The 57,671-nt window shown below is 54.8% G+C and carries 46 protein-coding genes and 2 pseudogenes (2 of these 48 running past the window's edge); 18 read left to right on the top strand and 30 right to left on the bottom strand.

Annotated elements, in window-relative coordinates; translation table 11 throughout:
* On the top strand, positions 1-1,017 hold the 3' portion of the coding sequence (gene dapE, locus SD961_RS14775) for a succinyl-diaminopimelate desuccinylase (RefSeq protein ID WP_318791102.1). The gene continues 111 nt to the left of window position 1, outside the view; only the last 1,017 of its 1,128 coding nucleotides appear in the window; its start codon lies beyond the left edge, outside the window; its stop codon occupies positions 1,015-1,017.
* A gap of 17 nt (positions 1,018-1,034) precedes the next feature.
* Positions 1,035-1,223 carry a YpfN family protein gene (locus tag SD961_RS14770; protein ID WP_306213102.1) on the top strand — a complete coding sequence of 63 codons (189 nt, stop codon included), beginning with the start codon at positions 1,035-1,037 and terminating at the stop codon, positions 1,221-1,223.
* Positions 1,224-1,392: 169 nt separating this feature from the next.
* On the opposite strand, the gene SD961_RS14765 is transcribed toward SD961_RS14770, so the two are convergent.
* From SD961_RS14765 to dapA, 5 genes are all read right to left on the bottom strand, one after another.
* The gene (locus SD961_RS14765; protein WP_318791101.1) at positions 1,393-3,429 is read right to left on the bottom strand and encodes a tRNA(Met) cytidine acetyltransferase TmcA; all 2,037 of its coding nucleotides are present in this window, start codon (positions 3,427-3,429) and stop codon (positions 1,393-1,395) included.
* 11 nt (positions 3,430-3,440) lie between these two features.
* Positions 3,441-4,301, bottom strand: a complete 861-nt coding sequence (locus SD961_RS14760) for a neutral zinc metallopeptidase (RefSeq protein ID WP_318791100.1) — start codon at positions 4,299-4,301, stop codon at positions 3,441-3,443.
* Positions 4,302-4,469: 168 nt separating this feature from the next.
* Positions 4,470-5,180 (bottom strand): phosphoribosylaminoimidazolesuccinocarboxamide synthase, encoded by a 711-nt coding sequence (purC, locus tag SD961_RS14755; RefSeq protein WP_318791099.1) that lies wholly within the window; start codon positions 5,178-5,180, stop codon positions 4,470-4,472.
* Between the two features lie 129 nt (positions 5,181-5,309).
* On the bottom strand, positions 5,310-6,344 hold the full coding sequence (gene bamC, locus SD961_RS14750) for an outer membrane protein assembly factor BamC (RefSeq protein ID WP_318791098.1): 1,035 nt from the start codon (positions 6,342-6,344) through the stop codon (positions 5,310-5,312).
* Between the two features lie 15 nt (positions 6,345-6,359).
* The gene (gene dapA, locus SD961_RS14745) at positions 6,360-7,238 is read right to left on the bottom strand and encodes a 4-hydroxy-tetrahydrodipicolinate synthase (RefSeq protein ID WP_318791097.1); all 879 of its coding nucleotides are present in this window, start codon (positions 7,236-7,238) and stop codon (positions 6,360-6,362) included.
* Between the two features lie 157 nt (positions 7,239-7,395).
* Here dapA and SD961_RS14740 point away from each other — a divergent pair, with 157 nt between their 5' ends.
* Entirely contained in the window at positions 7,396-7,989 is a 594-nt protein-coding gene (locus SD961_RS14740; protein ID WP_318791096.1) for a glycine cleavage system transcriptional repressor, read from the top strand.
* Positions 7,967-8,434 (top strand): thioredoxin-dependent thiol peroxidase, encoded by a 468-nt coding sequence (gene bcp / locus SD961_RS14735; protein ID WP_318791095.1) that lies wholly within the window; start codon positions 7,967-7,969, stop codon positions 8,432-8,434. Before SD961_RS14740 ends, bcp begins: the two co-directional genes overlap by 23 nt.
* A 54-nt stretch (positions 8,435-8,488) precedes the next feature.
* On the opposite strand, the gene SD961_RS14730 is transcribed toward bcp, so the two are convergent.
* The 4 genes from SD961_RS14730 to SD961_RS14715 all read right to left on the bottom strand — a co-directional run bounded on the left by SD961_RS14730 (position 8,489) and on the right by SD961_RS14715 (position 12,980).
* A complete protein-coding gene (locus tag SD961_RS14730; RefSeq protein ID WP_318791094.1) occupies positions 8,489-9,562 on the bottom strand; it encodes an AI-2E family transporter in 1,074 nt (357 codons plus the stop codon).
* Positions 9,563-9,769: 207 nt separating this feature from the next.
* A complete protein-coding gene (locus SD961_RS14725) occupies positions 9,770-11,377 on the bottom strand; it encodes a sensor domain-containing diguanylate cyclase (protein WP_318791093.1) in 1,608 nt (535 codons plus the stop codon).
* A gap of 333 nt (positions 11,378-11,710) precedes the next feature.
* Positions 11,711-12,316, bottom strand: a complete 606-nt coding sequence (locus tag SD961_RS14720) for a DsrE family protein (RefSeq protein WP_318791092.1) — start codon at positions 12,314-12,316, stop codon at positions 11,711-11,713.
* Positions 12,317-12,374: 58 nt separating this feature from the next.
* Positions 12,375-12,980 carry a DsrE family protein gene (locus tag SD961_RS14715; protein WP_318791091.1) on the bottom strand — a complete coding sequence of 202 codons (606 nt, stop codon included), beginning with the start codon at positions 12,978-12,980 and terminating at the stop codon, positions 12,375-12,377.
* Positions 12,981-13,794: 814 nt separating this feature from the next.
* Here SD961_RS14715 and SD961_RS14710 point away from each other — a divergent pair.
* Positions 13,795-15,255: a M48 family metallopeptidase gene (locus SD961_RS14710; protein ID WP_318791090.1), complete on the top strand. Its 1,461-nt coding sequence runs from the start codon at positions 13,795-13,797 to the stop codon at positions 15,253-15,255.
* 13 nt (positions 15,256-15,268) lie between these two features.
* The gene (gene arsC / locus SD961_RS14705) at positions 15,269-15,622 is read left to right on the top strand and encodes an arsenate reductase (glutaredoxin) (protein ID WP_318791089.1); all 354 of its coding nucleotides are present in this window, start codon (positions 15,269-15,271) and stop codon (positions 15,620-15,622) included.
* Positions 15,623-15,626: 4 nt separating this feature from the next.
* Here the strand turns inward: arsC and hda are convergent, their stop codons facing one another.
* The 3 genes from hda to upp form a co-directional block, all read right to left on the bottom strand.
* Positions 15,627-16,328 carry a DnaA inactivator Hda gene (gene hda, locus SD961_RS14700; RefSeq protein ID WP_318791146.1) on the bottom strand — a complete coding sequence of 234 codons (702 nt, stop codon included), beginning with the start codon at positions 16,326-16,328 and terminating at the stop codon, positions 15,627-15,629.
* A gap of 86 nt (positions 16,329-16,414) precedes the next feature.
* On the bottom strand, positions 16,415-17,698 hold the full coding sequence (gene uraA / locus SD961_RS14695; RefSeq protein ID WP_318791088.1) for a uracil permease: 1,284 nt from the start codon (positions 17,696-17,698) through the stop codon (positions 16,415-16,417).
* 248 nt (positions 17,699-17,946) lie between these two features.
* On the bottom strand, positions 17,947-18,573 hold the full coding sequence (upp, locus tag SD961_RS14690) for a uracil phosphoribosyltransferase (RefSeq protein WP_318791087.1): 627 nt from the start codon (positions 18,571-18,573) through the stop codon (positions 17,947-17,949).
* A gap of 243 nt (positions 18,574-18,816) precedes the next feature.
* Here upp and purM point away from each other — a divergent pair, with 243 nt between their 5' ends.
* Positions 18,817-19,857, top strand: coding sequence for a phosphoribosylformylglycinamidine cyclo-ligase (gene purM, locus SD961_RS14685; RefSeq protein ID WP_318791086.1), 1,041 nt, complete (start codon positions 18,817-18,819; stop codon positions 19,855-19,857).
* Positions 19,854-20,492: a phosphoribosylglycinamide formyltransferase gene (gene purN, locus SD961_RS14680; protein WP_318791085.1), complete on the top strand. Its 639-nt coding sequence runs from the start codon at positions 19,854-19,856 to the stop codon at positions 20,490-20,492. The genes purM and purN overlap by 4 nt, the downstream gene beginning before the upstream one ends.
* 85 nt (positions 20,493-20,577) lie before the next feature.
* Here purN and pstB read toward each other — a convergent pair whose 3' ends face one another.
* The 3 genes from pstB to SD961_RS14665 are packed head-to-tail and all read right to left on the bottom strand — an operon-like array spanning position 20,578 to position 25,142.
* Positions 20,578-21,351 carry a phosphate ABC transporter ATP-binding protein PstB gene (gene pstB / locus SD961_RS14675; RefSeq protein WP_318791084.1) on the bottom strand — a complete coding sequence of 258 codons (774 nt, stop codon included), beginning with the start codon at positions 21,349-21,351 and terminating at the stop codon, positions 20,578-20,580.
* Between the two features lie 9 nt (positions 21,352-21,360).
* Positions 21,361-23,007 (bottom strand): phosphate ABC transporter permease PstA, encoded by a 1,647-nt coding sequence (gene pstA, locus SD961_RS14670; protein WP_318791083.1) that lies wholly within the window; start codon positions 23,005-23,007, stop codon positions 21,361-21,363.
* Positions 23,004-25,142, bottom strand: coding sequence for an ABC transporter permease subunit (locus SD961_RS14665; RefSeq protein WP_318791082.1), 2,139 nt, complete (start codon positions 25,140-25,142; stop codon positions 23,004-23,006). Before SD961_RS14665 ends, pstA begins: the two co-directional genes overlap by 4 nt.
* Positions 25,143-25,298: 156 nt before the next feature.
* Between SD961_RS14665 and ppk1 the strand changes: the two genes are divergently transcribed.
* The 3 genes from ppk1 to tehB are packed head-to-tail and all read left to right on the top strand — an operon-like array spanning position 25,299 to position 29,500.
* Entirely contained in the window at positions 25,299-27,359 is a 2,061-nt protein-coding gene (gene ppk1, locus SD961_RS14660; protein ID WP_318791080.1) for a polyphosphate kinase 1, read from the top strand.
* Between the two features lie 6 nt (positions 27,360-27,365).
* Positions 27,366-28,898, top strand: coding sequence for an exopolyphosphatase (gene ppx / locus SD961_RS14655; RefSeq protein ID WP_318791079.1), 1,533 nt, complete (start codon positions 27,366-27,368; stop codon positions 28,896-28,898).
* A complete protein-coding gene (tehB, locus tag SD961_RS14650) occupies positions 28,895-29,500 on the top strand; it encodes a tellurite resistance methyltransferase TehB (RefSeq protein WP_318791078.1) in 606 nt (201 codons plus the stop codon). The genes ppx and tehB overlap by 4 nt, the downstream gene beginning before the upstream one ends.
* Positions 29,501-29,516: 16 nt before the next feature.
* On the opposite strand, the gene SD961_RS14645 is transcribed toward tehB, so the two are convergent.
* Positions 29,517-31,733 carry an EAL domain-containing protein gene (locus tag SD961_RS14645; protein ID WP_318791077.1) on the bottom strand — a complete coding sequence of 739 codons (2,217 nt, stop codon included), beginning with the start codon at positions 31,731-31,733 and terminating at the stop codon, positions 29,517-29,519.
* The gene (locus tag SD961_RS14640; RefSeq protein ID WP_318791076.1) at positions 31,702-31,935 is read right to left on the bottom strand and encodes a hypothetical protein; all 234 of its coding nucleotides are present in this window, start codon (positions 31,933-31,935) and stop codon (positions 31,702-31,704) included. The genes SD961_RS14645 and SD961_RS14640 overlap by 32 nt, the downstream gene beginning before the upstream one ends.
* An 82-nt stretch (positions 31,936-32,017) precedes the next feature.
* On the opposite strand from SD961_RS14640, the gene SD961_RS14635 reads away from it, so the two are divergent.
* The 4 genes from SD961_RS14635 (at position 32,018) to SD961_RS14620 (ending at position 34,615) form a co-directional block, all read left to right on the top strand.
* Complete coding sequence (locus SD961_RS14635; protein ID WP_318791075.1) at positions 32,018-32,194, top strand: YfgG family protein; 177 nt, start codon at positions 32,018-32,020, stop codon at positions 32,192-32,194.
* Between the two features lie 124 nt (positions 32,195-32,318).
* Complete coding sequence (gene mgtE / locus SD961_RS14630; protein ID WP_318791074.1) at positions 32,319-33,755, top strand: magnesium transporter; 1,437 nt, start codon at positions 32,319-32,321, stop codon at positions 33,753-33,755.
* 196 nt (positions 33,756-33,951) lie between these two features.
* Entirely contained in the window at positions 33,952-34,308 is a 357-nt protein-coding gene (locus SD961_RS14625) for a type II toxin-antitoxin system RelE/ParE family toxin (protein ID WP_318791073.1), read from the top strand.
* A complete protein-coding gene (locus SD961_RS14620) occupies positions 34,298-34,615 on the top strand; it encodes a helix-turn-helix transcriptional regulator (RefSeq protein ID WP_318791072.1) in 318 nt (105 codons plus the stop codon). The genes SD961_RS14625 and SD961_RS14620 overlap by 11 nt, the downstream gene beginning before the upstream one ends.
* A gap of 84 nt (positions 34,616-34,699) precedes the next feature.
* Here the strand turns inward: SD961_RS14620 and guaA are convergent, their stop codons facing one another.
* Both guaA and guaB read right to left on the bottom strand, forming a co-directional pair.
* Positions 34,700-36,280, bottom strand: coding sequence for a glutamine-hydrolyzing GMP synthase (gene guaA, locus SD961_RS14615; protein ID WP_318791071.1), 1,581 nt, complete (start codon positions 36,278-36,280; stop codon positions 34,700-34,702).
* Positions 36,281-36,360: 80 nt separating this feature from the next.
* On the bottom strand, positions 36,361-37,827 hold the full coding sequence (gene guaB / locus SD961_RS14610; RefSeq protein WP_318791070.1) for an IMP dehydrogenase: 1,467 nt from the start codon (positions 37,825-37,827) through the stop codon (positions 36,361-36,363).
* 170 nt (positions 37,828-37,997) lie between these two features.
* On the opposite strand from guaB, the gene xseA reads away from it, so the two are divergent.
* The 3 genes from xseA to SD961_RS14595 all read left to right on the top strand — a co-directional run bounded on the left by xseA (position 37,998) and on the right by SD961_RS14595 (position 40,905).
* Positions 37,998-39,377, top strand: coding sequence for an exodeoxyribonuclease VII large subunit (gene xseA, locus SD961_RS14605; RefSeq protein ID WP_318791069.1), 1,380 nt, complete (start codon positions 37,998-38,000; stop codon positions 39,375-39,377).
* A 182-nt stretch (positions 39,378-39,559) separates the two neighbouring features.
* A complete protein-coding gene (locus SD961_RS14600; RefSeq protein WP_318791068.1) occupies positions 39,560-40,576 on the top strand; it encodes a M4 family metallopeptidase in 1,017 nt (338 codons plus the stop codon).
* Positions 40,573-40,905 (top strand): protealysin inhibitor emfourin, encoded by a 333-nt coding sequence (locus SD961_RS14595; protein WP_318791067.1) that lies wholly within the window; start codon positions 40,573-40,575, stop codon positions 40,903-40,905. The genes SD961_RS14600 and SD961_RS14595 overlap by 4 nt, the downstream gene beginning before the upstream one ends.
* A gap of 252 nt (positions 40,906-41,157) precedes the next feature.
* On the opposite strand, the gene SD961_RS14590 is transcribed toward SD961_RS14595, so the two are convergent.
* From SD961_RS14590 to SD961_RS14540, 11 genes and pseudogenes are all read right to left on the bottom strand, one after another.
* Positions 41,158-41,430 (bottom strand): hypothetical protein, encoded by a 273-nt coding sequence (locus SD961_RS14590; RefSeq protein ID WP_318791066.1) that lies wholly within the window; start codon positions 41,428-41,430, stop codon positions 41,158-41,160.
* Positions 41,431-41,849: 419 nt separating this feature from the next.
* Positions 41,850-42,431, bottom strand: a complete 582-nt coding sequence (locus SD961_RS14585; protein ID WP_318791065.1) for an Ail/Lom family outer membrane beta-barrel protein — start codon at positions 42,429-42,431, stop codon at positions 41,850-41,852.
* Positions 42,432-42,578: 147 nt separating this feature from the next.
* Complete coding sequence (locus tag SD961_RS14580) at positions 42,579-42,881, bottom strand: hypothetical protein (protein WP_318791064.1); 303 nt, start codon at positions 42,879-42,881, stop codon at positions 42,579-42,581.
* 131 nt (positions 42,882-43,012) lie between these two features.
* Positions 43,013-43,267, bottom strand: a complete 255-nt coding sequence (locus SD961_RS14575) for a hypothetical protein (protein WP_318791063.1) — start codon at positions 43,265-43,267, stop codon at positions 43,013-43,015.
* Positions 43,264-44,373: pseudogene (locus SD961_RS14570) on the bottom strand (VENN motif pre-toxin domain-containing protein); the annotation flags it as partial. The pseudogene SD961_RS14570 and the gene SD961_RS14575, both read right to left, overlap by 4 nt.
* A gap of 321 nt (positions 44,374-44,694) precedes the next feature.
* Positions 44,695-45,918: a VENN motif pre-toxin domain-containing protein gene (locus SD961_RS14565; RefSeq protein WP_318791061.1), complete on the bottom strand. Its 1,224-nt coding sequence runs from the start codon at positions 45,916-45,918 to the stop codon at positions 44,695-44,697.
* 141 nt (positions 45,919-46,059) lie between these two features.
* A pseudogene (locus tag SD961_RS14560) lies at positions 46,060-46,738 on the bottom strand (hypothetical protein); the annotation flags it as partial.
* Between the two features lie 16 nt (positions 46,739-46,754).
* Positions 46,755-46,997: a hypothetical protein gene (locus tag SD961_RS14555; protein ID WP_318791059.1), complete on the bottom strand. Its 243-nt coding sequence runs from the start codon at positions 46,995-46,997 to the stop codon at positions 46,755-46,757.
* 75 nt (positions 46,998-47,072) lie between these two features.
* Positions 47,073-56,336 carry a hemagglutinin repeat-containing protein gene (locus tag SD961_RS14550; protein ID WP_318791058.1) on the bottom strand — a complete coding sequence of 3,088 codons (9,264 nt, stop codon included), beginning with the start codon at positions 56,334-56,336 and terminating at the stop codon, positions 47,073-47,075.
* Between the two features lie 74 nt (positions 56,337-56,410).
* The gene (locus tag SD961_RS14545) at positions 56,411-56,926 is read right to left on the bottom strand and encodes a toxin-activating lysine-acyltransferase (RefSeq protein WP_318791057.1); all 516 of its coding nucleotides are present in this window, start codon (positions 56,924-56,926) and stop codon (positions 56,411-56,413) included.
* 2 nt (positions 56,927-56,928) lie between these two features.
* A protein-coding gene (locus SD961_RS14540) for a ShlB/FhaC/HecB family hemolysin secretion/activation protein (protein WP_318791056.1) crosses the window boundary here: on the bottom strand, positions 56,929-57,671 show its 3' portion. The gene runs 958 nt beyond the window's last position; 743 of the gene's 1,701 nt are visible here — the last part of the coding sequence; its start codon lies beyond the right edge, outside the window; the stop codon is at positions 56,929-56,931.

Genomic DNA, 57,671 nt, shown 5'->3' with positions numbered 1-57,671 from the left:
TTTACCATTGAGCCGATGCAGATTGGCGATACGCTGAATTTCTGGGCCTGGCGCGGTCAGGGAGAAACGCTGGCCTTTGCGGGACATACCGACGTAGTGCCCACCGGCGATGCCAGCCGCTGGATCAATCCTCCTTTCGAACCCACCATTCGCGACGGTATGCTGTATGGCCGTGGCGCTGCAGATATGAAAGGCTCGTTAGCGGCGATGATTGTGGCCGCAGAGCGTTTTGTCAGCACTCATCCTGGCCATAAAGGACGCCTGGCGTTTCTGATCACTTCCGATGAGGAAGCCAGCGCCACGCACGGCACGGTAAAAGTTGTGGAAGCGCTGATGGCGCGTAATGAACGGCTGGATTACTGCCTGGTGGGTGAACCTTCCAGTACCGAAATCGTCGGCGACGTGGTAAAAAATGGTCGCCGCGGCTCCATGACGGCTGAGCTGACAGTGCATGGCGTTCAGGGGCATGTTGCCTATCCGCATCTGGCTGATAATCCTGTGCATCGTGCCCTGCCCGCCCTCGATGAGCTGGTGGCGACCGAGTGGGATCGGGGTAACGAGTTCTTCCCGCCGACCAGCATGCAGATTGCCAACGTGCAGGCCGGAACTGGCAGTAATAACGTGATCCCTGGCGAATTCTTTGTGCAGTTTAACTTCCGCTTCAGCACCGAGCTGACTGACGAGATGATTAAACAGCAGGTGAAAGCGTTGCTGGATCGTCATCAGCTGCGCTACACGCTGGAATGGAAAGTGTCCGGCCAGCCGTTCCTGACTTCCCGCGGTAAACTGGTGGATGCGGTAGTGAATGCCGTTGAACACTATAATGAAATCAAACCGCAGTTGCTGACCACTGGCGGCACCTCAGACGGACGTTTTATCGCCAGAATGGGCGCGCAGGTGGTTGAACTGGGTCCGGTTAATGCCACCATTCATAAAATCAATGAGTGCGTGAAAGCCGCAGATCTGCAACTGCTGAGCCGCATGTACCAGCGGATTATGGAACAGCTAATCGCATAAGCGAATAAGGTAAGAAGATGGAATTCCTGAAAGAGTATTGGTGGCTGTTGGTGATTGTGCTGATGGTGGGCGTGCTGATGAATGTCTATAAAGATTTAAAGCGCATCGATCACAAGAAGTTTCTGGATAACAAACCAGAGTTACCGCCACACCGTGATTTTAACGACAAGTGGGATGACGAAGACGACTTTCCAAAAAAGAAATAAGCTTTCCGCAGGGGCTGCCGCCCCTGCTCTGTTTCCAGCGCTGCCTGCCCGCTCAATACGAACTTTCCCGGCCTCTTTTATCTGCAAAGCTTTACTCATTGCTTTATAAGAGACCTTTCACGCTCTCCTCTCTTTCTCATGCTGCTGCGAAGCTATCAACCTCATCTTGTTACTTCTGTACGCTTTCACTTTCCTTTTCGTGGTTCTCATGCAAAATCTGCATCCGGGCCTGCCAGCGTTCGCTCTCTTCCCTGTTCAGCGCGGCCAGTCCTCGCCGGGCTTCCTGCCGCCAGCCTGCCACCAGCGCTTTGCGGCCCGACAGGCCAAAAGAGTGGCTCAGTTGCGCAGCAGATAACTCCGCCACCAGCGCGCCCTGCAGCAAAGGCAGCGGCACGGTTTGCAGGCCGACAAGCCGCCCTAGTGCGCCGATGCTGGCTTCATAGGGGCGATATCCCCAGGCGAAACCGGCCAGCTCGCGCCAGTCCTCCTCATCCAGTTGGCGATCGCTGCTGACAGCAATCTCCACACTGATCTTTGTCAGCCGCTGTAACCATGGCCAGTCACGCTGTAAGCGCGTTGTCGCCTGTTGAGCCAGCTGTTCCGCCGCCTCGCTTAGCGGCAGCAGCGCCATGGCGGTATAGCAGCCGCTGCTGGCTTCCGGCTTGCTGCCAAAACGTGCCAGCCGGAAGCCACAGGACTGCCAGAACCGCCATAATTCATCGGTATAGCCAAAGCTTACCGAGAGGAAATCCAGCCCTTGTGCCTGCGCCCTGCTTTGCAGAACCATCTGAAGGCCGATGCCCTGCCGGCGACAGGAGGGCGCGACAGCGATACGGCTGATGCGTCTGGAGCGAAGCTGTGCGGCGGCTGGCCAGCCGCCATGTGCCGCCAGTGACTGCGCTACAAGGTTACCTCGCGGGCGCCGAAATCCTGCCCAGACCGCCTCAGCCAGCTCTGCTGAGAGGCCGCCTTCATCCACCAGCCACAGCGCGCCCTGAACCCTCTCCTTCTGCAGTGCAGCGACAAAGTGCATGCCCGGCGCATCCATCATCCGGCGAAGATCCAGCGGTGAGGTACGATAATGGGCGCTGGTCAGGAGTTGATACATTGCCGAAAGTTGCTCTGGTGCAGTCAGCCAGTCAGACTGTTCAGGAAAAGAGAAGCGGACCGGCTGTGTCTCAGGTTGCGGATCTGCTTCGGCAAACAGCAGCAGGTCGTTGATAAAGCGCTCCAGCGGATCGTGCTCCGCCCAGCGCAGGGGACGGTTCAGCTTTAACAGCGTCACCTGGGGTAGCGTGGCGCAGAATTTCAGCATAAAACCGCGCCCGGTTCCCTCATAGCCCTGAAGCGTAGAGGTTAACAAGACGCGGGGAAAACGTTTAACGAGCTGATGCAGGAGAGGAGTGGGGATCGCTGCCGCTTCATCCACCAGCAGCCACTCTACAGTCTCTGGCCGCAATTCCGCACCGGCAGCGAGGAGTCTGTCTGGCGCGATAAATTCAAAAGCTTGTCCGGCGAATTCAGCCAGCACATCGGTGGCAACCTTAGCTGGCGCGGTTATCAGGCAGCGTCCCGGCCAGCGCGCAGCCAGTAACCCGGCAAGCGCCGACTTTCCTCTTCCACGCGGCGCAATCAGTACCGAGATCCCCGGTTCGCTTAGCAGCAACGTTTCCAGCACAGCTTGTTGCTCAGAGATCTCGCCAGGCTGCCAGGCGGAATAAGCGGGCAGCGAGGGCAGAGTAAAAGGTTGATGCTGCAAGAGCAGAGCGATGGCGTCATCCTGCATAACTCGCCGCTGCAGATGCCTGATGAAATGAGGGGAAGCGATAGCAGAGGGTTGTTCGCTCCAGCGCAGCGAATCTCTGTCCGGCAGGGAAGCCCACTTTTGCCAGTCGGGCACCAGAATCAGCAGCCAGCTCCCCGCTTTTAGCGTCCCGGAGAGCGCGGCCAGTGCTTCAGCATGAAAACCGGTGCGCGCATCAAATACTGCATGGAGAAATTCACGGCCCAGCAGCGTTCTTGCCGCAGCGGGCGCGCAATGGAGCGGGCTTAGCGGTGCGTCGCCAAGCCACAGCCAGTCCCCCGGCAGCTGGGCCATCCACTCCTCTGCCTGCCTCAGGCACCATTCAGCTTCGCCGCTGACAAACAGGATTTGCCGGAACCCCTGCTGTTTAAGTTGTTCAGTGTGGCGAAGGGTGGCCTGCATATCCACCATAATCAGTGACTAAAGGTGTCGCACTGGCCAGGATTGCCGCTGTCAAAGCCGGTTTTAAACCAGGTATAACGCTGTTCAGAGGTGCCGTGGGTGAAGCTGTCTGGCACTACCCTTCCCTGCCCGCGCTGTTGCAGTCGGTCGTCGCCTATAGCCTCTGCGGCATTAAGCGCTTCCTGTAAATCCCCGGTCTCCAGCACGTTTTGTTTCTGCATATAGTAACCCCAGACGCCAGCAAAACAGTCTGCCTGAAGCTCCATTTTTACTGACAGCTTGTTGATCTCTGTCTGGCTTGCGCCCTGCTGCATTTGGCGGATTTTAGGTTCAATCCCCAGCAGTTTTTGCACGTGATGCCCCACTTCATGCGCAATCACATAGCCCTGAGCAAAGTCACCCTCGGCACCCAGCTTGTTTCTCATCTCATCATAAAAGGAGAGATCGATATAAACCGTGCTGTCAGCGGGACAATAAAACGGCCCCATAACCGACTGCCCCGTTCCGCATCCCGTACGCGTCGCGCCGCGGTACATCACCAGTTTGGGCGGCGTGTAAGTTTTACCCATCTTCTGGAAAAGTTGTTGCCAGGTATCTTCCGTGGTGGCGAGCATCACCGAGGTGAATTTCGCTGCTTCATCCTGCTGTGGATTGCTGCCCTGGCGTTGAGACGCTGGCTGGGTCACGGATGTGGACTCACCAGTCAGCAGGGGGCTGAGGTCATATCCATAATAACTGGCGACCACCACCACAATCAGCAGGATGATCCCCCCTTTGCCACGAGGTATGCGCATTCGTCCGCTGCCCATGGAGCCAGACTCACTACGGCGATCTTCCACATTGTCGCTATCACGGCGCCCTTGCCAACGCATAAACTACCTCTCGTTATTGTCACTTCACGGCTGTTGCATTGATTTTAGTCGGGTGTCACTCGTAACACCAGCCTTAAGGCGGTTAAGCGGCGAGTCAGCAGTCGGCGTTAAGGAGAAAGGAAATACAGGGGAGAGAGCTGCGACAGGGTGCCGCAGCCCGAAAACAGGTTACAGCTTAACGCCAAGACGATTAGCGACTTCTTCGTAAGCTTCGATCAGACCACCCAGACTCTGGCGGTAGCGATCTTTGTCCATTTTAGCTAAAGTCTCTTTGTCCCACAGACGGGCACCGTCTGGTGAGAATTCGTCACCCAGTACTACTTCGCCGTTAAACAGACCAAACTCCAGTTTGAAGTCCACCAGAATCAGTCCGGCGTCGGAGAAGAGTTTGCTCAGCACATCATTGGCCTGGTAAGTCAGCTCACGCATGCGCGCCAGGTTCTCTTTATTCACCCAGCCAAAGGTTTCGCAATAGGATTCGTTCACCATCGGGTCGTGTTGGGCGTCGTCTTTCAGGAACAGGTCAAACAGCGGCGGATTAAGGATCATGCCCTCTTCCACGCCCAGACGCTTCACCAGCGAGCCAGCAGCACGGTTGCGGATCACGCACTCCACCGGCACCATATCCAGCTTTTTCACCAGCGATTCGTTATCGGAGAGCAGCGCTTCCATCTGGGTAGGGATACCGGCTTCCTGCAGTTTGGTCATAATAAAATGATTGAACTTGTTGTTAATCATCCCTTTACGATCAAACTGTTCGATACGCTCACCGTCCAGTGCTGACGTATCATTGCGGAATTCGAGTACCAACAGATCCGGGTTTTCGGTGCTGTAAACGGTTTTCGCTTTGCCGCGATACAACTCAGCTTGCTTTTGCATCTTGTTAAACTCCAAAAATAGAACGGAAAAAATTATGCTGTCTCTAGTCTATTCTCTGCGGCGTAAAAATCGAAGCAATCGTTTACGTGGCAGGGAATAAAAAAGGCCGGAGGGGTCCGGCCTGAGGTGTTACTTGCTGAAAGCTGCCTGGAATACGGCGACCAGCGAGTCGTTTTGCGACTGGGTCAGCGTATGGCCTTTGGGATCCAGGAACTGCAGGCTGCTGCGGTTATCCAGATCGCCCACCTGGAGCTTATAGTCGCCGTTGGTCAGACCCGGATCTTTCGCGCCAATCTGGTCCCAGACATCGCTGTCCGGCGTCTTATAGGTCACGCTCATGCTTCCCTGAGAACGGTTTTTATCCGTTACGGTCATTCCTATGCGTTCCATTGCCGCTGGCAGACGCTCCCAGACGGTATTGAACGGCGCGCGAACGATCAGGTCAGGCAGGCCGGTATCATCAGCGCCGCTCTGCACATCGATCTGGGTCGCGCTGCGCTGGGCGGCGGTATTCTCACGGGTGGTTTCAATTTTATCCAGCCCGCTGCTCAGCTCGTTCAGCATCTGCGCGGTGTAACGCTGCAGCTGAACCGGCGAGTTCACATCTTTGTTTTCCTGCTGCAACTCCAGCAGTTTAACCGTGAGCGCCTGCTGATAACCCTGCTGCTGCACGCTGATCTGGTAGCGGCCACGGTACTGATGATCTTCATCCGCACGGTTCCACTGCACCCAGTCGGTTGAGAGGGTCTGGCTGGCATCGGTACGGCTGGCGATGGTGAAGTTTTTGGCCTGCACCACATCAACAACCTGTGGCCACAGCGAGCCAGCTTTGCCGTTATCCAGCAGCAGTACGCCAGAATTGCCGGCAAACTGCGTGCGGGTGCCATTCATCAGAGCCAGAGGCTGAGCCGGTGGACGGATATCCAGCTGCTTGCCGATGGCACCCGACGTGCTGGCGGAAGGAATATCATAATCACCGTTCTGCAGCGGCATCACCATCCCTGCCGGGGCATGCAGATCGCTGACATCAGCCGCTTTCAGATAAGATTCATCGCCGCTGACCTGGCGCTTGTAACGCTGATCGCTGGAACATGCTGCCAGCAGCATCACTAAAGAAAGCCCCACCACCGTTGCTACCGTGGACTTTTGACCTGAATAAGCCATTAATACTCCCTAAATTTACAGCAGACCTGCGCTTTTCAGTGCCTGCTCAACAACCGGACGACCGGCATCAGTCATCGGCGTCATCGGCAGACGCAGCGTGTCGGTTGCAATTAATCCTAACTGCTTAGCAGCCCATTTTACCGGGACAGGATTAGGCTCAATAAATAGCTTCTGATGCAGGTGCATCAGACGCTGATTAAGGCGTCGCGCTTCAGAAAAGTTGCCCTGTTTAGCCAGTTTGCACAATTCTGCCATTTCGCGCGCGGCAATATTTGCCGTCACAGAGATTACACCCTGTCCGCCAAGTTGCATAAAGTCGAGGGAAGTGGCGTCATCACCACTGACCAGAATGAAATCTTCATCAACCAGCTCTTGGATCTGACTAACCCGCGATAAGTTCCCGGTTGCCTCTTTGATTCCGATAATATTTTTTATTTTCGCCAGGCGACCCACCGTCTCGGGCAGCATATCGCAGCCGGTACGGGAAGGAACGTTATACAGCATCTGAGGCAGATCGGTGCTTTCCGCAATTGCTTTAAAGTGCTGGAAAAGACCTTCCTGAGTAGGACGGTTGTAGTACGGGGTCACGGTCAGACAGCCAACCACGCCACTGTTCTCAAAGCGTTTAGTCAGCGCAATGCCTTCTGCGGTTGCGTTAGCGCCGGTTCCGGCGATCACCGGAATGCGGCCGTCGGCCAGCTCCAGCGTCAGCATCACCACTTCACCATGCTCTTCATGACTTAGTGTGGCAGATTCACCGGTGGTCCCTACAGAGACAATTGCCGCCGTTCCGCTGGCAACATGATAATCAATCAGTTTTTTCAAACTCGCACGGCAGACATACCCTTTGTCATCCATCGGCGTAACGAGCGCAACAATACTTCCCGTGAACATTTGCCATCCCCTCCACAAACAAGTGCCTCATGGTACGGTTTACGGCACTCTAAAAGCAAGCAGACAACCCGCCAGGTCACTTGGCACAGGGTATTTTTTATGTTTACCTTAGCGTTATCACAATTGCTAATCACTGAGACGTACAGGAAGCATCATTTTGCCGCAGTCACAGCTTCATCATCTGGTTATTACCGCACTGGGAGTTGACCGTCCGGGGATTGTTAATAACATCACCCGCCACGTCAGCAGCTGCGGTTGCAACATTGAAGATAGCCGTCTGGCCATGCTGGGTGAGGAATTCAGTTTTATTATGCTGCTTTCCGGCAGTTGGAATGCGATCACGCTGATTGAGTCCACGCTGCCGCTGAAGGGCGCAGAGTTGGAGCTACTGATCGTGATGAAACGCACCTCGTTCCGCGAACGCCCGGCGATGCCCGCCTCAGTTTGGGTACAGGTCGAGGTTGCCGACTCCCCGCACATTATTGAGCGCTTCACCGATCTGTTTGATTCGCATCAGATGAATATCGCTGAACTGGTCTCCCGTACGCAGCCTGCGCAAGAAAATCAGCCGCCGTTACTCTATATTCAGATAACCGCCCACAGCCCGGCCAGCCAGGATGCTTCATTTATCGAACAGGCCTTTAACCGACTCTGTACAGAATTGCAGGCGCAAGGCACTATTAACGTCGTTCAGTATCCACAGCAAGATGAGAAAACGGAGAGTAGTGATGAATCCACTGAAAGCCGGTGATACCGCACCGAAATTTAGCTTGCCCGATCAGGATGGCGAACAAGTAAATTTAACCGACTTCCAGGGACAGCGCGTTCTGGTCTATTTTTACCCGAAGGCGATGACGCCAGGCTGCACCGTACAGGCGTGTGGACTGCGTGACAGCATGGACGAGCTGAAAAAATCCGGGGTTGAAGTGTTAGGCATCAGCACTGATAAGCCCGAAAAACTGTCGCGTTTTGTCGAGAAAGAGCTGCTGAACTTCACGCTGCTTTCCGATGAGAACCATCAGGTTTGCGAGCAGTTTGGTATCTGGGGCGAAAAGTCATTTATGGGAAAAACCTATGATGGCATCCATCGCATCAGCTTCCTGATTGGTACAGATGGCAAGGTCGAGAAGGTGTTTGATGACTTCAAAACCGCTAACCACCACGATATCGTGATGGACTACCTGAAGTCTGCCTGAAGATCCTGAGGGCGGAGGTTCTCCGCCCTTTTTGCTTTGCGCCCAAGCCTGGCGCTACTTAATCCTTTTATTATCCATGTGAAGTTCCTCCGGCCAGGCATGCACCACGGCCTTAATCAACGTCGCCAGCGGAATGGCAAAGAACACGCCCCAGAATCCCCACAGCCCGCCAAATATCACCACAGAGAGAATAATCACCAGCGGATGCAGGTTGACCGCTTCCGAAAACAGGACCGGCACCAGAATATTGCCATCCAGCCCCTGAATGATCAGATAAACAATAATCATCGTCCAGAAATCGCCCCCCAGTCCCCACTGCGCCAGCCCAACGCCTATCACCGGGAGGGTTACCGCCAGCGCGCCGACATAAGGAATAAGCACCGAAAAGCCGACCAGCACCGCCAGCAGCAGCGCGTAATTCATGCCGATCGCCAAAAAGCCGATCCAGGTGGCGATGCCCACCACCACCATCTCCAGCACTTTGCCACGAATGTAGTTGGAAACCTGCTGGTTCATCTCCAGCCAAACCTGCCCGGCCAGACCCCGATTGCGCGGCAACACGCGGCCGATAGCGGCCAGCATCTGCTCTTTATCTTTCAGCAGGAAGAACACCATCAGCGGCACCAGCACCAGATAGATAGCCAGCGTCATGATCCCTACCAGCGAGGCGAGCGAATATTTTACCAGCTGGTCGCCCATGCCGCTGAGGCGGCTGCGCAGGTTTTCCATCACGATATCTACAATGCCGACATCCATCAGCGTGGGAAATCGTTCAGGCAGGCGGGTAGCAAACTGGTAAAGTTTGTTGAGCATCGTGGGCATTTCATGCGCCAGATTGATCCCCTGCTGCCAGGCGACAGGCGCTACCACCAGCACTAATACCAGCAGCAGAGAGGCGAAAATAATCAGTACGATGGTGGTCGCCCAGGTGCGCGAACAGCCCAGACGTTCAAGCCGGACGGTAGGCCACTCCAGCAGATAGGCCACCACTAACGCAACCAGCAGCGGGGCCAGCAGGCCATTAAAGAAAAAGAGAATACAGAAGGCGGCGATCAGAATAGCCAGCAGCGCAATCGCCTGCGGGTCGCTGAAACGGCGGCGATACCACTGTATTAAGAGGTCCAGCATGAAAAACGTCCTTGCGTACTTAGGGGGGCACCAGTCTACCTGAAAGGATCAGGCGCTGTCGCGTGACGCGCTGGCGGATAGCCTGGGGTGCGGGCAGGAGAGGAGCCGGAACCTAACTTAAGTTCCGGCTCAAAATTAACCAGAATGTGTCAGCAACGCAGGTTCAAAAGAGAACCGGCAGAGGCCTTTTGAGTCAGGCCTGAAGGATTATCCGTTGTGGTGCTGAAGTTCACCCTCTTCAAGCGGTTCGGGCTGGCTGGTGACCACCCGGTTACGACCAGCATTTTTTGCCTGATAAAGCGCGTCATCGGCCTGTTTAAACACCTGCTCCATCGGCCGGTCATCGGCAGACCAGAACGCCACGCCTATAGAGATAGAGATGTGGCCCACTATCGGCAGCTCCAGCTCTTCAATCTTCTTACGCACGCGTTCGGCAATCGCAATGGCGATATCAGGGTCGGCACCCGGCATCACCATCAGGAACTCTTCGCCGCCGTTACGGCACACCACATCGGTCTGACGTGAGCTTTTGCCCAGCTGATCCGCCACGCTTTTGATCACGCTGTCGCCCACATCGTGTCCCCAGGTATCGTTAACCCGTTTAAAGTGGTCGATATCCAGCGCCAGCACGGCAAAAGGCTGACGGGTTGCAAGGAAATACTCCAGCACCGCATTGAGGCCACGGCGGTTAAGCAGCGCCGTCATCGGGTCAGTCTGCACCTCAAACTTCAGGCGGCCAATTTTATCCTGCAACAGACCGATACCCGCCAGCATGGCACGCTTGATTTGCAGGGCTTCATAATACCAGGAATGGATACCGTTTATCTCTTTAGAGACGCCGGGAGCATCCATCTGGCTGGCCTTACGCGCCAGCTGCCAGAGCGGTAACGCGATCAGGCGGGCGAGGATCCACGCGCAAATCAGCGTCAGCAGGGCAAAGGGCACGGAGTGTTGCAACACCTTAAACAGCAGGCTGTTAAGCGGTTCCAGCGTGGTCTGAGTCGGCTTCAGCGCCACAATCATCCAGCCAGGCGTCGGGACGCTGGCATAACCAGCCAGCATCGGCTCCCCGCTCTCTTTGGAGATCTGCTGATAACCGTTTCCGTTCTTCTGCTGCAGAGAACGGCTGATAAGCGGCGCTATTTTCTGCCCAATCAGCCTGCCATTCTGGTGATAGAGCACCCGGTTATCGTCATCCACCACGTACAGCGAGGAGCCGTCTCGGTAGAACTGCTCGCCCAGCAGCTCATTCAGAATGCTTTTTTTCTTCAGATATATCGTGCCGCCCACAAAGCCCAGATAGCTACCGGTCTTTGACCAAACGGGATAAGAGACAAACACCATCAAATTATTGGCAGCAGAAATACTCGGTTTACCAATCAGTGGCTTGCGCTCTGTCAGGGCCTGAGTAGTGGAGCTGGTGGTGAGGTGCATGCCTTTCAGCATCAGCGACTCCGGGGAGATCGCTTTTACCCAGCCGTTAGCATCCACAATTATTACAGAGTTGAAGCTGTTGGTCTGTTCGCGCAAACGGTCGACCTCACTCTGCAACGTCGTTTCGTCATCCATTCCCTCTGCCAGCACTTTCGCGCTGTAAGCCAACTGGGACTGAGCCAGCTGAAAAAACATCTCGGTGGTAGAAGCGAGTTTGGTGGCGTAGACGCGGTTTGATTCCAGCGTATTGGTAATCAGCACCTCGCGCTGTACGCGCCAGGTGGCGTAGAGCGAGTTGGCCAGTGTAATCACAATGCTGGCCACGGCTAATAATGTAATAAGCGTGCGCAAATCCGTCTTGGGGCGACTAAGCCTCAACATGGACTCACCTCGGTGAAGCGATTCATATGTAGCGCCTTATTATTTTATGTGCGCGTTTCGTTTAGTAACTGCGTGTTATGCCCTGGTGAAGCACACGCCGATTGTACACCTCTCGTTCATTTTGGGAATAATTCGACGGCTTTTGTGCCAATAAAAATTTGATTTAATCGATCAATCTGCCCTCAACACAGCAAGGCGCGGGGAGTTAAACTGCACATTGACGCACTGCCGGGTAATGACGCCCTGCTCTGGCGTCCAGCGATAAAGCTTAAACCCGGCAGATTCCGGGCGAAAATGCGCCAGACGCTGAGGATGCTCAGGCTTTTTTGCCGCTTACATCGGCATCAACGTATAACCTTTTTTCTCCAGGGTAGTAATAGTGGTCAGGTTAGAGAGCGCGTGGGTGACATTTTCATCCACCCAGTCAAACGCATAACGATGCCCGGCAACGGCCTGATCGCAAACGGAAACCACAACGCCCGCCTGACGAAGTCTGGCAATCAGCGGCAGATTGGGATTATCCACCCCAAACTCTTCGCGATAACGTTGGTTATTCAGTACCACCGGCGTGGCGGAGCCAGCTATGGCGACGACAAATTTCAGGCTCTCCAGCGGAACGCCGGAAGCCACATAAAGATTGACCGTGCGGGCCACTTTCTCCAGTTCGGCATTCACCGTTTTTTTCGGCTCGTGCCCATCCTGAACCTGGAAAACCACGTTGTACTGCTCGCCGCTTTGCGGGCGAAACGCACTGTCAGGTCGGTTATGGATTTTGCCATACCCTTTGATGGCTGGCGTCTGCCAGAATCCTTCAGGCTGGGTGGTATTGTCTGCATTCAGGCTGGATAATTTATCGATGATAACGGGGGCTTTGATAGCCGCCACGGTAGCAAGCGAGGCGATAACCGCAACAGCGGCGACATTGAGGGTCTGACGCATCAGCGCATTCTCCGGTTCTGGCGGGCCAGAGGCCCGCGTAATAACAGGGACAACAGAATTACATCGCGAGGAAGGCGTAGCCCTGATTTTCCAGGGTTGAAACCGTGGTCGGGCTGGAGAGCGCGTGCGTCACAGATTTATCAATCCAGTCATGCTGAAAATGGTGGAAGGCCACCGACTGATCGCAGACCGAGACATCCACTCCTTTCGCCCGCAGCTGACTAATCAGCTTCAGGTTTGGATTGTCCATACCAAACAATTTTTTATACTGTTCGTTATTCAGCATTGCCGGCGTACCGTCGCCCGTCACGGAAACCACAAATTTCAGTTGATCGGCAGGGACGCCGGAAGCGACATAGAGATTCACCACGCGCGCAACCCGCTCAAGACCGAGATTAGGATCGTTCGGCCCATTTTCTGCTTTGGTGATCTGAAAAACGATTTTATTGCTGGCGCCCGCGGCAGGTTTATAAGCGACATCTGACTCGTAATGAATTTTACCATATCCGTCGATAGCGGGAGTCGTCCAGAAACCTTCAGGGTCGCTGGCTTTATTGCCAAAACGCTCACTCAGTTTATCGACAATATCGGGGGCTTTAGAAAAACTGGCACCAACAAAACCGGCTACCACGGCAATTAATAAATAAGATACTACTGGACGCATAGAATGCTCTCCGCAACAGGGCAACGAGTCAGATGGCTCAAAATAGGTTACAAGCTGTCGCGGACTTCGGCGACCAGAGGATCTATACCATAGCCCGGAGGTGATGTTTCCCCTGCGAAAAGACAAGTCTCCATAAGTGCTTTCGGGATGAAATCATTGCACTTTTTTAATATGCAGTATTATTTTAATATCAGCAGAAGAACGGGATAAAATTCAGATCCGGTTAATATTAATATGATGACTTTAAAAAAGCATCGCGTAATAGTGAAATTTTCCAGGATATTAACACCAAAGATTTTTACCCTTAGAATTGGCAGACCCGTTTTATATTATAAATCGGGACTATTGCGGCGTGTGTGATTAAGGATTTATATCAATTAGATTAATAAGCAGGGTAAGCGCAGAGGGCTTTGCTCAGCCTCTTTTTCGGAGTAAACCTAATCAAAATACATGCCACCTTCAATTTAATTGAATAAATTTACCTAACTTTAATTAAAAAGGCTGTGTCAGGGCACAAAGCAACGGGCACAAAACAGGGGATGGCGCAGGGAATACCCTTTTTTCAGCGCTTCGTTAAGGTTCTTCCAGCCGTTAAGAAAAAACCGCTAATTTTGTGGCGGGTAAAGGACATTCAATTTTTTGCGGCATATTCTCCGGTTTTGCAGAAACTGACTCAGTATTCCCCCTGAACAGCGTTTCCTTCCCTGTAACTTGTGATTAAGATACCCTGCGAAAAGAGTTGTTCAGCAGGTGCAGACAGAACATTTTGTTTGCCCGTGGGTCAAAACAGGACGTCATCAGAATGGGATTCAGCATGATTAACCGATTGAAGAAATGTGCGCTGGCCTCGCTCATTGTTACGCTGACCACCGCTTCCCTGCCGCTCAGGGCGGACCTCAGCGATAACCTGCCCGATATTGGCACTACCGCAGGGAACACGCTTTCTATCAATCAGGAGCTGGCAATGGGCGACTTTTATGTCCGCCAGCTGCGGGCCAGCGCTCCGCTGATCAATGACCCTCTGCTGAATGATTACATTAATCAGCTCGGGCAGCGGCTGGTAACGCATGCCTGGTCGGTGAAAACTCCCTTCCACTTCTATCTGATAAGTAATGATGAGATCAACGCCTTCGCCTTTTTTGGTGGCAACGTGGTGCTGCACTCTGCCCTGTTTCGCTATACCGATAATGAGAGCCAGCTCGCCTCGGTTATGGCCCATGAAATCTCACACGTAACCCAACGTCACCTTGCGCGCGCGATGGAAGAGCAGCAGCGTAACGCCCCCTTAACCTGGGTGGGCGCGCTCGGCTCTATTTTACTGGCGATGGCTAACCCTCAGGCGGGTATGGCGGCGTTGAGCGGAACGCTGGCAGGCACTCAGCAGGGCATCATCAGCTTTACCCAGCAGAATGAACAGGAAGCAGACCGCATCGGCATTCAGGTGCTTCAGCGCGCAGGTTTCGACCCTGAGGCGATGCCCAACTTTCTGCAAAAGCTGGCCGATCAGTCGCGCTTCTCTTCAAAACCGCCAGAAATTTTGTTGACGCACCCGCTGCCAGACAGCCGTCTGTCGGATGCGCGCAACCGCGCCAATCAGATGAAGCCTGTGGTGGTACAGTCATCTCAGGACTACTACATGGCGAAAGTGCGGGCGCTGGGGATGTATGCCACCGGACAGAATCAGCTGACCGATGACATTCTGGCTACGCTGAGCAAAGGCAATACCCGCGAACAGGCGGCGGCGCAGTATGGAAAAGCGGTACAGTTTCTGCAGGCTAAAAGCTTTGCCAATGCGAAAAAGATTGTGGCGCCGATGCTGGCTAAAGAGCCTTCAAACGCCTGGTATCTCGATATCATGACCGACATCGACATCGGGCTTAAACAGCCGCAGCAGGCTGTCGCCATGCTGCTGGCGGCAAAAGGGGCGAGCAGCAGCCCGGTGGTGCAGCTGAACCTTGCTAATGCTTATGTGGAAGCGAAGCAGCCCGCCAGCGCCAGCAAAATTCTCTATCGTTACACCTGGGCGCATAAAGAGGACCCTAACGGCTGGGATCTGCTGGCCCAGGCCAGTGCAGATCAGGGGCTGAGCGATGAAGAGCAGGCGGCCCGTGCGGAAAGTCTGGCCCTCAACGGTCAGCTTGATCAGGCGATCAGAAGCCTGAGCAGCGCCAGCTCCGCCGTGCCGTTAGGCAGCCTGAAGCAGGCCCGTTACGATGCACGCATCGATCAGTTCCGCCAGCTACAGGAACGTTTCCGCAAATATCAGAAATCATAATTGGGTAGAAAACATGTCTGAAGTGCAGATTTATCATAATCCCCGCTGTGCCAAAAGTCGGGAAACGCTGTCGCTGCTCCAGGAAAAGGGCGTTGAGCCACAGATTATTCTTTATCTGGCATCTTCCCCGGATGTGGCAACGCTGCAGACGCTGGTGGCGATGCTCGGCTTCAGCTCGGCACGGGAGCTGATGAGGAAGAAAGAGGAGATTTATAAAACGCTGGCGCTCGGAGATCAAACGTTGAGCGAGGCGCAGCTGCTGCAGGCGATGGCGGAAAATCCAATACTGATTGAGCGGCCGATTGTGATCAATAAGGGTAAAGCGCGTTTAGGCCGCCCGCCTAAGCAGGTTCTGACGATCCTGTAAAAAGTCAGAGACCCAGCGCCTCCTTCACAAACGGAATGGTCAGCTTACGCTGGGCACTGATAGAGGCGCGATCCAGTTTATCCAGCGTCACAAACAGCGTACGCATCTCACGATCCAACCTTTTCAGCAGAAAACGGCCCACATCTTCCGGTAGCTCAAATCCACGTAATCTGGCCCGCAGCTGCAGCGCCTGCAGCTTGTCTTCATCAGATAACGGCTGAAGCCGGTATATCTGTCCCCAGTCGAGACGGGAAGCGAGATCGGCTAACTTAAGGTTCAGTTGTCGCGGAGGACGATCGGCCGTGATCAGTAAACGAGTTCTGCCCGTTTCGAGAATACGGTTATAGAGGTCGAAAATCGCCATTTCCCAGGGTTCATCCCCGGCAATACATTCGATATTGTCGATGCAGATCAGCGGCAGCTGCTCCATTCCGTCCAGCACTTCCGGCACGAACCAGGTACGCTTATCCAGCGGAACATAGCCCACGGCTTCGCCACGGGCGGAAAGCTCTGCACAGGCTGCATGCAGTAAATGGCTGCGACCGCTCCCTTCACGCGACCAGAAATAGAAGTAGCTGCCATGCTCCTGCTGCAACGCGCTTTGCAGTGCGGCGATCAGCGAGGGATTCTCTCCCGGCCAGAAACTGGCAAAGGTTTCATCATCGGGCAGATAGAGTGGCAAAGAGAGCTGTGCCGGTGTGTTCAGAAGCACCTCAGTAGTGATCGGGCAAAATCCGGCTGGAGTTTATCACAAGTTTCTTCCGTTAATAAACGCAGGCCGGATCTGCCGCTTTATGGACGATCCCGATCTTCAGGATCAAGCACCACTTCTTCCGGACGCACCAGGCTGATGAGCTTAAAGATCAGGCTCAGCAGAACGCCGACAATGGTCGCCAGCGCCATCCCTTTCAGCTCGGCCGCACCAATATGTACGGTAGCGCCGCTGACGCCAATAATCAGGATCACCGAGGTGAGGATCAGGTTCTGCGCCTTGTTATAATCCACTTTTGACTCGATCAACACGCGGATACCGGAAGCGCCAATCACACCGTACAGCAGCAGCGACACGCCGCCCATTACCGGCACCGGAATAGCCTGAATGGCTGCCGCCAGCTTACCCACGCAGGAGAGCAGGATGGCGAGGATAGCCGCACCGCCAATCACCCAGGTACTGTAGACGCGGGTAATTGCCATCACCCCGATGTTTTCGCCGTAGGTGGTATTAGGCGTGGAGCCGAAGAAGCCGGAGAACACGGTTGAGATGCCATTAGCAAACATCGAACGGTGCAGGCCAGGATCTTTCAGCAGATCTTTTTTCACGATGTTGGCGGTGACCACCAGATGCCCGATGTGCTCCGCAATCACCACCAGCGCTGCCGGCAGAATAGTCAGCATTGCCACCCATTCGAAACGGGGTTTATAGAAGGTTGGCAGCGCAAACCAGGGTGCAGCCTCTACCGCAGACCAGTTCACAATGCCCATTGCCGAAGAGAGCGCATAGCCCACCAGCACGCCGATCAGAATCGGGATAATCGCCATAAAGCCGCGGAACAGTACGGAACCAAATACCGTAACAGCAAGGGTGACCATCGAAATAATGATGGTTCTGCTCTCTACGGCAGCGCCGTTAGCAGGCAGCAGCCCCGCCATGTTTGCCGCCACGCCCGCCAGCTCCAGGCCAATCACCGCTACAATTGCGCCCATCGCGGCAGGAGGGAACATTACGTCCAGCCAGCCCGTTCCCGCCTTTTTAACAATCAGCGCCACCAGGCAGAACAGCACGCCACAAAGAATAAATCCGCCCAGCGCCACTTCATAGCCCAGCGGGAGCAGCAGTAATACTGGCGAGATAAAGGCAAAACTGGAACCGAGATAGGCGGGAATTTTTCCCTTACAGATAAAGAGGTAGAGCAGCGTGCCCAGCCCGTTAAACAGCAACACCGTGGCCGGGTTGATGTGAAACAGAATCGGCACCAGTACCGTGGCGCCAAACATGGCGAACAGATGCTGGAAGCTGAGCGGAATAGTTTGCAGCAGCGGCGGACGCTCGCTGACGCCAATTGCACGACGAGTCATAGTTTACCCTTAGTTTACCCCAATAAAAAGCCGACTCTGCGGTCGGCTTGATACTTAATAATTCATCTGTAACCCGTTAAGGCAGATCAGATGTTTCAGCCCAGCCGTTATCGTCGAAGTAAGTTTGGACCCAGCCCGCGCACAGGAACTGCAGCGTACACAAAGTACGTGAGGATTATTCGCGTTGCTCACCCTGTGGCCCCTCTTGCAGAGGTTCAAAATGGCAAGTAAGCCAGGCTGGATCATTCTCATTTGGTTCCGAAGATCTTATCGCCTGCGTCGCCCAGACCGGGGATGATATACCCCTTCTCATTCAGTCCCTGATCAACTGACGCGGTGTAAAGCTCAACGTCCGGGTGCGCTTTTTCCAGCGCGGCAATCCCTTCCGGTGCGGCGACCAGCACCAGCACTTTGATGCTGGTGCAGCCCGCCTTCTTCAGCAGGTCGATAGTGGCGATCATTGAGCCGCCGGTAGCCAGCATCGGATCAACCACCAGCGCCATACGCTCTTCAATGTTTGACACCAGCTTCTGGAAGTAGGGCACCGGCTCCAGCGTCTCTTCATCACGGTAAACGCCCACTACGCTGATGCGGGCGCTGGGAACGTGCTCCAGCACGCCTTCCATCATGCCAAGCCCGGCACGCAGGATCGGCACCACGGTAATTTTCTTGCCTTTGATCTGCTCAATCTCTACCGGACCGTTCCAGCCTTCAATGGTCACCGTTTCGGTTGCCAGGTCGGAGGTGGCTTCATAAGTCAGCAGACTTCCCACTTCTGAGGCGAGTTCACGAAAACGCTTGGTGCTTACGTCATGTTCACGCATCAGGCCCAGTTTATGTTTGACCAGCGGGTGTTTGACTTCCACGATCTTCATTGTTGTACTCCCGGAGTGTTAAGCTGCAAAAAAAAATCGCGAGATTATAGCGCCATTTACGCCTGACGCCATATGACTTAGTGCAACTTCTGTTAATTCCTCCTCTCCCCCCTAAAGAATTGGCTAAAATTCAGTTATCCGCAACGCGTCATAAGATGGCACTCGCAAACGTTTGCCTGCGCTGTTAGAATTGCCGCGCTTTATTTTCCATACCACCAACCGCAAACCGCGTGGGGATCCGCAGTGACCGACAAAACCTCTCTCAGCTATAAAGACGCCGGCGTAGACATCGACGCGGGTAATGCTTTAGTCGATCGTATTAAAGGCGTAGTGAAAAAGACTCGTCGCCCGGAAGTAATGGGTGGACTGGGCGGTTTCGGTGCCCTTTGTGCGCTGCCGCAAAAATACCGCGAGCCGGTTCTGGTTTCCGGCACTGACGGCGTTGGCACCAAGCTGCGTCTGGCGATGGACCTTAAACGCCACGATACCATCGGTATCGACCTGGTCGCGATGTGCGTGAACGATTTGGTGGTACAGGGCGCCGAGCCGCTGTTCTTCCTGGATTATTATGCCACCGGCAAACTGGATGTGGAGACCGCAGCCAGCGTGATCACCGGCATCGCTGAAGGCTGTTCACAGTCTGGCTGTGCGCTGGTAGGTGGCGAAACGGCTGAAATGCCGGGCATGTATCATGGCGAAGATTATGACGTCGCAGGCTTCTGCGTTGGCGTAGTAGAAAAGTCAGAAATCATCGACGGCAGCAAGGTGCAGGATGGCGACGTGCTGATTGCGCTGGGTTCCAGCGGCCCGCACTCTAACGGTTATTCGCTGGTGCGTAAAATTCTGGAAGTCAGTAAAACCGACCCGGAAGCGACTCAGCTGGAAGGCAAAACGCTGGCTGACCACCTGCTGGAGCCAACCCGTATCTATGTTAAAAACCTGCTGAGCCTGATTGAACAGGTAGAGGTGCATGCCATCTGTCACCTGACCGGCGGCGGCTTCTGGGAAAATATCCCTCGCGTCCTGCCAGACAACACCCAGGCGGTGATCGAAGAGTCAAGCTGGCAGTGGCCTGCGGTATTTGGCTGGATGCAGGAAGCGGGCAACGTCAGCCGTCACGAGATGTATCGCACCTTTAACTGTGGCGTGGGCATGCTGATCGCCCTCAGTGCAGAGGAAGCGGACAAAGCGGTTCAGCTGATGACCGACGCGGGCGAAAAAGCCTGGAAAATTGGCGTGATCAAAGCGTCTGATTCTGATGAGCGTGTGGTCATTAACGCATGAAACGGCTGGTGGTGTTGATTTCCGGGCAGGGAAGCAACCTTCAGGCAATCCTGAATGCGTGTGAGCAGGGCCAGATCCACGGCAGCGTCGCTGCCGTGTTCAGCAATAAATCAGAGGCGTTTGGCCTGACGCGAGCGCGTGAAGCGGGCGTGCCTGCCCATGCGCTGGCCGCTTCCCAGTTTGCGGACCGCGAGGCGTTCGACAACCAGCTGATGCTGGAGATTGATGCTTATGCGCCCGATCTGGTGGTGCTGGCTGGTTATATGCGTATTCTCAGCCCGGCTTTCGTGCAGCACTATGCCGGACGCATGCTTAACATCCACCCTTCCCTGCTGCCGAAATATCCCGGCCTGCACACCCATCGCCAGGCTATGGAAAATGGCGATGAAGAGCACGGCACCTCGGTGCATTTTGTGACCGAGCAGCTGGATGGCGGCCCGGTGATCCTGCAGGCAAAAGTTCCGGTCTTTGCGGAAGACAGCGAAGAGGATGTGACCGCGCGCGTGCAGCATCAGGAGCACGCTATCTACCCGCTGGTAGTAAGCTGGTTTGTGGATGGCAGAGTGGAGATGCGGGACAACGCGGCCTGGCTGGATGGCGAAAAGCTGCCTGAAGAGGGGCACGCCTTCGACTGACCGCTGAGGCCGATCCGCCGATTATGATCAAACCAACACCCGGTGAACTTCATCGGGTGTTTTGTTTTATGCGGCTGGCGTTTTATCAGCCGTAGCGCCCGGTAATGTAATCTTCGGTACGGCGCTGGCGCGGCGTAGTAAAGAGTTCGTCCGTCTCGCCAAACTCCACCACGCTGCCCTGATGCATAAAGGCAGTGAAATCGGATACCCGCGCCGCCTGCTGCATATTATGGGTGACAAGGATCAGCGTGAAGTGCTGCTTAAGCGTGCTCATCAGTTCCTCTATCACCAGCGTGGAGATGGGGTCCAGCGCCGACGTTGGTTCATCCAGCAGCAAAATTTCAGGTTCGATCGCAATAGCTCGCGCAATCACCAGCCGCTGCTGCTGCCCGCTGGAGAGCGTCAGGGCGTTCTGCCAGAGATTATCTTTCACTTCGGCCCATAACGCCGCAGCGCGTAAGGCCCGCTCTACCGCCTCATCCAGTACCCGCCGGTCGCGCACGCCCTGCAATCGCAGGCCATAGACCACGTTTTCGTAAATAGTTTTCGGAAACGGATTCGGACGCTGAAACACCATCCCCACCCTTCTGCGTAGCGCGGCCAGATCCTGAGTTGCAGACATAATCGACTGCTGATGCAGACGAATATCCCCTTCCGTCCGGCAGCCATCAATCAGCTCGTTCATCCGGTTCAGGCTGCGTAATAACGTCGACTTACCGCAGCCTGAAGGGCCAATCAGTGCGGTAATCCGGTTTTCTGGGAAGCGCTGCGAGATGCTTTTTAACGCCTGCTTTTCGCCATACCACAGGGAAAAATTCTCCAGCTCCAGCGTGCACGCCAGCTCTTCAGGGATCGCCATATTTCTCACTCAGTTCATTAATGCGCGATAACGTTCACGCAGACGATGGCGCAACGCCATCGCCAGCACATTCAGCGCCAGAATAATTGTCACCAGCAGCAGCGCGGTAGCGAATACCAGCGGCCTGTCTGCCTGCGCGTTAGGGCTCTGAAACGCCAGGTCATAAATTTGAAAGCCAAGATGCATAAATTTGCGGTCAAGGTGCAGATAGGGAAAGACCGCATCCACAGGCAGCTCGGGCACCATCTTCACCACGCCCACCAGCATCAGCGGCGCCGTTTCCCCCGCTGCACGCGCCACCGCCAGGATAAGCCCGGTCAGCATCGCCGGAACCGCCAGCGGCAGCGTGACGTGCCACAACGTTTCCGCCTGCGTGGCCCCCAGCGCCAGCGAACCCTGGCGTAAGGAGTTGGGAATGCGCGACAGCCCCTCTTCGGTCGCCACAATCACCACCGGCAGTGTCAGTAGTGCTAACGTCAGTGAGGCCCACAGCAGGCCGGGCGTACCGAACGTCGGGTTGGGCAGAGCATCCGCGAAAAAGAGCCTGTCCAGGCTTCCGCCTGCCAGCCAGACAAAGAAGCCCAGGCCAAAGACGCCATACACAATAGAGGGCACGCCAGCCAGATTCACTACGGCAATCCGTACCAGCCGGGTCATCAGCCCGTTTCCGGCATACTCATGCAGCCAGATAGCCGCAACGACGCCTAGCGGCATGACCACCACGGACATCAGCAGCACCATCAGCACCGTGCCAAATATAGCCGGAAAAACACCGCCCTCGCCCACGCTTTCACCCGATGTGCCGCTGATGAAGTGCCATATCTGCCAGGCAAAGTGCAGCCCCTTCTCGCCATAGCTCATCGCGTTGGGGTACCAGGCCGATAAAATCTGATTAAGAGGAATAAAGTGTTGCTGGCCCTGCGCATCGCGCAGGATCAGGACCGTACTGCTGCTTTCGCTGGTGAGATCGTTAAGCTGCCGCGCTTTCAGCGCGAACTGACGCTGCAGCTCTGTGCTGTCCGCCTGATGGATCGACTGCGCCTGGGCAGTGTACTGATTTTCCTGCTGGAGCCGGTGCTGACGCTGCGCCAGCTGATTCAGTTCATTATTAAGCCTGGCCATGCTGATACGGCGGATCTTCTCCGCCTGCGACAGATGCTGCTGAGACTGTTTGATGCGCAGCTGCAGGGCGCGCATCATATTGCGGGCGACCAGCGGCTGCCCGTTCTCCAGCAGCCCGTCAAACCAGCCATACGCCATTCCGCCCGATCGCCGCTGAAGCGCAATCACCCCGGTTGGCTGTTCCTGAGCCACAATCTGATAACTCAGCAGGCTCTGGAAATCGGTGGCGGCAAAATCGCGATTTCCGGTTTTGATCAGGTAGCGCGTCAGTTCTTGCGGTAAACCTGCCGGCAGCACCCGGCCACTGGCCTGAAGCTGTTGGCGGGATACCCTCTCTTTTTGAACAATTTCGCCCAGCATCTGTGAGGTGCCGACGGTTTGCTGCACAGTATAGAGCGTCACTGTCTGAGGCCAGAAATAGCGAAAGCCCTGCCAGGCCAGCAGCGCAATCAGCAAAACAAAGGCCAGCAGGCTCACCGCGACCGCCCCGCCCGTTAACCAGCGCCAGCGGTGGTTGTTTGTCACGGCGCTCATGGCTGCCCCTCCTGTTGCCCATATTGCTGACGCAGCCGCTGACGAATAAGCTCTGCCAGGGTATTCACAATCAGCGTAAAGATCAGCAGCACCAGGGCGCTTAAGAACAGGATGCGGTAATGTGCGCTGCCTGCGGCCGCTTCCGGCATCTCAATGGCTACGTTGGCAGCCAGAGTGCGTACCCCCTGCAACACGCCGCCTTCCGTCACCGGCGTGTTTCCTGTTGCCATCAGCACGATCATTGTTTCTCCCAGCGCCCGGCCAAAGCCGATCATCAACGCGGCAAAAATGCCGGATGAAGCTCCCGGAACCACCACGCGGATCAGGGTTTGCCACGGCGTGGCACCCAGCGCCAGCGACCCCTGTCCCAGCGAGGCAGGCACGCTGAAGATAGCATCTTCCGCCAGCGTGAAAATCAGCGGCACCAGCGCAAAGCCCATAGCGACGCCTGCAATCAATAAATTGCGCTGCTGGTAGTTCTGGCTGAAGCGTTCCGCCAGGCCATTTTCAAACAGCTGCTGCTCAAGCAAAGGGATCAGCCACAGGCAGAGTACGCCCGTCAGCATCATCAGCGGTAACAGGACCCAGATTTCCCGGCCTTCCCTGCAAAGACGGCGACGCCATGCGGGCGATAATCGCTGTGATCCCCAGCTGCAGAGCAGCAGAACGCCAGCCAGCAGCAGCGGTAGCAGCAGCACGCCCAGCAATCTGTCAGCCAGCTGGGGAGCCAGCCACAGCCCGGCAATCAGACCGATCACCACGCTGGGTAAAGCCCCCATCATCTCTATTGCCGGTTTGACCCAGCGCCGGAGGCCAGGCGCCATAAACCACGCGGTGTACATCGCCGCCGCCAGCGCCAGCGGCGTGGCAAACAGCATCGCCAGACCTGCGGCTTTCAGGGTACCCACTACCATGGGCACAAGACTGTATTTGCCCTGATATTCATCGTTAGCAGAGGTGGATTGCCAGACATAATCCGCAGTAGGATAGTGCTCATACCAGACTTTCTGCCAGAGGTTCCGCCAGCTGATATCTGGCCAGGGATTGGTAAGCCGGTAGTGTCTCCAGACGCCTTTATGCTCCAGCAGCAAACCATCGCCGCGTGGGGCAAAGGTAGCGAGTCCGGCCCCGCCGTGAAGCTGAGTGGATAAGATGGCGCCCTGCTGTTTGCTGGCATAGAGCCTGAGTGCACCAGCCGGGCTTAGCGTGGCAAAGACGCGGCGATGTGCTTCAGTCATCAGCACATTCTCCTCTTCAGCCCTGGCAAACTGGCGGATGTACTGCAACTGCGGCCCGGATTCGCCGGCGATATCGAACCACTGTGAGATGCCACGGTTATCTGCTATCAGCAGTGAGCTTCCTCCGCTCATCAGGGCAATGCGCGCGGGCACGCTATTCAGCGTATGCGTATCGCGCAGCTCCAGGCCTTGCGGCGTTATTTTCCAGACGCGTAAAATGGTGCCTGAAACGGTGAATAAGCGTTGCCCATCGGGCGAAAGCAGCAGTTGCGTCACGCCAGGCGTGTTTACCGTAAAGATCTCAGCTGCGGTATTAATCTGGTATTTGATCAGGGTGATCTGCTGTGCGCTGGCCTGAGCCACCAGCCAGCTCTGCTCGTCCGGCTGGGCCAGCGTGATGAGGGTGGCATCAGGATCGCTGCCTGCCAGCGGTTTGTCGCCTAAGGGAAATCGCCAGAGCGGTTCGTTGGTCACCGTGCTGAACTGAGGCTGCACCAGCACCAGCCCGCTTTCACTCTGTAATAAAATGCTGTGATCATCAGGGGTAGAGACAGCTGAAACAGTGCCACGGCTCAGAGGATAAGGTGCGGAGGCGGCCTGACTGCTCAGAGGAATAAAAAAGCCCTGCCCTTGCTTATCAATACGCCAGCCCCACCGCTGCCCCGCATCCATTCCCATTGCCACAGAAGGTGGAGAAGGCGGCAGCGCAATCTGCTGTTCGTCGCTCAGTGAGGGCGCGGCAAACAGCGGCACAACGACCCACAGCAGCCAGACGAAGAGTAAAAACATCACCAACAGAATAGCCAGCCCACAAATCCTTACGACGCGGCGAGTCAGCCGGTCGATAAACCGACGGCGGCGGCCGTTGAACTGGGCAGGAATAGGGGTCGAACTCATGCGTTAAGGGCTTTCCAGTGCGCGTAGAAGTCGCTATGTTGCCCTTATAAGATTAATAAGACAATCAACAATGTCCGTTGGACTTTGCTGCCATACTCTCGCCATAATGAAAGCAGACAATGGCCGATCAAAACAGGATCTGCAGACGGAGTAAAAATGGGTCAGGAAAAGCTGTATATAGAAAAAGAGTTGAGTTGGTTATCCTTTAACGAACGCGTGCTTCAGGAAGCGGCGGATAAGACCAATCCCCTCATTGAGCGTATGCGTTTTCTGGGTATCTATTCCAATAACCTTGAAGAGTTCTATAAGGTTCGCTTTGCCGACCTGAAACGCCGCATTTTGATTGGCGAAGAGCAAGGTTCTCCCTCTACCCCGCGCCATCTGTTAAAAAAAATTCAGGCCCGCGTTCTGAAAGCGGATCAGGAATTTGACAGCCTTTATAACGATCTGTTGCTGGAGATGGCGCGCAACCAGATCTTCCTGATCAATGAACGCCAGCTCTCGCCCAATCAGCAAAGCTGGTTGCGCCACTACTTTAAACACCATCTGCGTCAGCACATTACGCCCATTCTGGTGAATCACGATACCGATCTGATCGAATTTCTCAAGGATGATTACACCTACCTGGCAGTAGAAATTATCCGCGGCGAGGAGATCAGCTATGCCCTGCTGGAGATTCCCTCCGACAAGGTGCCCCGCTTTGTGAATCTGCCGCCGGAGACGCCTCGCCGCCGCAAACCAATGATTTTGCTGGATAACATCCTGCGCTACTGTCTCGGCGATATTTTCCGCGGTTTCTTCGACTACGATGCGCTCAATGCCTATTCGATGAAAATGACGCGCGATGCGGAATATGACCTGGTCACCGAGATGGAGTCCAGCCTGCTGGAATTAATGTCCTCCAGCCTCAAGCAGCGTTTAACCGCTGAGCCGGTGCGTTTTGTTTATCAACGCGATATGCCGGATACGATGGTGGAGATGCTGAGCAAAAAGCTGAACATCACCAACTACGACTCTATCGTGCCGGGCGGTCGTTATCATAACTTTAAAGATTTCATCACTTTCCCAAACGTTGGCAAAGCAAACCTGGTGAACAAGCCGCTGCCTCAGCTGCGACACATCTGGTTTGACCGCTTCCGGAACGGCTTCGACGCCATCCGTAACCGCGATGTACTGCTTTACTATCCCTACCACACTTTCGAGCATGTGCTGGAGCTGCTGCGCCAGGCTTCCTTTGACCCTGCCGTGCTGGCTATCAAAATCAATATTTACCGGGTAGCCAAGAACTCACGCATTATTGATGCGATGATCCACGCGGCTTACAACGGCAAGAAGGTTACCGTGGTGGTGGAGCTTCAGGCGCGCTTTGATGAAGAAGCCAATATTCACTGGGCGAAGCGGCTGACGGAAGCGGGTGTGCACGTAATTTTCTCTGCTCCTGGCCTGAAAATTCACGCCAAACTGTTTTTGATCTCCCGCCGTGAAAACGGTGAGATAGCCCGCTATGCGCATATTGGCACCGGCAATTTCAACGAAAAAACGGCCCGCATCTATACCGATTATTCGCTGTTAACCGCTGATGCACGGATCACCAACGAGGTACGCCGGGTGTTTAACTTTATTGAAAACCCCTATCGCCCGGTGACGTTTGAACATCTGATGGTCTCGCCGCAGAACTCCCGGCAGATGCTCTACCAGCTGATTGACAACGAAATTGCCAATGCCCAGCAAGGGACGCCAGCGGGCATTACGCTCAAGGTGAATAACCTGGTAGATAAAGGCCTGGTGGACCGGCTTTATACCGCTTCCAGCGTCGGCGTGAAGGTGAACCTGCTGATCCGCGGCATGTGCTCGTTGATACCAAATCTGGAAGGCATTAGCGAAAACATACGCGTGATCAGTATTGTGGATCGCTATCTGGAGCACGATCGCGTCTACATTTTTGATAACGGCGGGGATAAAAAAGTCTATCTCTCCTCCGCTGACTGGATGACCCGCAATATCGATTACCGTATTGAAGTCGCCGTCGCCATTCTTGACCCTATTCTGAAACAGCGTGTGCTGGATATTATTGGCATACTGTTGAGTGATACGCTTAAGGCGCGCTTCGTAGATAAAGAACTCAGTAACCGGTATGTTCCACGCGGCAATCGCCGTAAGGTACGCGCCCAGCTTGCTATCTACGATTACATTAAATCTCTGGAACAACCTGACTAACTCACTATGCCAATATCCCAGAAAAATACGCCTAAACCGCAGGAATTTGCCGCCATCGACCTGGGCTCAAACAGTTTTCACATGGTGATTGCCCGCGTGGTAGATGGCGCCATGCAGGTGCTCGGCAGGTTGAAGCAGCGCGTCCAACTCGCCGACGGGCTGGATCATAACAATGTGCTGAGTGAAGCCGCTATCCAGCGCGGGTTGACCTGCCTTGCTCTGTTTGCAGAACGCCTGCAGGGCTTCAGCCCTGCTAACGTGACTATTGTGGGTACGCATACCCTGCGTGAAGCGGTCAATGCTGAAGACTTTTTGCGGCGGGCAGCGGATGTCATTCCCTATCCGATTGAAGTGATCTCCGGCAATGAAGAGGCCCGTCTGATTTTTATGGGCGTTGAGCACACGCAGCCGGAGAAAGGCCGCAAGCTGGTTATCGATATCGGTGGCGGCTCTACTGAGATGGTGATAGGCGAAGATTTCGAGCCAAAGCTGGTTGAGAGCCGCCGTATGGGCTGCGTCAGTTTTGCCAATCTCTATTTCCCAGGCGGGGTGATCAGCAAAGAGAACTTCCGCCGCGCCCGCCTTGCCGCCGCACAGAAGCTTGAAACCATGGCCTGGCAGTACCGCCTGACGGGCTGGCAGTATGCGCTTGGCGCTTCTGGCAGCATCAAAGCAGCTTGCGAAGTGCTGCTGGCGATGGGTGAAAAAGAGAAAATCATCACGCCGGAGCGGCTGGAGATGCTCTATGACGAGGTGATCAAACATAAATCCTTTGAGGCGCTGAGTCTGCCAGGCCTTTCTGAAGAGCGTAAAGCGGTCTTTGTTCCCGGCCTGGCCATTCTTTGTGGCGTTTTTGATGCGCTGGCTATCCGCGAGCTGCGGCTTTCTGACGGTGCGCTGCGTGAAGGCGTGCTGTATGAGATGGAAGGCCGTTTTCGCCATCAGGATATCCGCAGCAGAACGGCGCAGAGTCTGGCAAACCACTACGCTATTGACAGCGATCAGGCAAAGCGGGTGCTGGAAACTACCGAGAAGCTCTATCTGCAGTGGCGCGATCAGAATTCCAAGCTGGCTAATCCGCAGCTTTCAGCTCTGCTTAAATGGGCGGCGATGCTGCACGAGGTGGGGCTAACCATCAACCACAGCGGGATGCAGCGTCACTCATCCTATATTCTGCAAAACACCAATATGCCGGGCTTCAATCAGGATCAGCAAACCTTGCTGGCAACGCTGGTTCGCTTCCACCGCAAGGCGGTAAAAGTGGATGAGATGCCGCGGCTGACGCTGTTCAAGAAAAAACAGTTCCTGCCGCTGGTGTTTTTACTGCGCCTGGGTGCCCTGCTTAACAATCAGCGCCAGGCTACCTCCACCCCAGAATTGCTGAAGCTGGAGACCAATGACGGCCACTGGACGTTAACCTTCCCGGCAGATTACTTCAGCCAGAACAACCTGGTGCAACTCGATCTGGAGCGCGAACAGAGTTACTGGAAAGATGTTACGGGCTGGCAGCTGATGATTCAGGAGGAGACAGCATCATGATCCTTCGCCCCGATAACTACTACACCGAGAAATATCAGCTTTCCCCTACCCATTCTGAGGTGCTGGAAGCGCTGGAGCGTATTCCCCGTGGCCGCGCTTTAGATGTGGGATGTGGCAACGGCAGGAATGCCCTCTGGCTTAACCTGAAGGGTTTTGAGGTGACCGGCTGGGATAACAATCCGGCCAGCCTGTCACGTCTGAACCAGATTATTGCCGAGGAGAACCTGCAGGGGATTGTCACCGCGCAGAAAGATCTGAATAACTGGCGCTTCAATGGCGCCTGGGATTTTGTCTTCTCTACCGTGGTAATGATGTTCCTGCAGCCTGAGACTATCCCTCAGCTGATAGCAGATATGCAGGCCAGCACGGTTAAGGGTGGCTATAACCTGATTGTGGCCGCAATGGATACTGAAGATTATCCCTGCGACCAGGGCTTCCCGTTTGCGTTTAAGTCAGGCGAGCTTAGCGATTACTACCGTAAGTGGCACATCGTTAAATATAACGAGCATGTTGGTCAGCTTCACCGCACCGATGAGCATGGCAACCGTATTCCCCTGCGCTTTGCCACGCTGCTGGCGCAAAAAGAGATGATCAAAGAGTAAAGCGGCACGGGCGAAATCAAATCGCCCGTGTTACCCCAATCAATTCCCTTAAAGACCGCTCTCCGCCGATACTTTCTCCCTGCAGATAGTCCACGCCCAGCCGACGCAGTTCTTCCTCCACTTCCTGTGAACTTACTCCCCCTGCTATCACCTGCATTTTCCTGGATTTGGCTAATACGCAGAGAGCCTGAATCACCTGATAATCCAGGCTGCTTTGCAGCATATTCTCTACAAAACGGGCATCAATCTTCAGCAAATCCCCCTCCAGCTCCGGTAAGCTGGCATAACTGGCAAATTTGCTGCCAAATTCTGTAATCGCCACCGCACAACCCAACAGGCGAAGCTGCGCAATTGCGCTGCATCCCCAACTGGCGTGGCTGAGCAACGGAGAGTCCGGCACCTGAACAATCAGTTGCCAGGGTTCCAGCCGGTATGCATCCAGATAATGCGCAATCTCTTTTGCCAGTCGGGGCCGACAAAGAGTGGAGATAAAGAGCGGGATGGCGAACCGGCTGCCCGGCAACGCCCGACGGTAACGATCAATAAAAGCGAGCGACTGCTCGATCATCCAGCGGTCCACATCCCAGGTTAAGCCAAATTCTTCCAACTGAGCTGGCAATATTGTCTTCCCCGCCCGATCGTGCATTCGCAGGGTGATAGCGTAGAAATCATCACCCCTGATCCCTTTGACGCGCTGCACCCACAGCGGATAGCCCTGCTGGCTTAGCGTGGTTTTGATCTCATTCAGCAAAGCCACTTTTTCGGCCACGCGGCGCTGTACAGGCAGGCTGTTATTCTGCAACAAATTCTCAGCCATACCGGTTTTCAGCGACTGTTCCGCCATAGCGCTCATCTCACCCAGCAGTTCATAGAGGTGCGTGACCGGACGCCGGACGCTGCAGTAACTGAATCCAATTTCAGGATGAATGGGCAGCCCCTCCCATTGCAGGTGATACGCCTTTATGCTGGTAGTGATCGTTTCGATACGGGCGTGATGGCCGCTGTAATTCAGCCTGATAACCAGGTCGAAGCCCGGCAGCTGGTAGACCTCCTCCCCTGACTGCAACGCCGCCCCCAGGTGCGCGGCCAGGCCACGTTTGTAGTTAATCCGCAGACGCAGCCCATAGATTCGGCTCAACCGATCAAGATCGGGCACGCTGAAAAAGCAGAGGATATTCAGGGGGTTCTTTGCCAGATCTGCGCTTAGCGCGCGCAAATTGGGAAGGTTAAAGACCGGATCTCGCAGCGCCGTCTGTTTCGCCTGAGCCAGCATCTGCCGCTGACGGGTGCTGATGGATGCCATTAGCAAAATAGTGAGGCTAAAGACCAGCAGGTTAGCGGACATCACGGCGAGATGGTACGGCTCCGTGCCGTAAGAAAGGAAGCGATCCCGGAGTTGATAGAGCAGTACCAGTAATACCGCCCAGCTTAGCGAGGTAAAAAGATAGCCAAAACGCATGGCTGACCAGAGCATTAATGGCAGTATTAATGGCAGACCGTAGTCGCTGGCCAGTAAATTTTGCTGATTTTTGTGAGCCATAAAAAGCATGACCAGCAGGAAAGCAACCAGCGCTGACCAGCAGAGTACCTCTTCTCTGCTCACGGTGGGAGCAGCCTGCTTACGAATTCGCAGGAAAATCACTTTAGCCAGCCTGGGCTTACGCAGGCAGCGGATAGCAAAATAATAGACCTGAATCATCGTCAGGCAGGAAAGCAATAAAGACTGAAAGTTTAATAAAATATGCAGCGTAAACAGTTCAGGACTGAACACAGTCCCGTTACGAGGGACAAATCCTGAATAAGCAACCGCCTGCATACAGAGGATAAACAATAACGGCGTCAGAAAAGCCAGCCACAGAAGGCGCACCTTCATCAGACTGGTCCCGCCATAATCCGCATTCCATCGCCGTCCGGCATGCAGCTTATAGCCTTTCCACCCCAGCGCCAGCGAGCCTATGTTTGCCAAAACGATCAGGGCTGCAGGCACCAGGCTGTAACGTTGAAAATAGTAAAGAGAGAGTACCAAAAGTAATCCCGGCATCGCTCGCCAGCCGAATACCAGCAGAAAAGCGATATGCATCGCCAGCGGAAGATAAATCAGATAGACATAGCCGCTTTCAATGCCCAGGCGGACAGAAAGTTGGGTGGAGAGCGGCATCAGGAGCAGAGGTAAAATTAACGGTAATCCTGACGAACTCTGACTAAAACGGGCGATCCAACTGCTGGTTCTCATTAGGCTCAATAGTTCTGTTATTTTGCTGATGATTTAAACAGAGCATTCCTGATGCAAAGGGGGTGATTTGGTCATAGTAGGATCGCTGGAGGGAAGGATTTTGATCTGCATCAAACCAGAGCTTTTTTACTCTGCCTGTTATGCCGCCGTTTAGCTTTCCTTCAAAATCCCGCAGGTAAAATTTTGTTGAAAATTTCATCATGAGCAGGGCGCATTACGTTGACCTGATACTGTAGCTGTGTCTAAATTATATCATCGCCTTCGGGCCTAACTGGAAACGCCGCGTGAACAGCGCCATATCATTCAGAAAACGTCAGAAAACCAGCCGTATGACCCGTATTGTCCTGCTGGTGAGTTTTATCATTTTAACCGGCCGGTTAATTTACCTCGTCCCGGCCGCTTTTGAGCATCATCAGCAGAAAAAACAGGAAGTTGCACAACCCATTGCGGTAACGAAATAAGTCGCTCTTCCTGCGCCCTTCCTGATGGAGTTGCCTGAAAAAAAGCGACTTCTCTCACTCTTTTGCCTGATTTAGGCAATACTTACCTTTTCGCTCCTCTTTTGCCAGACTCAAGGGAATTTTTATGTCTGTAGCTTTATCCCACAGTGAGCAGCTTGCTGAAATTCGCAGCCGTATTTTAACTCTGCTGCTTAACGATAACGATCTGGTCGATACGCTTCTCGAACGTCCCCTTAAGGAAACAGCTGCTGAAGCTGAATCGCATCGGGAAGAGGCGGAAGAGATCAGAAGCTATATTCCTCTGCTGCACGCCGCTGACCTTGCTGACCTGCTTGAAGCGCTGCCGGAAGATGAACGTCAGGCCTTGTGGCGTCTGATTGACACCGAGCGCCGCGGGATGGTGCTGGTGGAAGCCTCCGAAAGCGTGTGGGAAAGCCTGATTGAAGAGATGAGCGACCGCGATTTACTGCGGGCTATCGAACCGCTGGATATAGATGAACAGGTCTATCTGGCAAAATATCTCTCGCGCGATTTAACCGGACGTTTGCTGACCTCTCTGGATCCGGCACAGCGCTCCCGCGTGCTGGAGGTAATGGATTTTGACCGCGACCGAGTGGGAAGGATCACCGATTTCAAACTGATCACCATGCCAGCCGACGTGACGCTCGCCACGGTTCAACGCTATCTGCGGCGTAAAAAGTCGATCCCTGAAGGCACAGATAAACTGTTTATTACGGATGAAAACAACACCCTGCTGGGTGAACTTTCGCTGACCGATATTTTACTGAACAAACCCAAGCGAATGGTTTTTGAGGTGATGAACGACAAGCCCACAACCTTCCGTATTGATGACAAAGCAGAGGACGCAGCGGGTGCGTTTGAACGTTATAACCTGATTTCAGCTGCCGTTATTGATGCTAAAGGCAAATTAATGGGCCGCGTAACCGTTGAAGATGTGATCGATCTGGTTAACGAATCCAATGACAGCCATATCCGTAAAATGGGTGGCGTTAATCCTGATGAAGATGTGTTTGCGCCGGTCAGAAAAGCCGTGCGCACCCGCTGGACGTGGCTGGCGGTCAACCTCTGTACCGCTTTTGTGGCCTCCAGGGTCATCGGCCTTTTTGAAGGCACCATCTCACAGATTGTCGCGCTGGCCGCGCTGATGCCCATTGTTGCCGGTATCGGCGGCAATACGGGAAATCAGACCATTACGATGATTGTGCGTGCGTTAGCCCTGCATCAGGTTGAGCCGGGCAACTTCTCTTTCCTGATTGGCCGCGAGCTTGGCGTAGCGTTGATTAACGGCATCTGCTGGGGCGGCATCATGGGCGGCGTCACCTGGGCTATGTATGGCAATCCCGCACTTGGCGGCGTAATGATGCTGGCGATGGTGCTGAACCTGCTGCTGGCGGCATTGATGGGCGTGCTGATCCCTTTGTGCATGACTAAACTCAAACGCGATCCGGCGGTAGGCTCCAGCGTACTGATCACCGCCCTCACCGACACCGGCGGCTTCTTTATTTTCCTGGGTCTGGCTACCCTGTTTTTGCTGCATTAGGGCTGTCCAACTATCTGAACCTCACCGGCCAGGCCAGCGTTCGCGCTGGCTTTTAATAGCTGATGACTTATGACTGATTTCCAGTTCATACTCAGTGTTTCATGAGATCAATAAAACCAACATTCTTCCTGTTCTGTCGTTATTCGCCATGCTAAATTATACCCATATGGATATAATTTTCGCAGGGATAATGCGGATGAAAACACTCTATTGGGTTGCGAGCAGCAAGAAAGATTTTCAGTTATTGCCTGATGATGTACAGGATGTTTTCGGTTATGCCCTGCACCTTGCCCAGGCTGGCGGTAAACATACCCAAACCAAACCCTTGAAAGGGTTTAGCGGGGCTGGCGTACTCGAAGTGACAGAAGATTTCTTTGGTGATACGTATCGGGCAGTCTATACCGTTAAGTTTGGTGAAGCAGTCTATGTCTTGCATGTTTTTCAGAAAAAATCTTCATCAGGGATAGCTATGCCAAAACCCGATATGCACAAGATCCGCGAACGGCTTAAAGCGGCAGAAAATCATGCCAAAGGAGGAAAATATGAGCCATGAGATCGAGATTAGCAGCGGTAACGTTTATGCCGATATTGGCAAAGTTGATGCTGAAGAGATGCAGGTTAAAGCCCAACTTGCCACTACCATTGGTAATATCATTAAAAGCCGTCGTTTGACACAGGAGCAAGCCGCAAAGTTGCTGGGAATGACTCAACCCAAGCTCTCCAATATGTTACGAGGACAGTTCCGGGGCATTAGCGAAGCTAAAATGCTGGAATGCCTGACCCGCCTGGGGCGCGATGTGCAAATTGTGGTAGGAAAGCCGCGCCGCACGCCGGGCAGCCTGAAAGTGGTTTTTGCCTGATGTTATTGAAAACCATATAAAAAAACCGCCTTTATATTAAGGCGGTTTAGATTATTTTTGTCAGTATCAGAGGCTATTGACGGATCATTCCCACTCAATCGTCGCTGGCGGCTTACCGGAAATATCGTAAACCACGCGGGAGATGCCGTCGATTTCGTTGATAATGCGGTTAGAGACGCGGCCCAGGAACTCATAAGGCAGATGCGCCCAGTGAGCGGTCATAAAGTCGATGGTCTCTACTGCGCGCAGGGAGACAACCCAGTCATATTTACGGCCATCACCCATCACTCCCACTGAGCGAACCGGCAGGAACACGGTGAATGCCTGGCTCACCTTGTTATACAGGTCAGCTTTATGCAGCTCTTCGATAAAGATTGCATCGGCTCGACGCAGCAGGTCGCAATACTCTTTCTTTACTTCGCCCAGTACGCGTACGCCAAGACCTGGCCCAGGGAACGGATGGCGGTAAAGCATGTTGTAAGGCAAACCTAACTCCAGGCCAATCTTACGCACTTCATCTTTAAACAGCTCTTTCAGCGGCTCAACCAGACCCAGCTTCATCTCTTTCGGCAGGCCGCCCACGTTATGGTGCGACTTGATCACGTGAGCTTTACCGGTGGCCGAAGCCGCAGACTCAATGACATCCGGATAGATGGTGCCCTGAGCCAGCCACTTCACATCCCGTAGCGTGGTAGCCTGCTCGTCGAACACTTCCACAAATACGCGACCAATGGTTTTACGCTTGGCTTCTGGCTCATCAATACCGGCCAGCGCATCGAGGAAACGCGCTTCGGCTGGCACATGAATAATGTTCAGACCGAAATGGTCGCCAAACATATCCATCACCTGCTCAGCTTCATGCAGGCGCAACAGGCCATTGTCCACAAAGACGCAGGTCAGACGGTCACCTATCGCGCGGTGCAGCAGCATTGCCGTTACGGAGGAGTCTACGCCGCCTGACAGCCCCAGAATGACTTTGTCGTTACCGCACTGCTCGCGCAGGCGCTCAACGGTGTCTTCGATAATTTTCGCTGGCGTCCAGAGCGCTTCACACTCGCAGATGTCGCGTACAAAACGCTCCAGCAGACGCAGGCCCTGGCGGGTGTGGGTCACTTCCGGGTGGAACTGCACGCCGTAAAGACGTTTTTCTTCGTTGGCGATAATGGCAAACGGGCAGGTCTCAGTGCTGGCAACGGTCACGAAATCAGCCGGGATAGCGGAAACTTTGTCGCCGTGGCTCATCCAGACGTCCAGCAGCGGCTTGCCTTCAGCGCTCAGAGAGTCTTCGATGTCACGGGTCAGCGCGCTCTGTACGGCAACTTCAACCTGCGCATAGCCAAACTCACGCTCGTTAGAGCCTTTCACTTCGCCACCCAACTGCAGCGCCATGGTCTGCATGCCGTAGCAGACGCCCAGCACCGGTACGCCAGCATTAAAGACATACTCTGGCGCGCGCGGACTGGCGTGTTCAGTGGTGCTTTCCGGGCCACCGGACAGGATGATGCCGTTCGGGTTAAACCCGCGGATCTGCTCTTCGGTGACATCCCACGCCCACAGTTCACAGTAGACGCCCAGTTCACGCACCCGGCGTGCAACCAGCTGCGTATACTGCGAGCCGAAATCAAGGATCAGAATGCGATGTTTATGAATATTTTCCGTCGTCATTGGGCTATTCCAGGGCGATATAACAAATTCAGGGATTAGGATTAAAGCGCCCGGCTTAAGCCGGGCGTGAAGTCAGGGTTTTATGAACCCATACGGTAGTTCGGGGACTCTTTGGTGATGGTCACATCGTGAACGTGACTTTCCGAAATACCGGCGCCGCTGATGCGGACAAATTCCGCTTTGGTGCGCAGATCGTCGATAGTAGCACAGCCGGTCAGCCCCATACAGGAGCGCAGGCCGCCCATCTGCTGGTGAACGATCTCTTTCAGCAGGCCTTTGTAAGCCACGCGGCCTTCAATCCCTTCCGGCACCAGTTTGTCTGCTGCGTTATCGGTCTGGAAGTAGCGGTCTGAAGATCCTTTGGACATCGCGCCCAGAGAACCCATGCCGCGGTAGGATTTGAAAGAGCGACCCTGGTAGAGTTCGATTTCGCCAGGAGATTCATCGGTACCAGCCAGCATAGAACCGACCATCACAGCGGAAGCACCAGCCGCAATAGCTTTAGCGATGTCGCCAGAGAAGCGGATACCGCCATCAGCGATAACCGGGATACCGGTGCCTTCCAGCGCTTCTACTGCGTCAGAGACTGCGGTGATCTGGGGAACACCAACGCCAGTTACGATACGGGTAGTACAGATGGAGCCAGGGCCGATACCCACTTTCACTGCGCTCACGCCAGCTTCAACCAGTGCCAGAGCACCAGCGCCGGTCGCGACGTTGCCGCCTACGATTTGCAGATCAGGATATTTAGCGCGGGTTTCACGGATGCGTTGCAGAACGCCTTCAGAGTGGCCATGGGAAGAGTCGATCAGCAGCACGTCAACACCGGCGGCAACCAGCGCGTCTACACGCTCTTCGTTACCGGCGCCAGCGCCAACCGCAGCACCTACGCGCAGACGGCCATGCTCATCTTTACAGGCGTTAGGTTTACGCTCCGCTTTCTGGAAATCTTTAACGGTGATCATGCCGAGCAGATGGAAGCTGTCATCCACCACCAGCGCTTTTTCCACACGCTTTTCGTGCATTTTATGCAGCACGACTTCGCGGGCTTCGCCTTCGCGCACAGTCACCAGACGCTCTTTCGGCGTCATCACAGCCGAAACCGGCAGGCTCAGATCGGTCACGAAGCGTACGTCACGGCCGGTAATGATCCCCACCAGCTCGTTGTCGCCGTTCACCACCGGGTAACCGGCAAAGCCGTTACGTTCGGTAAGCAGCTTGACGTCGCTCAGGGCTGTGGTTGGCAGTACGGTTTGCGGATCGGTAACCACGCCGCTTTCATGTTTCTTCACCTTGCGCACTTCTTCCGCCTGGCGATCGATCGGCATGTTCTTATGGATAAAGCCCAGCCCACCTTCCTGCGCCAGTGCGATAGCCAGACCAGCTTCGGTCACGGTATCCATTGCAGCGGAAAGCATAGGGATGTTCAGGCGGATGGTTTTGGTAAGCTGGGTGCTGAGGTCAGCCGTGTTGGGTAAGACAGTCGAATGAGCGGGAACGAGCAGAACGTCGTCAAATGTCAGGGCTTCTTTAGCGATTCTTAGCATGGCAATATCTCAACCTCAGGGTGAATGAGAACTTGTAAAATATTGCCGCGGCATTATACAGGCCGTAATCGATTGCCTCCAGCATTATTTACGAAAAGTTCTTGATCCCGCTGACAAGGCCTGTAGTATCGGTTAATTAACCCCCTGATTTAAAGTTTGATCTTCATCACATGTCGCTACCGCCATCTGCCAATATATTTACCGTCAGCCGTCTCAATACCACGGTGAGAACGCTGCTGGAAAAGGAAATGGGCCAGGTCTGGCTGAGTGCTGAAATCTCCAACTTCTCTCAGCCCTCTTCCGGTCACTGGTACTTCACCCTGAAAGACGATGGGGCGCAGGTTCGCTGTGCGATGTTTCGCAACAGTAACCGGCGGGTCACCTTTCGGCCGCAAAATGGCCAGCAGATTCTGGTCAGAGCGACCATTACCCTGTATGAACCGCGTGGTGATTATCAGCTGATTGCGGAAAGCATGCAGCCAGCCGGTGAAGGTCTGTTGCAGCAGCAGTTCGAGCAGTTGAAGCAAAAGCTGCTCAGCGAGGGGCTTTTTGAACAGCATCATAAACAGCCGTTGCCGGACCCGGCTCGTCAGGTTGGAGTTATCACCTCCTCCACCGGCGCGGCGTTGCATGATGTGCTGCGCGTGCTGCACCGCCGCGACCCTTCTCTGCCGATAGTCATCTACCCCACTCCTGTTCAGGGCGTTGACGCACCAGCCAGCATTGTCCGCGCCATTGAGCTGGCGAATGCGCGTGCAGAGTGCGATGTGCTGATTGTGGGTCGTGGCGGCGGCTCGCTGGAAGATCTCTGGAGCTTTAACGATGAGCGCGTGGCGCGAGCTATCTTTGCCAGCCGCATTCCGATAGTCAGCGCCGTTGGTCATGAAACTGACGTGACGATTGCTGACTTCGTTGCTGACCTCCGCGCGCCAACCCCTTCCGCAGCGGCAGAGCTGGTCAGCCGCAATCAGATTGAGCTGCTGCGGCAGCTACAGTCTCAGCAAACCCGGCTGGAAATGGCGATGGATTACTACCTCGCTCAGAAGAACCGTATCTATACCCGTTTGCAGCATCGTCTTCAACAGCAGCATCCTCAGTTACGCCTGGCACGCCAGCAGACCTCACTGATGCGTCTGCAACGTCGTCTGGACGACGCAATGCAGTTAAGAGTGCGACAGGCTATCCGTTTGCAGGAACGCGCTGAGCAGCGGCTGAGCGCGTTTCAGCCGCAGGGGCGTATTCATCGTGGTCAGCAGCAGCTTCAGCACTGGCAGTACCGCCTGCAACAGGCGATGCAGCTTAAGCTGAACGGCGGCAAACAGCGCTTCTCAATACTCACCGCCCAGCTTGAAGGCGTCAGTCCGCTGGCAACGCTGGCGCGCGGTTTCAGCGTCACCACCGCCGCAGATGGTCAGGTGGTGAAAAAGAGCCGGCAGTTAACGCCCGGTGATACGCTTAAAACCCGGCTGGACGATGGCTGGGTAGAGAGCGAGGTTACCGCCATCACCCCGCTTAAGCCTGTACGCAAAAGCAAAAAATCTTCTGAATGAAGTGACTGTCGTCTGCATATCAGGCGACAGAGTTTATCTGTTTTCCGCTAAAGCAGACGTCACCTGTTAATGACCCGCTCTTTGCTAATCAGTGGTACTCTTTCTCCCCCTCCTCTTTGCTGCAAAATTCACCAGTGATGACTATACTTTCCTGACACACATCGTCGACCAGGGAGCACGGTATGCACTATGGCGTTATTCCTCCTTATATTCTGCGTAAAATCATTGATAACGGTTCCGGCATGCAGCAAAGCTGCGCGCGCAACACGCTGGCGCATGTCCAGACGCTGATGGCGGAAACCTGGATCAAGCCTGAAGGTGCCAGCACCGCCACGCCTGGCCAGGTCCAGCGGGAAATTTATGATTCAGAACAGACCCAGAACCTGCCCGGCAAACTGGTGCGTGCAGAGGGCCAGCCGGGTGGTACCGATATCGCCAGCAATGAAGCTTACGACTATCTGGGCGTCACCTACGATTTTTTCTGGCAGGCTTACAAACGTAATTCGCTGGATAACCAGGGGCTGACGCTGAAAGGCACCGTACATTACGGCAAGGCTTATCAGAACGCCTTCTGGAATGGACAGCAGATGGTATTTGGCGACGGCGACGGCGAAATTTTTAACCGTTTTACTATAGCGCTGGATGTGGTGGGTCATGAGCTGGCGCATGGTGTGACCGAGACGGAAGCGGGCCTGATCTATTTTGAACAGGCGGGCGCACTCAACGAGTCACTGTCTGACGTTTTCGGCTCGCTGGTTAAGCAGTTTCACCTCAAGCAAACTGCTGACAAGGCGGACTGGCTTATTGGCGAGGGGCTGCTGGCTGAAGGCATCAACGGCAAAGGGCTGCGCTCAATGTCTGCACCCGGCACGGCCTATGACGATCCGCTTTTGGGCAAAGATCCTCAACCTGCCGATATGCAGGGCTATATTCAGACCCGGGACGACAACGGCGGCGTGCATCTGAATTCCGGCATTCCTAATCGCGCTTTCTGTCTTGCGGCTAAAACGCTGGGCGGCTATGCCTGGGAGCTGGCGGGTTATGCCTGGTATGACACCGTTTGCGACAAGACGCTGCCGCAAAATGCCGACTTTAAAACCTTTGCCGATTTTACCGTTCGCCACGGCGAGAAACGGTTTAACAAGGCGGTGGGTCAGGCGATTGAAAATGCCTGGAAAGAGGTGGGTGTACTGGCATGAACAACCTGCCGGAACTGAGTGATGATGCTGTCATTGACGTAGCGCGTGAAGGCGGATTTGCTTATATCCCCAGGCTTGCTGGACCCAGACGAATCGCGCTGGGACAGCTCAGCCCGCCGCAGCGTGAGCACGTCTGTAACGTGTTGCGTCAGGTTATGCCGTTGGGCGAACCGCCGGGAGAGCAGAGCCGGGTGGGACGGGGCGATCAACGCTACTTTCGCATTGAGGTCAGCTATGCGACACCGCATCAGATGGGAAATATTGTGCTGCTAATCCCGGAAGATCAGGCGCCTCCGGCGCTGATTGAGCTCTGGAAAGAAGGGCAATAATTGGTAAAAAATACCTGTGGCACCCGTTTTTGCGATTCTGATGGTCATGTTGTGAATGACCCCAGCCGGACTGGGGTGCCGCTGCGCCACCCTCAGCCCGTGACGTTTTCACCTGCGTCATCGCTATGTTCAGCCCGTTGCACCCGTAAGCATCGTGTCGCGCTCGATGGCCGAGATTTTTAATTAAAAATGATATTGCGGCGGTGATATTGATATTGCGCTCCGCATGCGCAGCAGTTCTTACTGATAACATCACCAATCCAATAAACCTGCCTTGCATAAATCACCGGTCCAACTGTAGTCTTTACTAGCTGAAGGAGTGAGATCCTTAATAGTTATTATGCGATCGCCAACAATTATATCGTAATCATGATTTGGTTGAGGGATAAATCTTTCCGAATATTCATGTTCAAATGAACCATATGTATGATTTTCTTTATAATAGTGGGTTACTGTTAATTTCTGCCCGGGCTTAATACTGTATTCTTTTACCATCATTCCTTTTATATCATCAGATGGTTGCATGCCTGCTATTTTTTCTCACCTGATGTAGAGACACCAATAATAGATAATGCAGATGTTAGACGTTTTCGGCAGTTTTTTTAAAGCAATTACCCTCTTTATTATAGAAACGAATAACAGTATTACCAGAATCTTGTATTCTGATATGTGCCGCATCCGATCAGGTATACTCTTTTGGCGCTGACCTGAAACTTAAAGAACAACCTGTGATTAATGAGCTGACTATCAGTACAGCCATTAAATTTAATTTTGCACACATATAATCATCCTTAATTTATCGAAAAAAACCACAAAATATACCTTACTTATAGCACTGTTTTTTTGGAGCGAGTTCTTATCCCACTACCTCATCCGCGCTTACACGTGCGGCATCAGATCGTCTGGGGAAGAAATACGCGCCTTCAGGCGCGTAATGATGCAAATCAGAAACGCCAGCCGATACCCACATTGAAGCCATTGATGGATTTGTCACTTCCGTTAAGTTCGGTACGGGAGCCTTCATAACCAATATTGACTGACAGATTATCAACGGGGTTGATTGCCACACCCGCAGCCCAAGCCAGATTCGTTGAATGGGCAGAACCCTCAATGGTCAGATGCCCGTCCGCAGCATCGGCACCCACGCTATTACGCCATTCATAGCGACCGTCTGTTTTCGTATACGCCGTACCCAGCAAGCCATAAACGCTGACATAATCATTAATGCGGTAAGCTGGCCCGGCCAATAGCGAATAGTATTTCGTCTTAAAGCGCGTTTTATAGGAATCATTTGCGGCATCATGATATACATCGCTGTCATCACCTTTCATATAGCTGAAAGAGCCGATAATGCTCAGCAGAGAATTCCATTCATAGCGATACTGCAGATTCACGCCGTTCAGATTACCCATATCCTGAATCTTGCTATGGGCGTACCCCACGCTGACCGTCTGCCTGTCCGCCGTTGCCAGAGGACTCGTCATTACGCTACCAGCCAAAACAATCCCTACAATCATCTTCTTCATGGTGTATTCCTTACTCGTTTGTTGTGACAGGTCATTCCCTGTTTGTGGATAGAATCGTTATATACCTGCATTCGCAGTCAGAAGATCCAAGCTGGGCCGGTCTACAGGTAAAAGATCACGGCCAACGCCGAGATCTTGCTAAGAATTTTACTCAGGATCTGAGGTGGCTTGCGCCATGCTACCGCCCACAAGAGGCTGCATCGCCGCAGTGGCCGCCTGGATTGCCTGCTGCACCTTATCGCTCGTTCCCAACCTGCTTTCTTTTAACGCTAGGTAGTAGAACGTCTGACAAGCCTGACCGTTAATATCGTCAGACGTCGGCTCTTTGCCCGGATTCACCTTCCGCCAATCCACTTCTGCTGTTTTCAGCTGTTCAGGCGAAACGTTCTTCATCCGCTCGTTTGCGGCTTTTGTCGCAATTATCTGCTCTTCAGTCCTGGCAACGCCCATTGCGTGGCTGCCTATTTCTGCTATCAGTTGCGCCGCCTTCAGCCAGTTCTGCTCCTCCTCTTTATCAAAGTATGGGACTCAGCGTCTGGTTCGCACGCTCCACATCACGGCTCAGCCCTTATCTGGGGAAGTTAAAAGCCTTTCACTTTAAATAGGCGAAATAACACTATTCCAGCTCCCAATATAGCTCCTCCGACACCACCAATCTTTACTCCTCGTAAAACTTCATTCCATGTCAATCCAAACTCGTCGGTTAAAAACCACAAAATTGTGAAAAAAAAGAGTTTTACTAATAATCCAGTGATAATTACGGATAGTAAACAGGTAACAAATATGCAAAAACTTAGAATAATCTCTTTTTTTAAAACATCAGGCTGGAGGTTCATTTGCTAACCTTATCAATAATCTTCTGAGCCTCAGAACTGCCATATTCGGAACTTAAAGAACCGGTGACGTTTCCTATCGCTCCGGGAATCGTACTCGGCAACATCTCCTTAGAAATTCCCAAATGTCCCTTAATCTCAGTGTATTTCAGTAGATCAGGATTAAACTTGGGATCCCAGCCTCCGGTAATCAACTTACCTGCTGTATTTGCAATCGGCTTCACAATATAATTGCCAACCCCATATCCCACGCCTGCACCAACACCGTTTGTAATAGCGCCAGTCAGTGGATCATCGCCGTTGATCTGATTGGTTAAGGCACCTCCGGCAGCATTCCAGATAACGGTTCCGGCCAGACTATTACCGTTAGTGATGACATTTGCCCAGCCAGCTATCACTGAATTAATCGGGTTAACCTCACCCTTATCAATGTACTGCATTCCGGCATTAGCCCCGGCACCCAACGCCCACATCGCCTGGGCTGGAGCCGTTAAAGATGCCACCCCACCCGTTGCCAGCACGCCTGCAATCGCTTTATTGACTGCTTCGCCGCGCTGACAGCTGGCTGAAGATGGAGCGTCTACACAGGACAGCACTTCTTTACCGTGCTCCTGCACGAACTTCTCCTGTCCTGCTTCAGTTCCGCCAAATAAGTTATTGTTAACCGAGTTCTGGCCCGTCTGCGCCCCCGCTACCGCATCCGCCGTACTGTCTCCGGTGACGCCACCCGCCAGACCCGCCGCCAGCGTACCCAGTGCGCTGACGGTCTGTTTCTCCGTCTCTGTCAGTTCACTGACCGTTCTACCCGGATATAGCTGATTCATCACCAGCTGCGCCATCAGTTCGCCGCTCACCGCGCCCGCTGCGCCTGCCAGGGCGCTGTTACCGGCTGCATACGAGGTGGCCGCCCCGACTAACGCGTGGGCCATTGCCTGTGCTTCCGGATTGCCTTCGGTCAGCTTATGGATTTGTTCAGCCAGATACGGTGCCATCGCCGTGTTGTACGCCTGGTCGGCTATCTGCTTATCGGTCGGGTTCAGATTGCCTTTGCCCGCCAGCGTCTCTTTTGCCGCCGCAAGCGCCTGTGGAGCGCGCTTCACCTTCTCGCCTGCGATTTGACCCTGTGTTCTGGCTACGTCAGCAACCTGTATCCATATCTCCGCTATCAGTTACTATATCTTTCTATCTCTTTTTCTTACATTTCTGGTAATAAATACACCAACAACCTATTGCTCCAATAAGTCCTCCACCGATACTTCCTTTCAAAATTTTCACATAATTAATTGAAGATAAATCCAAAGGCAGATCATGAAAGAAAAAGTAAAACAGCTTTATTAAAAATTGAGTGGTCATAGCCGAAATAAATATACCAGTAGGTAGAGATACTATCAGGTAAATAAATATAAAAAACCATTTTGAGGATGAATTTTTCATTTCCCACCTTCCAAAATTTTCCCTGCTTGATCATTACCATATTCTGTTGTTACAGAACCAGCGATATTGCCTGCAACTCCAGGCAACGGTTCTATCGGTAAAGGTTTAGATATCCCCATTCCGACATCAGTCCAAATCCATTCTTTCCACGGTTTCATTGGGTTTAAGACTTTATCAAGAGGCATCTCAAATAATTTGCTACCAATTCCATATCCAATACCCGAAGCCACTCCACTAATCACACCACCTTTTAATGGATCATCGCCTTTCAGATAGCTGGATGTAGCTCCGCTGACCGCATTCACTCCCATTGTACCCCACAGCCCGGTTCCTGCCGTAAATGCTCCTGTCCAGTAACCAAGGATGACATCATTCGGATTCACTTCACCATTAATCAGTAAACCTACCCCGGCATTGGCTCCTGCACCTATCAGGCTTGTACTTGCTGCTATTTCCGGTAACAGAGGCCAGACTATAACGCTGCCAACAGCTGCCATTGCCGTTTCGCAGGATACCGGTGTTCCTCCGTTACAGGCTTCTTTAATAGCAGCCTGGGTCCCGGATTCGTAATTCGCTGTGGTGCCGGGCCTCTGTTTATTCGCTGCGGCCAGCACGCTCGCAAGATTATTGTTTTCCAGAGAGTTCTTACCCGCCTGCGCCCCCACAACAGCGTTTGCCGTGCTGTCTCCGGCAACCCCGCCCGCCAGCCCCGCAGCCAGCGTTCCCAGCGCACTGATGGTCTGCTTCTGCTCTTCATTCAGATTTTCGCGGTCAATGCCCGGATAGAGCTGCTGTGCAATAAATTCGCCCATCGCCGCGCCTGATGCACCCGCCAGCGCGCTGTTGCCCGCCGCGTATGACGTGACCGCGCCAACCACCGCATGCGCCATCAGGTTCGCTTCGCGATTCACCACCTCTTTGCCGTCCGGGCCTTTCGTGGTGGTCATATCGTGAATCACTTCCGCCAGATACGGTGCCGCCGCGCCGCTGATGGCCTGACCGATATTGCCGCCCACCAGACCCTGCATCGCCGCCGTGGCCGCCTGAATTGCCTGCTGCACCTTACCGCCCGTGCCCAACCCGCTCTCTTTAAACGCCTGGTTGTAGAACTTCTGATAAGCCTGACCGTTAATATTGTCAGACGTCGGCTCTTTGTCAGGATTCGCCTTCCGCCAGTCCGCTTCTGCTGTTTTCAGCTGTTCAGGCGAAACATCCTTCATCCGCTCGTTTGCGGCTTTTGTCGCAACTATCTGCCCTTCCGTCCTGGCAACGTCTATTGCCTGGCTGCCGATTTCCGCTATCAGCTGTAGTATCTTTAACTATACCTGCCGCTTTATCAGTAAGTACTTTACCGCCAACGCTACCCGCCACGCTACCAAATCCAGCCCCAATGACAGAGTTGGTAGGATCTTCCCCTTTGATTCCGCTACCTATAGCAGCCCCACCCATATTTATTCCGGCTGATGTACCGATACCTTTACCTGTCGTCGCCGCTGAGGTTATACCAGCCATAATAGCATCTACATAACTGAACGGATCTTTTCCGACCAGCTGGGATAGCGTATTAACGGTGGTTCCTATTGCGGCATTAATGGCAATAGTTTCCTTTATCGTACTACCGAGAATCGAGCCACTAAACGTTAGCGGTGCATCTCCAATACTTGCATTCGATTTATGATAACCCCAGGTATTCATTATCGACTGAGCTTTGCTCATCGCTTCTGAGTCAGGCGCACGTTTTATATAATCCTGCCCCGACAGCATGCCTTTAACCAGTTCCTGCGAGACTGCTGCGCCATATTCCTTCTCCATTTCAGCAGCATAAACCCGCAGATAACCCGCCAGTTCAGCGCGTTCCGTGCTGTTCATTTGTGAAGGATCTTTGGTGAATTTGGAGACCAGCGCATCACTGCGCTTATCGGCATTTTCCAGCTTCAGCAGTTCATTTGCGGCAGCCAGCGATTTATCGCCGTTCTTAATTTTCTCAATGGCTTTTTCGAGTTTGTCGGAAGATGTAGCTCCAAGGAAGTTATTCTCAACGACAACTCACTGATATTTAAATTGATAATTTTTTTAGCAAGTTGGCTATCCATAACATTAAACCTGCAAAGCTACCAATATATATACTTATTTTACTTAAAAATAAAAAAATCTTTGATGAAAAAGACATTGATATTCCTTTATAAAAAAAGAAAAAAAATTCTCCGCATACATATAAAACGATCCCTGTTAGAAAAATTGAAACCATGCTAAGTACAATAAAAAAAACCAGAGGAAGAATTAATTTTAGTACTTTCATTTACGATCTCCTTCCTGCTTCATTTTGTATTCTGTATACTTACCTCCAGCTTCTGAAGTGATACTACCACCAATGTCACCAATTGAACTTGGGACATTGCTTGGTTTCATTTCTTTTGAACTGTCTCAGGTCGGCATTAAATTTCGGATCCCAGCCACCTTTCCACCAGTTTGCCCCGGCATTAACTCCCCATGAGAGCCCTTTACCAATGCCATAGCCGATACCAGATCCAGCACCATTGATGAGCGCACCAGACAGTGGATCTTTGTCATCAATCCAGTTACCCAGCGCACCACCTGCGGCGTTCCAGCCCACGGTACCCGCCAGGCCATTACCCATGCTGATAACATTCACCCAACCCGCTATCGCTGCGTTTGCCGGATCTATCGTGCCATCCGCCAAATAACCGATACCTGCATTCGCGCCTGCACCCAGTCCCCACATTGCCTGAGCACCACCTGGTAGCAACGCTACACTTCCCGTTGCCAGTGCCAGCCCAACAGCATCTCGTTCATTCATCGCTTTCTGGCAGCTTGCAGAACCCGGCGCATCGGCACAACTTGCCATGTCTATTCCATGCTGGCGTATCCATGCAGCCTGAGCATCTTCACTACCGCCGAGTAAATTATTCTCAACCGCGTTCTGGCCCGCCTGCGCACCCGCCACCGCATCCGACGTGCTGTCACCGGTCACGCCGCCCGCCAGACCCGCCGCCAGCGTGCCCAGCGCGCTGATGGTCTGCTTCTCCGTTTCCGTCAGGTCGCTGACTTCCTTGCCCGGATACAGCTGCTTCATCACCAGCCCGGCCATCAGCTCCCCGCTGACCGCGCCCGCTGCGCCCGCCAGCGCTGAGTTGCCGGACGCGTAAGACGCTACCGCCCCGACAACCGCATGGGCCATCGCTTTTGCTTCCGGGTTGCCTTCCGTCAGGACGTGTATCTGCTCCGCCAGGTAGGGGCTTGCCGCACCGCTGATGGCCTGGCCGATGTTTCCGCCCGCCAGGCCCTGTATCGCCGCCGTCGCCGCGCTGATTCCCTGTTGCAGTGCACTTCCCGTGCCGAACGAGGCCATTGCGTTGTTGTACGCCTGCTTCGCCACGTCCGCGTCCGTGAACGGCTTGCCGGAAGCGGCGAGTTGTTCTCTGGCGGCCTGAAGCGCTGCCGGGTCACGCTTCGCTTTTTCTCCGGCTATCTGTCCCTCGGCTCTGGCGATATCGCCAACCTGAGAACCTATCTCCGCTATCAGCTGCGCCGCCTTCAGCCGGTTCTGCTCCTTCTCTTTATCAAAGATCTCATCCAGACCCGGATTGGCATTTTCCACGTCGCGGCTCAGCCCTGCAACATCCTGCGTCTGCTTTGCCGGGTCACGGATAACTATCGTTCCTGCGCTCACCGCCGCTCTGGTCACCGAGTCCGCGTTGTCCGAACCGTTCAGCCCCGACAGCACGCCGTTCGCCATATTGCCCGCAAACTGGTCGCCGATGCTGCCGCCGGTGCTGATACCTGCACCAGCGTGCTCAACGTCATATGCCGCGTGGTTATGAATATCGCTGAAACCCAGCGTTCCGGTGTCGAGTGTGTTTTTATCTGCGCTGGCGGTTGAACCGATAACCGCACCGTCAAGCTGCGTGTGTCCGCCCACCGTGACATCAAAACCGCCCGCGCCCGCAAAAATACCCGTCTGCTCAGTCACCGACTTCCAGTCGCTGTGCATTTTATCGCGTGAAGCGCTGATGCTTGCCGATGCCGTTCCCGCACCGAAGGTGTAGCCCGCCCCCGCGCTGGTGCTCTGCTGCTTCGAATCGTAGGTCTCGCGGTCCTGCTCGCTGGCGAGCGTCAGGTTGCGGCCCACGTCCGCTATAACTTTCTCTCCGCTCACCTGCGCCCCCGCCAGCAGCGTGTCGCGACCGGACGTAATGGTCACCTGATTACCCGCCTTCACCTGCGTCTCTGCATGACTCACGCTGTCGGCGTTCTCATGGCCTTTGCCTTTGTTCACGCTGGCCGAGACATTCAGTCCCGCACCGCCCGAACCGGCGGTGAGGCCCACGCCCACGCTGCCGCCCCGGCTGCTGTTGCTGCTCCGCGTGCTGCTGCTCTCCTCTGCTGAAACCAAGTTCACGTCGCGGTTCGCCGACAGCTGCATATCCCTGCCCGCCTGTAGCTGGCTGCCCTGAACGGTGATGTCGCCGCTTTCTCCCTTCACGCCGCTGCCAGTCGCGCGGATGCTGAGGTTGTTCCCTGCGGTCAGCGTGCTGCCCTGCTGCGTTTTCTCTGTCAGCGTGCTCTGAGATTTCGACGACTGGCTGCCGTAAGAGAGACTCACCCCGACAGTGTTATTGTTTGCCGCATCGTTACCCTTAGCCCCGTCCAGCCGCGCCGCCTGAGTGGCGCTCACGCCGTTCAGCGCTGCCTGTATGCCCTTCAGTGCGGCCAGCCGCCCGTCACTCTCATCCCCTGCTGATTTCGCCTGTGTCACCGCCGTATTCAGCGCGCTGCCCGCAGCACCCGACAGCGCCAGCGTCAGACCGCTCTGCTTCTGCTCCACTTTATGCGTCTGCGTGCTCTGGTTCTCCGCCGCAAGAATATTCACCTCCTTCCCGCTGAGCGCCATATCCTGCCCTGCTACCAGGTCTGAACCCTTCACCGTCAGCGTATTACCCGCACTCAGCGACACACTGCCGTCCACCGAACCGACGGTGCTGCCCTGCTGTGTCACATCCTGCGCGGTATCCGTCACTTTCAACTGCTGCGTGCCGTACGTCACCCCGATACCGCCGGTTCCCGACAGGCCCGATTTTTTCTCCTGACGCTGATGACTTTCTTCGTTGTGCTCGTCCGCAGTGGTGATGGTCAGGTTGTTCCCCGCCGCCAGCCGCACGTCGTTATCGCCCGCCACGCTGCTGCCCTGAATCAGCAGATTATTACCGGCCTGCATCGTCACCGAATCACCGCTGAGCGCCGAGCCCTGCGCTGTTTCCCTGTTCACCATATCGTGGGTAATGGCAGTGGTTTTTGAGAACGTTCCGTTGCCGCCGGTGGATTTGTGATGCGATTCAAAGTCACTGTCCGCCGTCGCGGTGGTGAGGCCGATATCGCGCCCCGCCTTCACGCCCAAGCCGTCGCCTGCGCTGACCGTGGCGGCCTGGGCCTTCACATCCCGCCCGGCGGCCAGCAGCACCGAGCCCGCTCCGGTAACTTCGCTGCCCATATACTGTGTGACCGATTGCTTCAGCCAGTTATCTTTGTCCCACGTCAGGCTGTCGCTGGCAGAGGTCATCACTGCGTTAAGGCTGAGGTCACGCCCGGTATTGAGCATAGTCTGGCTCTGGCTGCCGCTGTTGACCACCTGTCCCCCGCTCAGGGTGATATCCCGTCCGGCGCTGAGGGACAGCCTGCCTTCTTCGTCCTGCACGTAAATCCCGCCCACCCGGTCAAGCGTGGTGCGCGCAAAATGGTTCTCTCCGGCGCTGCTCTGCGCGCTGCGGATCGTAGACATAATATTGATATCGCGACCAGCTGCCGCCAGCACCGAGTTATTCCCCGCTATCACGCCCGCAATATTATTGATATCCGTGCGCGCCAGCATGCTCACGTCTGTCCCCTGGATCGTGCCCGCCCGGTTGGTGATATTCTCTGCGGTGAGCTGCACCGCCTCCCGCCCGCTTATCGTGCCGCTGTTGAGCAGGTCGCTGTTCAGGTTCATCACCACGCTCTGCCCGCCCAGCAGCGCGCCCGAGCCGTCGATATCCCCCGCCTTCACCCGCGCATAGACCTGCGGCACCATCACCGTCTGCCGCGTACCGTCAGCCAGCGTCACGTCGCTGTTCACCAGCCACACCATATCTTCCGTCAGCAGGCTCATCTGCTCCGCACTCAGCGCCACGCCCGGTATCAGGTTATATTCCTTACCGAAGGCAATACCCGCGTCCATCAGCCCTTTAAACTGTGCCTCGTCGTCGCGGTAATCTGTCAGATAGCGCCCTCCGGTCAGGGTGATAACCTGCTCGCGCACCAGACGCTGCTCGTAATAGCCGTCACCGAGACGTTTATGCAGGTTGTCCCCGCTCAGCGAGAAGGCGTCCTGCATATAATCACTACCCAGCCACTGTTTGTTGTTGGTGAAGCGCGGGTCGGTTTCCACCAGATATCCCGCCTCCGGTTCCGGGTGTGTGCTAAACAGGCTGGCATCCGGCAGACGGGTATCCGGCCCGCTGACGCGTACCACCATCGCCCCATTGCTGACCGGCACCTCATACTGCTGCCCCGGTCTCAGCACGCTACCCGCCGTCAGGTCTCCGGTCGCAGGAACCTCCGCCCCGTCAATGTTCTGCAATCCGGGAAGGATATCGCTCCCCGTCACCGCCGCCGACACGCTGCCGATGACGCCTGTAGTGGCGTCCGTTCCCTGCGGCTCTGCTGCCGCAATCTTCAGACCGCTGCCCTGCGGCTGGCTGTTACTCTCCAATCTGCCCGGTTTCAGGGTAATGGACTGGATCACCACCGGCGGCACATACTCCGAAGTGCTTTCCCCCTGGTCGTCTCCCCCCTTGTGCGTTTTGCGTGAGTAGTGGGTGACCGAGCCTTCATCTGTTATCCGGCGGCTGCCTTCCGGCATCACGTTATCCACGCTCTGTGCCACTATCCCCAGCGTGCCGCCCGCCACAATCTGACTTTTATCGTTCAGCACCCGATCTGCGAGAATTGAGAGGTTACCACCCGAGAGGATTTTCCCCGGATCGCTCTTCTTGATCACCTCTTCTTCCGTGGTACGGGTGTAGTCGTATTGATAGAAGTTGTCGTTGTTACTGCCGGTATCTTCCGGCGTATTCAGGTTCAGCAGGTTATCCGCCGAGTTGCGGTCGATAAACACGCCTTCCTCGTCCGCCGACCAGCGGGTTGACGAGCCGCTGTGCTGATATTCGGTTATCTGTTCGCTGGAAACCTGCACCACTTCGGTGGTAAAATGATCGTTGATATTGTTAAGCTGCCCCACCGAGAGCGCCATATCTGCAGCGGATTCTATCGTCGAACTGTGATTGTTCAGTACCCCAGCCTGCCCTGTTGCTATGCCGTTCTCATTAAGAGCACCGCCCAGTGCCAGCTCACCGCCGCTGTAGATAAGCGCATGGTCGAGGTTATTAACCGTTCCCGCGCCGATATCCACGCGCTCGCGTCCGGCAATCGTCGCCGCCACGCCGTCCTCCGCGAGGTTATTCAGCGTGCCGGCCTGGATTCCCAAATAGTCGCCGTAAATCCGGCCAGTGCCGCTGTTGGTTAGTATGCCAGCCACCAGCCGCGTTTCGCTGCCGTCAATCAGGCCCTGATTAGTCAGCGTGTCGGCCATCGTCAGCCAGGTGGATCCGGCGGCGATTTCGCCCGTTGTAGCGTTAAGCAGGTTGCCCGAGGTCAGATCGAGTTTTGCACCCGCCAGCAGCTTACCGCCGTTGGTGACCGCCCCCGGTGTGGTCAGGCTGAAACTGCCATTGGCAATCATTTCACCGCTGTTACTGATGTCGCTGTGGCTGCTCAGTGTCATATCACCAAGCGAAAGCAGCTGGCCGTCGCCGCCCAGACGGTCTGCCTGCACGGTCATCTGCTGGCCAGCTTTGACTACCCCGGCTCGGTTCATCAGCTCCAGAACCGTACCGCTAAGCGACAACATATTACCCGCCGCCAGTTCGCCGCCCGTGTTATCAAGCGTTCCATAATTGATAACGGAGAGATCCTGCCCGGCCAGCACGCTGCCAGTGCTGTTATCCAGCTCAGCGCTGTTGATAATGATATCCCGGCCTTCAATGCCCTTTTCGGCGCTCAAGGTATCGCGGTTAATCAGCGACGCGGCGGCAAGCGTCGTGGTGGCTCCGCTTCGTATCAACCCCAGCGTATTATCAATCACGCCCTGTGCGGCACTGACCAGCAGGCTGCCGACAATCTGTATCTGCCCGCCGTTGTTAAGCAACTGCGCCAGGGTGAGAACGGCGCTGCTCTCGCCTACTACGCGTCCACCCTCGCCGTTATCCAGCCGGTCTGCCTGTAAACTGAAGTCACCCTTCGCGCCCAGCGTACCGCTCTGGTTGTTCACCCCGCCGCTCGCCAGCTGCATGGCAGCCAGACTGCTGACCGTGCCTTCCCGGTTATCCAGCAGATGACCACGGGTATCCAGTACAATACCCTTGCCCTGGATCAGCCCCTGGCGGTTATCCGTGTCGCTCTGCACGCTCAGCCTCAGGGTATTCAGCGCCACCAGGGTACCGGCAATATTGCTGAACGTGGAGGCATCAAGTACCGTTTGTTTCCCGGCGATCAGCACGCCGTTGTCGTTATTCAGCGCAGAGGCATCGATCTGCATATCGCCCTGGCTGATGATACCGCCGGTGTCACCGCTGTTCTGGTTGCTGATTTGTCCGGCGGTCAGAGTCATCGCCTTACCGCTCTGTACCAGACCGCCGTCGTTATTCAGCGTTTCAGTATGCAGGGTGAAATTGCCCTGCGCGGCCAGCTGTCCCTGGCGGTTATTGATGGTCTGCATGACGTTCAGCAATGCATCGCCTCCGGCCACCACCACACCCTGAGCATTTTCAAGCTGCCCGACATCAGCATTCAGGTTACCCCTGGAACTGATCTTACCCGCGCTGTTATCCAGCATCCCGGCAAGCGTCAGCGCCATCTCTAGCCCGGAACTAAGCGCTCCCCTCTGATTATTCAGCGACTGCGCGTTCAGTTGCAGGCCCGATTCAGAGGCCAACATGCCCCGGCTGTTATCTACGTCCGTCGCCTGAACACGCGTTGCCCCGGCCCCGGCCAGCATCCCGTTCTGGTTGCTGACAGCACCGGCGGTCACGTTCAGATCGCCGAAGCTGATAATGCCGCCGCTGTCTTGGGTATTGTGGTTGCTGAACGCGTAGCCATGAGTGTCAATCTGCATCCCCGCCCCGGACTGCATAAGGCCCGAACTGTTGTTCAGCTCGCCACTGCTGACGGTGAGCACATTCTGCGCCGCAAGCACGCCATTCTGGTTATTCAGGACCATTTCGCCCAGCGCCAGGAAAAGGTTATCTCCCGCGATCTGTCCCTGGCTGGAGTCCAGGCCAGTTGCCGTGATCTGCACGTCTTTTGCGGCAGTAATCTGTCCGGCCACGTTCGACAACTGGCGGGTGCTGATTACTCGTGCCGCGCCCTGCTGCACGCTAATCTGCCCCTTGTCATTGTTAAGCTGCCCCGTGGTAAGGGTCAGCCCGTCATTCGCCGTCAGCATGCCATTATGATTATCTGTCTGTCCGGAAGCTGCTACCGTCAGGCTACCGTTTTCCGCAGCCAGAACCTGGCCGCCGCTGTTTGCAAGGTTAGTGGTAGTCAGCGTTACCGCGCCGTTGGCCGCGATCAGCCCGCCCTGGTTATCGGTATTTTTCCGGACGTTCAGCGTCATTGTGTCCAGCCCGCTCTGCACCAGCTTTCCGTCGCGGTTCGACAGATTTCCGGCATCAATGTGGATACGGTTTGCCGAGGTGGTGGTGCCATCCAGCACCAGGTTTTCACTGCTCAGGGCCAGCGTACCTGAGGAGTCCATGCTGCCGTTATCTCCCTGGAAGGTGACGGCGTCGACCTTCAGGGTACCGCTACCGGCGTGGATGATTTCCCCATTGCGGTTATCCAGCGAAGCGGTTTTAAGGGTGATATCGGCGGCGTTGGTGGCTATCTTCCCGCCCCGGTTATTAATGCCATCCTGATGGTTCAGCGTGAGTGACTGCGTGCCGCTCTGGATGAGTTGACCCTGCTGGTTATTCAGGCTACTGGCGGTAAGAGAAAGTTTATCGGCAGCTATCTTCCCGGCCGCGTTGTCCAGCGTCCCGGCGGCGGTAGCAGTCAGCGTACCGTCGACAATCACCTGCGCAGAGGCGGTAGTGAGATTCCCCTGCCTGGCGTCCAGGGTGATATTTTTCGCCTGTGTCTGGCTTCCCGAGGCATCCACTCCCTGACCGGCAACGCGAAGGGTGCCGCCAGCCAGGTTTATGCCGTTGATCTTAAGCTGACCTGAAGCGCTCAGCGTCAGATCGCCGCTGCTGCCGATGCGCCCATCAGGCTGTTTGCCCGCCGCCAGGGTGCCTGTACTACTGCTGGTCAGGGTTGAACCGGACAGTGTCACGTTGTTGCTGGCGGTAATCAAGCCGCTGTTCTGCAATGCTCCCGAAGCCGCCAGCGTGGCATCAGTCGATGACCAGACAATTCCACTGTTGCTGATATTCCCTGAAGTATTCACTCCCAGTCCCTGCTGGCTGAGCAGTTTACCGCTGTTGGTGATCCCGGAGGCGGAACTTAGTTGCAGGGCATCCTGGCTGCTGAGTTCGCCACTGTTCTCTATACGCCCGTCGGCAGTGACCGTCACCAGCCCCGCCTCACTGCCGATAGTGCCCGCATTGCGCACCCCAACGCCCTTCTCCGTTGCGCGCAGGCGAATTTTCCCGGCATACATGCCGCCAACCTGAGAGACATCCAGCGCCAGCTGCGGTCTGGCCGAACCGTCATCCACTTGCGCCGTCGTCGTCTCATGCGCCGCATCTACCCGGTTGCGCCCGGCGGTCACTCTCAAATCCTTAGCATAAATCGCGGCGTTTACCTTTACCGCCCGGGCGATGATGTCAGTGTAATCCTGGCGCGAGGCGTCCAGTCCTTTCCCCTCGACCACCACCTCACCGCGATCTACCAGATAACCGGTCAGATTGCCGTTCTGCATCTGCGCTGTACCAGTGGTCAGCATCGCACGTCCGGCATTAATAAAGCCGCAGCCGTTGCAGGTAATACCGGACGGGCTGGCGATGATCACCTGCGCCTTCTGGCCTGCAACTTCGATGTAACCATTCAGGCGGCTCGGATCGCGGGCGTTCACCTCGTTGAGAATAATTTTGGCCTCGCCTTTCGCCAGCCATGGGTTAGCGCTGACCATCCCCCCCAGTTGGGTAGAGGCATTCTTACGGGCGTTATTCAGGATCGCGCCGTTCTTATCAACATCGAAACGGCTATAGATGTTGCGTGAGACGCCGCTGGCGGAAGGAGACTGAATATTGACTTGCGGCGTCCCGTTGGCGCTGGCGACGATCGTCGGTTGCTGTTTACCCGGCGCGGATTTATCGGCCACAATAGTGGCCTGCGCCATCTGCACGGCCCCGGTCGACAGCCACAGGCTGAAGCTTACGACGGTGAGACGGCAGATAAGCCGGAGGTGGTTATGGCCGATGCCCGAAGCTGGGGATCCTCCCGAACAGGCGCGCGCGATATCTGCCACGACCATCAGCATGCCACGGACTTTGTTGAACACAACGCGGTACAAAAGCCTGTTCATCGGTGAATTCCTTTTCTCTCTCAATCCATTAAATCAGCCCGGTATCCGTCAGGTACGGATAGTCAATTTTGCATTCATGCAACGGTCAGCGGATGTGCATGTTTCCATTGCAGCAGCTCATCTCCGGTAACACGGCTGCCATAAAACGTTTGAATACGCCTGCCTTTGTCCCCGCCCCGATGCCAGAGCGATCGGGCAATAGGGTGGGGAAATATCTCTTCACGCAGCAGGCGGAACATCTGCGGTGCGTGACCAAACGGGGCAATAAAGTCCCGAAACCACATCCGTTCGCCACAGCACCAGTCCTCTTCCGGCAGAGTGATCACTTGCCCGTTCAGGTAACGCTGCTCTGCACTTTCATCCATCCACGCCCAGCTCAGAAAAAACACCGGGCGGTCGCCTTCCTGAACCAGTACATACTGACGACGCTTGATGACCGGCAGCAATACTACCGGCAGCACATGCAGCGGTGCATCCTGATGCATAGCCGAATGCATCCAGAGCCAGACGGCGGCACCCAGTATTTCGGCCTCGCCATCCTCTCCGCCCAGCAGCAGCGGTGCATGTACCGTAAATCCCTTATAACGCATGGTCAGATATCCATATTCAGGCTGAAACCAAAGGTGGCCGGACTGGTTTTGAATCCTTCCGGACGGGAGAAGGGAACGCCAGCAAACAGGTCATAGCTGACTTTCCAGATTTTGCCGCGCAGCCCTGCCGCACCGCCGGCCAGATGATTACCCACCAGCATTTCCGTGCCTTTACCGGCCACTTCGCCGTAATCCGCGGCCAGGTAAAACTCGCTTACCGGCAGCGGTAACTGCCAGGATAAATCGTTGCGCACCGTCCAGCCGCGATCGGCGTTGAGGGTTCGCTCACCATCAAAGCCTCGTACCGTCCAGCGGCCACCAATTGAAAACTGATCCTGGGTGGTTAACGGCGTAGTACTGGTCTGACGCTGCCAGGCCACGTCATAGCGAAAATTTTCTCCGGCCAGCGCAAACGATAGGCTCAGGCGGGCGTCGGTACGCAGAATACGGCTGAGCGCCGTGCCTTCATCAAACAGCTCTTCCGGCGCAGGTTGCGCGCCAAACCATCGGGTACCGCGCTGATAGCTGATCCCCGCATCCAGCGTCGCCGGGCCGATATAGTGCCGGTGCTGAAGCCTCGCCTTCCATGAGGAGACGTGACGACGCTGCACTTCCACTTCAGTGTCGTTGATATAGTTGCGGGTGGTGCGGGTCTGCACGTCATAGTTCAGGGTAGTTTTTTGCGCGCTGCTACGGTGCAGCACACGACTGAACTGGGCGCCCAGATTCTGGCTTTTGCCCGCAT

Origin of the sequence: Erwinia sp. MMLR14_017, from assembly GCF_033657285.1 — a bacterium.
GTDB lineage: Bacteria > Pseudomonadota > Gammaproteobacteria > Enterobacterales > Enterobacteriaceae > Erwinia.
The sequence above is the reverse complement of the archived record's forward strand: the minus strand, read 5'-3'. Positions and strand labels throughout refer to the sequence as shown.

Excerpts from the sequence above, each read along its gene's own strand:
- SD961_RS14770 (WP_306213102.1), top strand. The coding sequence starts at position 1,035 with ATGGAATTCCTGAAAGAGTATTGGTGGCTGTTGGTGATTGTGCTGATG.
- SD961_RS14765 (WP_318791101.1), bottom strand. The coding sequence starts at position 3,429 with ATGCAGGCCACCCTTCGCCACACTGAACAACTTAAACAGCAGGGGTTC.
- SD961_RS14760 (WP_318791100.1), bottom strand. The coding sequence starts at position 4,301 with ATGCGTTGGCAAGGGCGCCGTGATAGCGACAATGTGGAAGATCGCCGT.
- purC (WP_318791099.1), bottom strand. The coding sequence starts at position 5,180 with ATGCAAAAGCAAGCTGAGTTGTATCGCGGCAAAGCGAAAACCGTTTAC.
- bamC (WP_318791098.1), bottom strand. The coding sequence starts at position 6,344 with ATGGCTTATTCAGGTCAAAAGTCCACGGTAGCAACGGTGGTGGGGCTT.
- dapA (WP_318791097.1), bottom strand. The coding sequence starts at position 7,238 with ATGTTCACGGGAAGTATTGTTGCGCTCGTTACGCCGATGGATGACAAA.
- bcp (WP_318791095.1), top strand. The coding sequence starts at position 7,967 with ATGAATCCACTGAAAGCCGGTGATACCGCACCGAAATTTAGCTTGCCC.
- SD961_RS14730 (WP_318791094.1), bottom strand. The coding sequence starts at position 9,562 with ATGCTGGACCTCTTAATACAGTGGTATCGCCGCCGTTTCAGCGACCCG.
- SD961_RS14725 (WP_318791093.1), bottom strand. The coding sequence starts at position 11,377 with ATGTTGAGGCTTAGTCGCCCCAAGACGGATTTGCGCACGCTTATTACA.
- SD961_RS14720 (WP_318791092.1), bottom strand. The coding sequence starts at position 12,316 with ATGCGTCAGACCCTCAATGTCGCCGCTGTTGCGGTTATCGCCTCGCTT.
- SD961_RS14715 (WP_318791091.1), bottom strand. The coding sequence starts at position 12,980 with ATGCGTCCAGTAGTATCTTATTTATTAATTGCCGTGGTAGCCGGTTTT.
- SD961_RS14710 (WP_318791090.1), top strand. The coding sequence starts at position 13,795 with ATGATTAACCGATTGAAGAAATGTGCGCTGGCCTCGCTCATTGTTACG.
- arsC (WP_318791089.1), top strand. The coding sequence starts at position 15,269 with ATGTCTGAAGTGCAGATTTATCATAATCCCCGCTGTGCCAAAAGTCGG.
- uraA (WP_318791088.1), bottom strand. The coding sequence starts at position 17,698 with ATGACTCGTCGTGCAATTGGCGTCAGCGAGCGTCCGCCGCTGCTGCAA.
- upp (WP_318791087.1), bottom strand. The coding sequence starts at position 18,573 with ATGAAGATCGTGGAAGTCAAACACCCGCTGGTCAAACATAAACTGGGC.
- purN (WP_318791085.1), top strand. The coding sequence starts at position 19,854 with ATGAAACGGCTGGTGGTGTTGATTTCCGGGCAGGGAAGCAACCTTCAG.
- pstB (WP_318791084.1), bottom strand. The coding sequence starts at position 21,351 with ATGGCGATCCCTGAAGAGCTGGCGTGCACGCTGGAGCTGGAGAATTTT.
- pstA (WP_318791083.1), bottom strand. The coding sequence starts at position 23,007 with ATGAGCGCCGTGACAAACAACCACCGCTGGCGCTGGTTAACGGGCGGG.
- SD961_RS14665 (WP_318791082.1), bottom strand. The coding sequence starts at position 25,142 with ATGAGTTCGACCCCTATTCCTGCCCAGTTCAACGGCCGCCGCCGTCGG.
- ppk1 (WP_318791080.1), top strand. The coding sequence starts at position 25,299 with ATGGGTCAGGAAAAGCTGTATATAGAAAAAGAGTTGAGTTGGTTATCC.
- ppx (WP_318791079.1), top strand. The coding sequence starts at position 27,366 with ATGCCAATATCCCAGAAAAATACGCCTAAACCGCAGGAATTTGCCGCC.
- tehB (WP_318791078.1), top strand. The coding sequence starts at position 28,895 with ATGATCCTTCGCCCCGATAACTACTACACCGAGAAATATCAGCTTTCC.
- SD961_RS14645 (WP_318791077.1), bottom strand. The coding sequence starts at position 31,733 with ATGAGAACCAGCAGTTGGATCGCCCGTTTTAGTCAGAGTTCGTCAGGA.
- SD961_RS14640 (WP_318791076.1), bottom strand. The coding sequence starts at position 31,935 with ATGATGAAATTTTCAACAAAATTTTACCTGCGGGATTTTGAAGGAAAG.
- mgtE (WP_318791074.1), top strand. The coding sequence starts at position 32,319 with ATGTCTGTAGCTTTATCCCACAGTGAGCAGCTTGCTGAAATTCGCAGC.
- SD961_RS14625 (WP_318791073.1), top strand. The coding sequence starts at position 33,952 with ATGAAAACACTCTATTGGGTTGCGAGCAGCAAGAAAGATTTTCAGTTA.
- SD961_RS14620 (WP_318791072.1), top strand. The coding sequence starts at position 34,298 with ATGAGCCATGAGATCGAGATTAGCAGCGGTAACGTTTATGCCGATATT.
- guaA (WP_318791071.1), bottom strand. The coding sequence starts at position 36,280 with ATGACGACGGAAAATATTCATAAACATCGCATTCTGATCCTTGATTTC.
- guaB (WP_318791070.1), bottom strand. The coding sequence starts at position 37,827 with ATGCTAAGAATCGCTAAAGAAGCCCTGACATTTGACGACGTTCTGCTC.
- xseA (WP_318791069.1), top strand. The coding sequence starts at position 37,998 with ATGTCGCTACCGCCATCTGCCAATATATTTACCGTCAGCCGTCTCAAT.
- SD961_RS14600 (WP_318791068.1), top strand. The coding sequence starts at position 39,560 with ATGCACTATGGCGTTATTCCTCCTTATATTCTGCGTAAAATCATTGAT.
- SD961_RS14595 (WP_318791067.1), top strand. The coding sequence starts at position 40,573 with ATGAACAACCTGCCGGAACTGAGTGATGATGCTGTCATTGACGTAGCG.
- SD961_RS14590 (WP_318791066.1), bottom strand. The coding sequence starts at position 41,430 with ATGCAACCATCTGATGATATAAAAGGAATGATGGTAAAAGAATACAGT.
- SD961_RS14585 (WP_318791065.1), bottom strand. The coding sequence starts at position 42,431 with ATGAAGAAGATGATTGTAGGGATTGTTTTGGCTGGTAGCGTAATGACG.
- SD961_RS14580 (WP_318791064.1), bottom strand. The coding sequence starts at position 42,881 with ATGGGCGTTGCCAGGACTGAAGAGCAGATAATTGCGACAAAAGCCGCA.
- SD961_RS14575 (WP_318791063.1), bottom strand. The coding sequence starts at position 43,267 with ATGAACCTCCAGCCTGATGTTTTAAAAAAAGAGATTATTCTAAGTTTT.
- SD961_RS14565 (WP_318791061.1), bottom strand. The coding sequence starts at position 45,918 with ATGAAGGATGTTTCGCCTGAACAGCTGAAAACAGCAGAAGCGGACTGG.
- SD961_RS14555 (WP_318791059.1), bottom strand. The coding sequence starts at position 46,997 with ATGAAAGTACTAAAATTAATTCTTCCTCTGGTTTTTTTTATTGTACTT.
- SD961_RS14550 (WP_318791058.1), bottom strand. The coding sequence starts at position 56,336 with ATGAACAGGCTTTTGTACCGCGTTGTGTTCAACAAAGTCCGTGGCATG.
- SD961_RS14545 (WP_318791057.1), bottom strand. The coding sequence starts at position 56,926 with ATGCGTTATAAGGGATTTACGGTACATGCACCGCTGCTGCTGGGCGGA.